Source organism: Bordetella tumulicola (assembly GCF_965138755.1).
GTDB lineage: Bacteria > Pseudomonadota > Gammaproteobacteria > Burkholderiales > Burkholderiaceae_B > Bordetella_A > Bordetella_A tumulicola.
The window spans coordinates 570,914-628,584 of sequence record NZ_CBCSFP010000001.1; the positions used below are offsets into that span (position 1 = coordinate 570,914).

Below are 57,671 nucleotides of genomic sequence, written 5' to 3' on the forward strand. Positions count from 1 at the left end.
TCTTCACGATGGCCATGGTCGGCCTGGCCGCCCGCGTTGGTACTCTAAAAGGAAGCACATTGTGATCGGCCGCTTCTTGATCCGAATCGTGTCCTGGGCTCTGTTGGCCTATCTTGTACTACCGCTGGTAGTCATTCTAGGCGCGTCGCTGAGCACAACACCGTTTCTGGCTTTCCCACCCGAAGGTATCACGCTGGATTGGTATCGAAAAATGATGGCCGATCCTAGCTACGTGTCGTCTTTTGCCACCAGCACACTGTTGGCCGGCGCCGCCACGATCCTGGCGGTAATCATGACAGTACCCGCGGCATTGGCGTTGGCCCGGTTTTCGTTTCCCGGAAAAGCCGCCGTATCCTCCATCCTGATGTCGCCCCTGGTCCTGCCGCACATCGTGCTGGGCGCCGCCCTGCTGCAGTTCGGCGCGTACTTCGGCCTGACGCGCAATTTTCTTGCCCTGCTGGTTGGCCATACCGTCATCGTCGCCCCGTTCGTATTGCGCTCGGCGTTTGCACTGCTCACGCCCGAACAGCGCGCACTTGAAGAGGCGTCCTCCGATCTGGGCGCTCGTCCCTGGACCACATTTTTCCTGGTCGTCCTGCCGCAGATACGCCCGGGCATTGTGACCGGTTCAATCTTTGCATTCATCTCGTCATTCATCAATGTCGAGCTCTCGATTTTCAACACCACGGCCGACCTCAATACGATACCGGTCAAGCTCTTCAACTACGTGCAGTACACGATCGACCCGACCATCGCGGCAGTCTCGGGCGCGACCATCATCGCCGCCGTCCTCGCCATCGTTATTCTGGATCTGACCATCGGCCTGGACATGTTGTCCGACCGCGAATAGCCCGTCCTTTTTTCCTTCCTCTTTCAGTCAGGAGTACCAGTCATGCGCAAGCAAGACGCGTTCGACGTCATCTATACCCATACCGAGGGCGAGCCCCTTTGCATCATCCACAGCGGTATCCCCTACCCTGCAGGCTCATCCATTCTCGAGAAGCGTGCGTTCCTGGAAGCGAACTACGATTGGCTGCGCAAAGCGCTGATGCGTGAACCCAGAGGTCACAGCGACATGTTCGGTGTGTTTCTCACCCCCCCTTCAAGCCCGGAATTCGACGCCGGTCTGATTTACATCGACGGCACCGAGTATTCCCATATGTGCGGACACGGCACCATCGCCGTCAGCATGGCCATGGTTGCGCTGGGTCTGGTGCCACGCGGCGAGAACGGCATGACCACCATCCGTTTCGAGACGACGGCCGGGTTGGTCGTTTCCGAAGTCGCGTCCGATGGCGACGAGGTACTGTGGACGCGTTTTGAGAACGTACCGGCCTACGTCGAGGCGCAAGACATTCCCGTACACATCCCGGGCTACGGTGACCTGAAGGCCGACATTGTGTGGGGCGGTAATTACTTCGGTATCGTCGACCTGACCGACTGCGCCCTACGCATCTCTCCCGACAACGGCAGCGAGCTTTCGCGCCTGGGGATTCTGGTGCGCGACCAGATCAACCAGACCCGTAAGATCCAGCATCCGACCCAGGGCCATATCAACAACCTGAACTACGTCACGTTCTGGCATCCCGCCACGATCGAAGGTGCGTTCTACAAAAACGTACACGTATTCAGCGCCGGTCAGCTCGATCGCTCGCCCGGCGGAACCGGAACGAGTGCCATGATGGCCATGTTCGAAGCGCGCGGCAAAATGGGATTGAATCAACCCATCCTGTCCGAAGGTTTACTGGGCAGCGGCACGTTCGAGGGTTGCCTGCTGGGCGAAGTTGATCTGGACGGCACCCGTGCCGTGCGCCCGACGGTCAAAGGTACCGCTAGCATCCTGGGCACAGCACGCTGGGCGATCGACCGCAATGATCCGGTGGGCGCGGGCTTTTTGATCCGCTGATAAACCAGCCGCGGAATGCGAAGTCGGCTACCGTCGCCGCCTTAAGGCACCGGTAGCCGCAGCCTTGAGCAACCGCTGAAATGTCGGACACTCAGCGTGGTTAGGGGCCGGGCATGCGGCCGCATGCCGCAGCCCCCGACTCATTGCCCGAAGCTGCTTGACGGTCGCATCAATCTCATCTGCCTTGGCCGACAACACACCTCTATCAATAAGCGGTCCTCCGCTTGGAGAGAGCATGGCGCGTATCTCATCCAACGAGAGGCCGCCAGCCTGACCAAGCGCGATGAGGGCCAACTGGTCCAGCACGTTAGGCGCAAACTGGCGGCGCACCCCTCGTGGGCCCGCTGACGCAATCAAGCCCTTTTGTTCATAGAAACGCAGCGTATGGGCGGGAACGCCGGTGCGTTTTGCGACCTCGGCAATATCCATTCACAGACCCCTTGACTTAAAGTTGACTTCAACTTTTATCATGCACCTGGAAAGTGAATAGGTCAATGTGAGAGAGGTAAATATGGCAACGCTGGAAGATGTAGCGCGGATCGTTTTGATGGGGATCGGCGCCACCGCCGTCATGGACGTATGGCTCATCTTCATGAAGGTCCTTGGCGTTCCAACGCTCAGCTTCGCACTGGTCGGTCGCTGGATAGGTCATTTATGGCGCGGTAAGTTCGCGCACGCCAGCATTGGGCAAGCAAGCCCCATCCGGGGCGAACTGACCTTGGGTTGGATAGCGCACTACGCCGTGGGCATTGCTTTCGCATGGCTGTTGGTGTGCATTCAAGGCGTTGATTGGCTGCATCAACCCATCTTGATGCCAGCCATTTCCGTGGGTGCGGCGACCGTTGCGGTGCCACTGTTCGTTATACAACCCGCTATGGGGGCAGGATTTGCATCCTCCAAGACGCCCACGCCAGCGAAGAATTGCTTACGCAGTGTGATGACGCATACCGTCTTCGGGCTAGGTCTCTATCTGTCTGCCGTACTGATCGCCTACGCGTGAAAGTGGGCTGAGCCACTATCGATAAGCGCCTCGCGAGATTCCGGCGGCGAGCAACAACAACTGGCGATTGCGCGTGACATCTTGCTGAAACCTCAGTTGATGATGATTGATGCGCCCTTGCTCGGATTGGCACGTCTGCTCTCCCCAGTACAATCCCGCAAGCTGTCGGTTGTGGTGGCGAAGTCTATTTCCCGGTACGAAAGCCGTCGTTCATTCACTACCGAAATACTACAACGTGGCTGGCGCCGCTTTGCATCGGACCTGTAATGGACGACTGGACTGCATACCTGGACCTTTACTGCGAACGCACTGCCTCAGGCCTCTGGAACGAGCCGTTGAACGCGATGACCAACCTCGCGTTCTGGATTGCCGCTGGGGTTGTTGTCGCCGTGTGCCGCCGTCGCGGCAAGGTACTCACAACCGACCTCAAGGTCTTGATACTGCTGCTCCTGGTGGTGGGTGCAGGTAGCCTGGCGCTGCACACGCTGGCTACGCGCGCGGCCGGCTTGGCCGATGTGGTGGGCATTGCCCTATACCTGCACGCTTGGTGCGTCGTGTACCTGCACCGTGTGTGGCATTGGCCCTGGCGACTAGCCTGGCTAGGCGTCCCCGGCTTCCTGTTGCTATCCACCGCCCTGGGCTGGGTCTGGCAGTCGATCGACATGCAGCCAGCCGCCTACCTCGCCGCCTGGACCGTGTTGCTGCTGGCCTGCCTGGATGCTGCGCGACGGCGCCAGCTGGCCGTCGCCAGACCATTGGGGTATGCCTGGCTCGTGTTCGCGTGCAGTATGGCGCTCAGACAAATTGATTCGACACTGTGCGGCGCCTGGCCCCATGGCACCCACTTTATGTGGCATCTACTTAATGCGTGCACACTGGGCTTGACGGTGTGGGGATTGGCGTGTGCACAGCGCGAGCCAACGCGGCCTTGCGGAGACACGTCCAAGGCGAAATGAATCCCCAGCAAAACAGGTACAGCCAGGCCGGCGCCACATTGCGTTTGCAACGCAGATACAATTTGACTGCTCCCTTCCCTAAAGGGAAAGGGATTCCCACTTCACAGAACCGAGCCGTTGCGCATCAACACTCATGCACTCAGGTCTTACCGTTTCTCCAAGGGCTAACACCGCCAGCCCGGCGGCTAATACGTTATGCGCTGCGTTGAGGTCACGGTCGTGGTCTGTGCCGCATTCTGGACAGGACCACTGCCGCACGCTCAACGGCAGCTTAGGTAAAACGTGCCCGCAAGCGTGGCAGCGCTTGCTGGAGGGGTACCAGCGATCCACGCCCACGAACTCACGCCCGTACCAACGTGCCTTGTATTCCAGCTGTCTTACAAACTCCGACCACCCAGCATCGCTGATGGACTTAGCAAGGCAGCGGTTTTTCCGCATGGCTGACACAGACAAGCTTTCTACGGCGATCACTTGGTTTTCGTGGATCAACCGGGTGGAAAGCTGGTGCAGGAAATCCCTGCGGGTGTCTGCGATCTTGGCATGCAGTTTGGCGACTTTTAGCCTTGCCTTGGCCCGGCGAGCCGAGCCGCGTTGTTTCCTGGCCAAGCGGCGTTGTAGCTTGGCCAACTTGGCTTCATGTTGTCGAAATATCTGTGGCGCATCGACTTTTTCTCCTGTTGAGAGGGTCGCAAAATGAGTCAGTCCCAGGTCAATCCCGACGCCAGTCGACGCGGGCGTTTTCTGCACCACAACGTCATCACACAGCAGGCTGACGAAATATCGTCCTGCCGGGTCTTTGCTGACGGTGACGGTGGTGACCTTGGCTGCCTTGGGGAGCTGACGGGACCAACGAATCGGGAGCGCCTCGCGCATCTTCGCCAATTTGAGCGACCGGCCATCCCAGCGAAAGGCACTGGCGGTGTATTCGGCCGATTGCGGGCCGTCTTTGCGTTTGAAGCGCGCGTATCCCGTGCGTTTCGCGAAGAAATTAACGAACGCCGTTTGCAAATGACGCAGCGTTTGTTGCAGCGGGACACTACTGACCTCGTTCAACCACAGGCAGTCCGACTTTTTTTTCAGGACCGTCAGCGCAGCCGAAGTCGCGCGATATCCCAGACGCTCTTGCCGCTGGGCCCAGGCCGTCGAACGAAGATTAAGCATGTGGTTGTAGACCACGCGCACACACCCAAACGTGCGAGCCAGCGTGATCGCTTGCCCGGGCGTGGGATAGAACCGGAATCGGTAGGCACGTTTGATTTGCATGCCCCAGATACTATCCGCGCCAAACCAAATTACTGGATATTCATTCAGATATCGGCTCATATCAGACCAATCCTGCAGCCTAACGGCTGCGCCCCTTTCCTCCCCGGCAAGAATGCCGAGGTTTCTCGGCGCAATGGATGAATAGTTTGTTTCACCCGTGTGAATCATCAAAGAATGACCACGATTGTGGCTGCAACGGGTTTATACGCGGCTGACAGCAGCGCGATTGCGCGCGTCGATATCACAGCTCAGATGCTGCGCTCCAATCACCTCCCACCGCGCCGAACAACTGCACGACAGCCACATCATGCTCCGTCGCCGCGTCAATGGCGCCCACACGATCGGCAAAACTGCTGCGCTGGCTGTCCAGATAGCGAAGAAAGCCATCCACACCTTGCTTGTACCGGGCCTCGGCCAGAGTCAACGCCTGAGTGCTTGCGGCAGCCAGGGCGCGGCGCGCCTGCGCTTCACGGGCCAGGGTTTCTCGGCCATCCAGCGCATCGACCACCTCTCGAAATGCGGTCTGGATGGTTCGCTCATAGGCGACAACGGCACGATCGCGTCGCACCGATGCGAGGTCGAGGCTCGCACGGTTCTGGCCACCGCGAAATATAGGCAGATCAATGCGAGGGGCGAACGTCCACGCCCCGCTTCCCGCCTCAAAAAGGCCGGACAGATCTGAACTCGCACTGCCATAACTGCCTGTCAGGGACAGTCTGGGAAAGAATGCCGCACGGGCTGCGCCGATATCGGCATTGCGCGCCATCAGCCGGCGTTCTGCAGCAAGGATGTCGGGGCGACGCTGCAGTAGCTCGGCAGGCAAGCCGGCATGGACCTGGTCGGAGATGATGCTGCCAGATGCTGGCGCCGTCAAAATGGCGTCGCGATCAACCGTATTGCCGACCAGCATGGCCAAGGCATTGCGTGCACGCTGAAACTCCCTATCGGTACGTTCCAGTTCGGCTCGCGCCTCCTCGGTCAGTGCAATGGCATCCTGGTAGTCCAAAGCGCTTGCGACACCTTGGCTACGGCGTTGGCTGATGAGATTGAGCGAGATTTGCCTGGTTTGCAGGGTCTCTTGCGTTAGCAGCCTACGCTTGAGCGCACCGTCGGCAACGACATAGGATTCCAACACGGATACGATCAGGCTGATGCGCACCGCTCGAGCCACCTCCTCCGTCGCCAGGTACTCTTGCAAGGCCGCTTCGGAAAGGCTGCGTAATCGGCCGAACAGGTCCAATTCGAACGCTGTCAGACCCAGCCCGACTTCGTAGCGATCGGATATCCTGTCCTGACCAGGGCTGCCGATGTCGGCGGGCACACGCTGGCGCTGGCCGCTTGCCTGCCCATCTATGAAGGGGTAGCGGTCGGCTCGCTGTATGCGGTATTGGGCTCGAGCTGCCTCGATGTCCAGCAGCGCCGTTTTCAAATCGCGGTTGTTTTCCAAAGCCAGGTGGACGAGCTCGCGCGCTTCGTCGTTGCGTACAAAATCCTGCCACGCAATCGATGCCGCCGAGCCCCCCTGCTGTTCGCCGGCAAAGGCGGCAGGCCAGGCCGCAGGTATAGGTGCTACGGGACGCTGATAATCCGGCGTCAACGTACAGCCAGACAGAACGACAACCGCGACGACCCACAGAGATTTAGTCAGAAATACAGACATGCGTGACCTTGCTCAATTCGCTTCTTGCGTCAAAGGGCGTTCTGTCGTGGCATCAGGCACCGTCTGATACCTGGCACGTAACCCCATGACCCAGGAATAAAAAGTCGGAACAAACAGCACACCAAGAATGGTGGCGCTCAACATGCCTCCAATCACGCCTACCCCCAATGCCCGCTGACTCGCCGCCCCTGCCCCGGTTGCGATGGCCAACGGCACGACACCCAGAACGAAAGCCATGGATGTCATGACAATAGGACGAAAACGCATTCGTGCCGCCTCGACCGCTGCCTCGTATACGCCCATGCCGTCGCGATGCAGGTCCTTGGCAAACTCCACGATCAGGATGGCATTCTTGGCCGCCAGGCCAATGATGGTGATGAGGCCAACCTTGAAATAGACGTCGTTGGGCATGCCCAGCACAGTCACGGCTAACACCGAACCCAGTGCGCCTATCGGCACGATCAACATAACGGCTGCCGGGATCGACCAGCTTTCATACAGGGCCACCAGCACCAGGAACACAACAAGGAAGGCCAAAGCGAACAGACCAAGCGCCTGGGAACCCGCCAAGCGTTCCTGATAGGAAATTCCTGTCCATTCGTAGCCAATGCCTTCGGGTAGCGTTGACGCAATACGCTCCATCTCCGCCATCGCCTCGCCGGAACTGCCACCGGGGGCGGCATCGCCCGCGATGCGAAATGCGAGATAGCCGTTATAACGAGTCGATTGCGCGGCATTGAGCCGCCAATCGGTCAAAACAAAACTGGTCAACGGAACCAAATTGCCTTCGCGATTGGGAACATAAACCCGCTCGAGACCTTCCGGGGTCAATCGATCTCCTATGTCGGATTGGATGATGACCCGTTGCGTGCGGCCAGCATTGATGAAGTCGTTGACCGTCGCGGAACCGAACGCTGCAGACAACGCACCAGCGACGCGGTCGAAACTGACACCCAACGCTTCCATTTTGCTGCGATCCACTTCCAGATGCAGCTCGGGGGCATCCGCCAGACCCTCCAGGCGCACACCGGACAAGAGAGGCGATGCCAAGGCCTGCGCCAGCAGCTGGTCACGTGCTTCGATCAGTGTGTCACGGCCTACGCCCCCGCGATCCTGCAACCGCATGGCAAAGCCGCCCGACACGCCCAGTCCGGGGATAGCCGGTGGCGAAATTGCCATGAGCCGGCCGTCGGGAGCATCCCGAAATGCACGGTTGAATAAAGCAATTTCGTCCATTGCCGACTCTCCGCGCCCACGTTCAGACCAGTCTTCCAACACCGAGAAAACCACGCCGGCAGTTTGCCCACTTGCCGAGAAACTGAAACCCATGACGGCTGTGTTGGCCACAAAGTTTTCTCGGGTCGCAATGTAGGCCTCGTGTTGCTTTACCATCTCTTCCATCCGCGCCTGTGTGGCGCCCGGCGGCATCCTGATGTCGGTAAATATGACGCCCTGATCTTCCAACGGAACGAAGGATTCAGGCAGGCGCATGTAAAGCACCGCCAACACCGCCACCAGCACGGCGTAAATCGCCATGTAGCGCCCGGTACGTCGCACCGATCTCGACGTTCGCATGGCATATCGCTCGGTAATCCTGCCGAAGCGCTTGTTGAACCAACCGAAGAAGCCCTTTTTTTCGTGGTGATGACCTGGAGGGATAGGCTTCAGGAGCGTGGCGCAAAGCGCGGGCGTGAATGTCAAAGCAAGAAAACCGGAAAGCAGGATTGACACTGCCAGGGACAATGAAAACTGGCGATAAATGACACCCACCGAGCCGCTCATGAAAGCCAGCGGGACGAATACACCAGCCAGCACCAGCGTGATCCCGACAATGGCGCCCGACACCTGCCGCATAGCCTTGACAGTGGCGTCTCGCGGCGACAGTCCTTCCTCGGCCATGATGCGCTCGACGTTCTCGACGACCACGATGGCGTCATCCACCAGAATACCGATGGCAAGTACCATCCCGAACATTGTCATCATGTTGATGGAGAAGCCCAGGGCCAACATCATGGCGAACGTCCCCATCAGGCAGACCGGCACGACGATGGTGGGAATCAGCGTATAGCGCAAGTTCTGCAAAAACAGCAACATCACCAGAAACACCAGCACGATGGCCTCCAGCAAGGTCTGTATGACCTTGTTAATGGCCACCTCTACAAAGCGAGAGGTGTCATAAGGCACCCGGTACTCGACCCCATCCGGGAAAGACGCAGACAGCTCCTGAAGACGCTCGCGCACCGCTGCCGCCGTCTCCAGGGCGTTTGCGTTGGGCGCAAGCTGGATTCCGGTGGCAATGCCCATCTGCCCATTGGCGCGAACCTGAAAGTTGAAGTTCTCGGAGTTGATCTCGATGCGTGCCACATCCCTGAGATAGACCGCCGAACCGTCCGGATTGGCGCGCAACACAATACCGCCGAACGCCTCGGGATCGGCCAGCATGCCATCGACCGACAAGGAGGCGCTGAGCTCCTGCTTCGAATCAGTTGGCATGCTGCCGAAACTACCGGCCGGCACCTGGACATTCTGTGCCGCAATCGCATTGCGCACATCGGCAATGGATAGGCTATAACCCTGCAACTTACCAGCGTCCACCCAGACACGCATGGCCGCTTCGGCGCCGAAAAAACTCAGTCTGCCCACGCCCGGAATTCTTCTGAGCTCATTATTGATATTGCGAGCGATGAAGTCGCCCAGTTGCACACGACTCGGATTTTCGACGCCGTCCTGGTAGCCGATAACCACCATCATGAGAAAATTGGAACTGGCCTGATCCACCTCGACGCCTTGTTGCAGCACCGCCTGTGGCAACCTGGCTTCGGCATTGGTCAGCCGATTTTGCACATCCACCTGGGCCATGTTTGGATCCGTGCCAGGCTGAAAGGTCACGTTGATTTCCGCGGTACCGTTCGAACTGCCGGATGATTCGAAATACAGCAGATTCCGCACCCCGTTCAGTTCTTCTTCGATCACACTGATGACCGAATCGACCATGACAGATGCCGATGCGCCTGGGTAGGTCGCATTGATGGAAATACGCGGCGGTGCGACCTCCGGATAGCGGGCCATAGGGAGCGAGGGGATCGCGAGTATTCCCGCCAGAGTGATAAAAATGGCGAGCACCCAGGCAAATTTAGGGCGTTTAATGAAAAATTCGGGCATGGCGGAGTCCAGGGGACAGGAAGATTGCAGGGAAGCCGATCAGAATCAACCAGCGGATGCAGTCTGCGTGCGCACCTGCACGGTTTGACCAGCGCGCGCAGCCCCCCCTGTGACAACACGCTCACCGGCCATCAGGCCGTTGACGATGTGCCAACGCGCCTCTTGCATGCGCCCGGTCTCTACGTTACGTCGGTGCACGACGTTATCCGTGTCTACCACCAGAACCTGCGCCTGCCCTGTGCTGGTCCGGTGCACCGCACGTTGCGGTACCAGCACGGCTTGAGACGACGTGCCCTGATCGATCCTCACACGCACATACATGCCAGGAAGCAACGTCAACGCCGGGTTATCCACGACACTACGTAGCGATAGCTGACCCGTGCCTCGATCCACCGAGATATCCGAAAACAACAAGCTGCCCTTGAGCGCCTGGCTCGCGCCGTCGACCAGGACGGACACCGATGTCACAGCGCCGTTGTCCGGTTTTACCTGCCCGTTCGCCAGCGCTTCGCGCAACCGCTGGACCTCACCGGCAGGTTGGACGAAATCGGCATACACACGGTCGATCTGTTGAATGGTCGCTAGTGGCGTTGCCTCTCCTTGGCCAACCAGCGCGCCTTCGGTCACCATGGCCCGACCTACGCGGCCCGAAATCGGCGCCCTAACGGTGCAATAACCCAAATTGAGCTGTGCAGTCTTGACGTTTGCGCGTGCGGAGATGAGCGTTGCCTCGGCGGTACGCAGCGTCGCCAAGGCATTGTCAAACTCCTGCCGGCTGACAGCCTCGATCTGAACCAGGGGCTGGTAGCGCTTGACGATCGCACTCGCCTCTGTCCGTTGGGCCTGGGATCGGGCTAATTCTCCTTGTGCGCGTGCGAGCTCTGCCTCAAAGGGAGCCGGGTCGATGCGAAAAAGCACATCGCCCTCTTTGACATCTGCGCCCTCTTCGAACCGGCGCTCTAACACGATGCCCGCGACACGAGCACGTACTTGAGCGACCCGTATCGCTTCTATTCGGCCAGGCAGCTCTCGTTGCAAGACGTAGGGTTCTAGACGAACTTCGTGTATATCAACAATCGGCGTCAGCGCCGTCGGCGCCGATACCGACTCGCCACACGCTGAAAGCAACGTCGTTGCGCCGAAGGCCGCTGCCGCAATGCACAATCGAAAGCTGCTGAGCCGATAAACGTTGGGCATTCTATCTCAAGGAGTGATCGTTCTGTTGTGGGCAGTTCTCATCCATCCTCACGCTGATCGGTGCCTTGATCTCGGCTCTAGGTTTCGAGCCGTTGCTTATAGCATCCAAGCGAGCAGGGTTTTAATGAGTGATGGAGACTTTAAGCAACCCAGGCTGTCAATCCTATGACCAACTACTGACAGGAGGCAGACACTCGGCTGACAAGCGTGTCAGTTTCTCTGCGGCACTCATAAGGCGAACGGGCCGCTCGATGGCGGCCCGTCCCTTCCGTTTCGCGGATCAGCTCACTGAGCAAGCTCTGGCTAAGCTAGAGTAGCGTGCGAATGCGCCGGCCGTCGTCGGCACGCAAGAACGGGTTTGGCGCAAAGAATATGCGATTGTGCTGGGAGCTGAGCGGCCCAGCCATGACGCGTCATCCTAATTGGCTACCGCCGCCACATTGGCCCGCGCCTTATGCATTTTCTTGTAGCTGTCGATCAGGCGGTGGTGCCGATCAAGGCCCTCCAGTTTCATGCTCGTTGGCGTTAGCCCAAAGAAGCGCACGCTGCCGTCCAATGCCCCCATTACCGCGTCCATCCGGGCGTCACCAAACATCCGGCGGAAGTTAACCACGTAGTCGTCCAGTTCCAGCTCGTCATCGAGCAGTACTTCCAGCGCCACATTCAGGGCCTGGTAAAACAATCCGCGTTCGACGGTGTTGTCGTTGTATTGCAGGAAGGCACCCACCAGCTCTTGCGCCGCATCAAATTGCTTCAAGGTCAGATTGATCAGCAACCTCAACTCGAGAACGGTTAGCTGTCCCCAGTCCGTATTCTCATCGAACTCGACGCCGATCAACGTCGCAATGTCGAGGTAATCGTCCAGCTCGTTATTTTCCAATCGCTCCAGCAGTGCGGCCAGACCGGCATCGTCCAGGCGATGCAAATTCAGGATATCGGCGCGGAACAACAGCGCCTTGTTCGTGTTGTCCCAGATCAAATCATCGACCGGGTAGACCTCTGAATAACCGGGCACCAGGATTCGACAGGCGACGGCGCCCAACTGGTCATACACCGCCGTGTACACTTCTTTGCCCATGTCTTTCAAGATACCCAGCAGCGTTGCGGCTTCCTCGGCATTGGAGTCCTCGCCCTGGCCAGAAAAATCCCATTCAACAAATTCGACGTTCGCTTTAGCGCTGAAAAAGCGCCACGACACCAGTCCGCTGGAATCGATGAAATGCTCTACAAAGTTATTTGACTCCGTGACGGCATCACTGTTGAAGGTGGGCTGAGGCAAATCATTCAGGCCTTCGAAACTGCGCCCCTGCAGCAGTTCCGTCAGACTCCGTTCCAGCGCCACCTCGAAGCTCGGGTGCGCGCCAAACGACGCAAACACACCGCCAGTGCGCGGATTCATCAAGGTGACGCACATCACAGGATAAGTCCCGCCCAACGACGCGTCCTTGACCAATACCGGAAAGCCCTGCGCCTCCAGTCCCTCAATCCCGGCCACAATGCCGGGATACTTTGCCAGCACTTCGTGCGGCACATCAGGCAATGCGATTTCGCCTTCCAGAATTTCGCGCTTTACCGCCCGCTCGAAGATTTCGGACAGACTTTGCACCTGTGCTTCGACCAGCGTATTACCGGCACTCATGCCGTTACTGACGAATAGATTCTCGATCAGGTTGGACGGGAAATACACCACCTCGCCGTCCGACTGCCGCACGTACGGCAGCGAACAGATACCGCGCTGCATATTGCCGGAGTTGGTGTCGTACAGATGCGAGCCATGCAGCTCGCCATCGGGGTTGTAAATTTCCAGACAGTGCGCATCCAGGATTTCAGTTGGCAATGCATCCCCAGGGCCAGGCTTGAACCAGCGCTCGTTCGGGTAATGCACAAACGCCGCATTCGCGATGTCTTCGCCCCAAAACGCGCCACCATAGAAATGGTTGCAGTTCAGACGCTCGATAAACTCCCCTAGCGCCGACGCCAACGCGCTTTCTTTAGTCGCCCCCTTGCCATTGGTAAAGCACATCGGCGAATGCGCATCGCGGATATGCAACGACCAGACATTCGGAATGATATTGCGCCACGAAGCGATTTCAATCTTCATGCCCAAGCCAGCCAGAACGCCCGACATATTGGCAATGGTCTGCTCCAACGGCAGATCCTTGCCCGAAATATAGGTGCGAGCGTCCGCTGCCGGTTTCAATGTCAGCAACGACTGCGCATCGGCATCTAAGTTCTCTACCTCTTCGATAACGAACTCTGGCCCGGCTTGTACCACTTTCTTTACAGTACAACGCTCGATAGAACGCAAAATACCTCGACGATCTGCTTCCAGAATATCCGGCGGCAATTCAACCTGGATTTTGAATATCTGCTGATACCGGTTTTCCGGATCCACAATATTGTTCTGTGACAGGCGGATATTTTCGGTGGAGATATTACGCGTCACACAGTACAGCTTCACAAAATAAGCTGCACACAAGGCCGACGAGGCCAAAAAATAATCGAAGGGACCAGGCGCCGAGCCATCGCCCTTATAGCGGATAGGCTGATCGGCCACGACCGTGAAGTCATCGAACTTGGCTTCAAGACGCAGCTTATCGAGAAAGTTGACTTTGATTTCCATGGGGGAATTCTAAAAGTGATGCTAAAAAAGCCTGCCCGCATTTTTTTATACAGGACGGTTAAAGGTCGTTAAACCGCAAGCGCCGGTAAATTGCTCGACTGTCGTTGCTACCATTTACCTTCTGTCTGACCTATTCGGCACTGAAATGAATCATTCAGATTCGCCAATATTCTGTACGTCAGATGACACGTAACCAGGCTTCGCCTGATGCTTACCCCGCACGGCGCCGCCGCTCTTCTTCCTCGAGACGGCTATCCTCTATGTCTTGCATCAGACCATCCATGTCGACAGCGCGGGTGTCAATCTCGACCTTGCCGCTCAACTCGACATCGACATGCAACCCACCGGCTTCGTACAAGGCCCAGATTTCCTTGCCATAACTCGTGTCCAGCAGTTGGGGAGCAAACTGGCCGAAATAGCTTGCCAGATTGTCCACGTCACGCTCGAGCATCGCTGCGGCCTCAGTGTTGGCGGCGGCATCGACGGCTTGAGGCAGATCGATGATCACCGGACCATCGGCCGCCAACAAGATGTTGTATTCGGAAAGATCGCCATGCACGACGCCAGCGCACAACATGCGTACCACCTGCTTGAGTAACAGCGCATGCAAAACCACGGCGTGCTCGACCGTCAGCTCAACGTCGTTCAGGCGTGGCGCGGCGTTGCCCGTGCCATCGGACACCAACTCCATCAGCAATACGCCATCGGTGCAAATATAGGGTTGCGGCACACGCACCCCCGCATTAGCCAGCCGAAACAAAGCATCGACCTCAGCGTTTTGCCACAACTGTTCCTGTATTTCGCGGCCATATCGCGTGCCTTTGCCCATCGCCCGCGCCTGCCGGCTATTCTGAACTTTGCGGCCCTCGAGGTATGACACGGCCTGCCGGAAACTGCGCTGCTTGACGTCTTTGTAGACCTTCGCGCAACGCACGGAGTCGCCGCTGCGCACGACATACACCGTCGCTTCCTTGCCGCTCATCAACTGGCCAAGCACTTCGTCAATAAGCCCTTCCTCGATCAGCGGAACCAGCCGCTTGGGCGTTTTCATACCCCCCTCTGCAACGGGCTGTAATGCAAAAGCTCAGGGTCAAGGAAAAGCGCGACGACGGCCTCCGGAAACTGCGTGGACGGTACCGCGTGCAAGAATGTTTTAAACGAAAGGAATGATGCCATGCACCATTATAAACGTGCGGGCATTTGTAACGGCCGAGACCCACCCGGATCAAGCGGCGCGTTGCTGGACATTCTCCCAGTATATGTACGTACGCAGTACATGCAGCTCCAGCAACGCGGGGCCGCGAATGCCATGCAGCGCCGCTGGGATCACCGCATCGCCATTGGTCCAGCGCATGGTAGTGCCGCGCACGTCCTGCGGTGTATGCATGCCTTCCAGGTGTGCACTTTGCAGGTCGATATCGCGGCGACCGTCCTGGTCTTCAATAGTGATACGTACCAGGCCCACACCCACTTGCCGCAAATCTCGACGCGCGCTTACCGCTGTGTCACGCACCACCGCCGAGCGAGAGCGGATGCGCACATCGCCTACCCGAACGCCTGTCGGCAAAACGAAACGAACGACGTCTGCTTGCTGGCTCGCGTCCAGGGCGCGAACCTCCTGGCCGTCGACTTCGAGGCGCAAATCGGCATCAGACGTGCGTGCGCACTGGGTCATGGTTTCGGCGCGCTGAAGCAGGCGCTTGCGCACCGCATCGACGATGGGACCCGATCGTACTACCTTGATACCTTCGATCACCGGACGCCCTTGAGCAGGCGCAAAATCCGGATGCAATGCAGCGGTCTTGGCATTCTGGAACATCTTGCGGTTACCCGTATCGACATACGACTCTGCCGGCACACCTTCGGCCAACATAATATCGAACCGTTCCAGCTCAATATGAAAATACTCAAAAACCTTCATATCGAATTGCTGGATAATCGTCCGACCATTCGCCAACAACATGGCCGGAATCAGCGCGCCATCGAAATAAAGATGGTGCCAGGGCGACACTATCAAATCCCGATGGGGCCGGTTTGAGGCGATCGAGTCTTTCGTGAACAGAATGGGAAAGGCGACAAGCGCATTTTTTACCGGAATATGCTGCTTGCGCAGTTTGCGATAGCCCAGCCATTTAACGGTGGCAATGCCGCCACTGGCGGTCAAGACCTGATCGCCCGCCTTGATATCCTCGATTTTGACTTCGCCATCGGGCGTCGCAATGTGCGTGCCCTTCAGGTAACACGCGTAGGTCATCGACCCACCGTCGAAAGTCATCCACTCAGGGTTCAGGTCAGAGGCGTTAAACACAACACGGCTACCGTCCGCCGAATTTTCAAAATACAGTGTCTCATCCTGATAATAAGCACGGTCAGTATTCGGGACGATAAGCTGGTCGCCCTCAGCCATGCCCGTAAGCTTTGGATAATATTCGGGATTATCCATGCCACCCAAACCGCTGGCATCATAAATCAAGGTCGACTCGCCGGCACCACCAAAATCAACGTTGATCGCACCACTCCACCAGGTGCCACCGTTAACGACTGCGCCGATGAACTGAGGCGTCATCTCCAGCGTAGCCCCATCTCCAATACTATAGTTGAATATAAATGTTTCAGCTGTTGCATATTCATCGAGAAACCAGTTATCCAGAGAGACAAGCTTGACGTTCGCGTTGTCTTCCAAGGTTAGCCCAATGGGATCGGCCACAGACAAGTAGTAATACGCGTCTACTTCAACCTCAAGCACGCTATCAGAGTTCGATTCATTAGAGATAGATAAATCTACTCCCGATAACGCATATGTCGCATGCAGTAATGTATCGTCAGGGTAATCGCCCTGATCAATCGAGACCGGCGAGTTTTCATAGTTTATATATACTGGTATGTCAGCCATGAGTTACCTTTAATAAATAATAATTAAACGGAACACTGCGAACTACTTTCTATACACACCAAATTTCTCGAATTCGGTTCGATGAACCAGGGATATAACCTCTTGGGTATTTACACTTAGAGTGGGCGTTATTGCGTGTCGTCACTGTGCGAGTGCGTACGCAGTACATGCAGTTCCAGAACCGGCCATTGACGTCCTGCTGCTTGATCGGATCACCGCGCTACCTTCATATTGCTAGCAATGGTAACGAAATGACGAGAACTATCAATATCTCGATTTTTATAAACCAACTTAAAATCGTTTAAGTTCGTCTAATTTCGTTTAATTTAGATAGATATACATAATTTTTCAAAATCGAATATTTTTAAATAAATATTAATAATATCGGGCAAACGAAGGGGTATCCATGCCCCTTTTGCAGACCTTTACCCGCGAGCAGATCGACTCTGACGTCACGCATTGGCGCAAGAGCCGCGCGTCTTGGACTCCCCCGTCGGCTAAGTATCGACAATGTGTGCCATCAAGCCCGTCTGATCCGGTGCAATGTGATCACCCAAAACGTGACGATCCGGATAGTCGCCGCCGTTTTGCCGACGAAATGCGATTGGCTCGTCCTCGAACAACCCTTCCACCCGACCACGCCAGGCCGCAGCGGCCGCGGCCATGCCTTCGACGTCGATGGCCGCAGCGCCATAGACGGCAAAGGTAGGCAGCACTTGCATGCCAGGAAAGAACAACGTGCCATGCGTGATAGGAAAGAGCAGTTGGTCCAATGGTCCGTTGATACCGCGAGGCGAGTAGTCGATCTCCGGCCCACCCACAGACACCGCCAGCAGCGCGCGCTTGCCGGCAAAAGCGCCGTCGCCGTAACGATAGGTGTTACCTGCCCCTTGATAGCCATAAGCCAATCCGTAGGCCCAGATCCTGTCCACCCACCCCTTCATGATCGCCGGCATGCTGAACCACCAAAGCGGGAAATGCAGAATCACCGCGTCGGCCACGGCGAGCTTGCGTTGTTCTTCTTCAACGTCGGGCGTCTGGTAGCCATTAGCAAACGCATGCCCGGACTCCTCGATGAAGGACAAGCGATTCTCACGAGCCCGCCTGGGAAAATCCCGGGCATCGAACACCGCTTTCCAATCCATGGCGTACAGATCAGACTGCATGACCTCGTGATGCTGGCCTTTCAGTACCTCGGCCGAAATCTCGGCGAGTTGATGGGTGACGGACGTGCGCTCGGGGTGGGCGTGGACAAGAAGAACGTTCATGGTTGGTGCTCCCTCATTAAAGAGAGACACGTTAGAACGGCATCAGATATAGTAGAAATGAATTTCCAGTATTTCAGGTATATGCATGAACTATTCCTTGAGGCGTCTCGACCTGAATCTGCTGGTCACGCTCGACGCTTTGCTGATCGAGCACAACGTGACGCGCGCGGCCGAACGCCTGCATCTGTCCCAGCCCACTGTGAGCGTACAACTCGCCCGGCTACGCGAGTTCTTCGGCGATCCGCTGCTGCTGCCCGGCCCCCGCGGCATGCGGCCAACCTCGCGCGCCGACGAACTGCGCGAGCCGTTGCGGCGAGCATTGGCCGCGTTGGCGCAGGCGGTGGCCCCCTCAAATCCTTTCGATCCCGCCCAGGCCAGCCAGACTTGGCGCATTGCGGCCTTTGACTACAGCGAGTTCACGATCGTGCTGCCCGCACTGGCGGCGCTGCGCGCGGCCGCGCCGGCAACACGCTTGGCCATCGTACAAAGTGCTCCCTCGCAAGTGGCGAAGAAAACGGAGCAAGGAGACATTGACCTGGCCTTCCTCATCGGTAGTGAGGCCCCCCTGGATCTACGTCGCACGTCAATGTTCACGGAACGCTATGTGTTGGCCGGCCGCGCCGGGCACCCTCGTTTGAAACGCCGTCCAAACCTGGCGCAGTTCTGCAGGCTCGACCATGTGATCGTGTCGCCGGACGGTGGCGGATTCCATGGCGTGACGGACACGGCGCTGGCCGAGCGGGGCATGACGCGTCGGGTCGTGCTGTCCGTGCCGCATTTCTTGGTCCTGAACACGGTGTTGGCAAGCACCGACATGGTGGCGATGGTGCCGTCGCGGTTAGTGAGCGGCAATGCCGCGCTGCAAGTCGTCGAGCCGCCTCTCGACGTACCCGGCTTCGAGATGCTCATGCTCTGGCCAGAGCGGGTCCATCGCGAACCCGCGCATCAATGGCTGCGAGAGCGCATCGCGAGCTCGGTACGAACGTCGTAAGGAGAATGGGTTGTGTAACTCGACTTGACGAGGCATCTCCGTCGGAGAAAACCACGATTGTCAGTTAGGTCCCTTATCGACCCTATCCACCCGACGCGTCAGTTCGCGTGTTCAATGGCTTTTGCCAATTCATGCTTGGACTGATCCCAGCCCGACGCCGGGACGAATTGGCCGACCTGGGCCTGTACGCGGTCGAGTTGTTCGCACAGGACATCGACCGGGGTGTCCGCGTCACCTACGTAGATGCCTTGCGTCATCGTGATGTGCGCGCATTCAAAGCTGCCCCCGCCCGCCAACAGAATCATGCGCGTCGGGGCGTCTTCGCCGACCAGAGCCACCATGCCCGGACTAACCTTCTCCGGCGTCAACACCTCAACCGCCTGCGCATCCAGCAAGCCCTCGGTCATCGCGGTGATGGCGGTGGGCGCCAGACAATTCACCCGCACGTTGTGTTTGGTTCCTTCGAGCGCGAGAGTCTGCATCAGGCCGACCAGCGCCATCTTGGCTGCGCTGTAGTTCGATTGTCCGAAATTGCCATACAGACCCGACGACGAGGTCGTCATCACGATCCGTCCGTATGACTGCGCGCACATTTGAGACCACACCGCCTTGGTGGCATTGACGGTGCCCATGACATGGACATCCAACACCAGGCGAAAATCGTCCAAGTCCATTTTGGCAAAGCTGCGATCCCGCAAAATGCCTGCGTTGTTCACCAAGATGTCGATCTGTCCAAAAGCCTCCACCGAACGGGCGGCCATGGCCTCCATGTCCGCATATCGCGTCACGTCGCTCACGACTGCGATGGCCTGTCCGCCGGCCGCGCGGATCTCCTCAGCCACATTCTGAGCCGTACTGCCAAGATCATTGACCACCACCCGCGCGCCATGTCGCGCCAGTTCAATAGCGTGGGCGCGTCCCAGCCCGCCACCTGCGCCAGTCACGATCGCCACCCTGCCCTCTAGTCGTTTCAACATACGCTGCTCCTGATAAACCATCACCATTGCGCCGACGACTTAGTCGACGCGCCGTACCGCAGGGTAATCGAACACGCCGTCCAAGTGAACAGGCTGGGGCTGGTACAGCCTCAGCGTCAGATAAAATTCCGCGCCTGCGGGCGCGGGTAGCCAGTTTTTTTCAGGCCCCGGATCGTTGGCCTGGATCGAGATGACCAAGCCACCATCCTTGTCATATTGCAGGCCCGGCGTACGATCGCCGATGGAATGTCGACCGATGGGATTGGCCGCCAACAGACAGTCGCTGCGACGGTATAGCGTAATCGACCAAAACGCGCCCACCCGCGGCCCGCCTTGCGGTGGAAAGCGTAGCTCATAACGCTGTGTGCCCGTCAACGGCACGCCATCGGCATCCACCTCGGCCATGATGTACATCGCCTCGTCGACACCCAGCGTGCCGATCCAGTTGCGTGCCACACGGGCGCGTGTCAGAACGTCGCTGCCAAAGCTCGTGCGCACAGCGACCGCTGTGGTCCAGCCGCCCCCCAACTCGGAAGGCTGCGCCACGTCGCGCAGCTCGGTGTAAACCTCGGCCAACGCCGTCTGCAGATCCGCTACGGTGGGCGGCCAGCCCGGCAAGGGCTCGGACGGAGGATTGCGTTCAAGCATGTTATCCAGCACGCGCAGGTATTCGTGAGCCTCGGGTATGCCGGTATCGCGGTTATCGAGCAGCACATCCAAGCGCGACAATGCAGGGGTGCCGTCGATTCGGCCAATGGCGAAGCGGTCTTGCAACGCATGCACTTGCGCCAAGTCCGCCGCATGGGGATCCACCAGAATGCGGCCGATGACCCACACGTCGTCGCTGGGAGCACTGATCCGATGCATACCCACCGGCACGGGTCCTTGCCAGCCGGGACCATGCACAAACAGGCGCTGCGCGTCTCCGCCCGTAGTGCGTCGCCCGGCATACGCCCAGGGGTTTGTCCAGGCATCCAGAAATCCCAGCACCCAGTAACGCGATCCCATCTCCGGAACGTCGATGACCAGCGGCCCCGCAGACAGGTCCAGCCACGCATTGGTAAACAGTGTGTCGTTGTTTGGCGTCACGACTTCTTTGTCGTCGGGACCCCGCAGCCTGCGAGTATGTGTGAACTGATTCACCCAACGCATTGTCGACGCGGGGCTGTCGCCGGCAAACCCCGCCACCGCATGCTTGCGCGCGGTATTCGAGGCCCGCATGCGTGCCATCTCGAACAGAGGCAACGTGACAATCACTGCCTGCCGGGTGGCGGATGATGCCCGGCAGGTGGCTCCCGTCAACAACACCGCATCCAACGCGCACACACCTTGGCCCCGCGGCAACACCATCAGCGGGTTCAGCTCCACCGAGTCGAGCGCGTCGCCCGCCGCCACGGCAAACTGCGAGAGTCGCACAATGCTCTCGGCCAACGCCTCCACATCGGCCGCGGGCGCGCCGCGAAAGCCCTCGAACAACGGGGCGATCTTCAGTTCGCTGATCATCTCGCGTGCCTGCTCGATATCGACAGGCGCCAGCCGCAATGCCACGTCTCCCAGCAATTCGACGTTCACGCCTCCCGCCCCGAGCATCACGACAGGCCCCAAAGCAGGATCCCGGCGCACGCCCAGGATGCACTCCACACCACCGCGCAACATCGGCGCAACCAGCACGCCCTGGACTCGCGCGTGCGGCGCTGCGCCGGCGACGGCCGACAAGATGCGATCATAGGCGCCAGCGGCCGCGGCCGCGTCACGGATATCCATCACCACGCCGCCGATATCACTCTTGTGCGTAATATCGGCGGACACGACCTTCATAACCACAGGAAAACCCAACGCGCATGCGTGATTCACTGCCTCTTCGCGAGACTGCGCATGGCGCGCCGACACAACCGGTATGCCGCTTTCGCTCAACACTCGCATGGCGTCGACCTCGCTGTATGCGCCGGGTCGCAGCGCAACCAACGGGCTCGCAACGGCAGGCTCAGGCATGGGCCGCCATTGTTGCGCATGAAAGAACCCCATCGCAGCCAGTACACGGATAGCTCTGGCCGGGTCGCCATAGCACAGGCATCCCTGCGCCTCGAGCGCGCGTTGCTGCGCGGTGTCGGCCAGCGCACTGAACATCACCAAGCGGCCGGGGAATTCCCGTCGTAAATCTCCGGCCAGTTGTTGTTGCCTGGCCTGCATGGCGGGCGTACTACCGAACGCCGCCAGAAAAATCAGCAGGCTGCCATAGTCACCCTGCTCTAACATCGCGCGGGCCGCGGTATCGAGCAGCGACGGATCGGCCGTCACCTGCCCAGTCAAATCGACCGGATTCTGCGTCGCGGCAAGGGGCACGCGGGCCCGGATAATTTCTTGCGCAGCCGCTGGCAGCTCGGCAACATCCAGCCCCGCCTCAGCGGCGTCGTCGGCCATCATCACGCCGACCCCGCCCGACACCGTCAACAGCCCCACGCGAGCATTGGTCGGCCGACCCGACACCACAAGACAATGCGCGATATCGAAAAATTCCTCGATGGAGCGTGCGCGCCAGGCACCATGTTGACGAAACAATGCTTGGTAAACCGCATCGTCGCCCGCCAACGCCGCGGTATGCGACGCGGCCGCTTGTGCACCTAGTGCCGTTCGGCCGACCTTCACTACCACCACCGGCTTGCTCGCGACGCGCGCCAAGTCCAATGCGCGCCGCAGTTTTCCACCGTCGCGGCAACCTTCCAGATAGGCCATGATTACCCGCGTCGCCGGGTCGTGCGCCATCCATGCAATGCAGTCGGCCACGTCAATGTCCGATTCATTGCCCGTCGTCACCCACGTGGAAAGGCCGACGCCGCGCTCACGCGCCATGGCGTAGGCGTACGCACCGAACGCACCGCTCTGGCTGACCAAGCCGATGTGGCCGGCCTTGACCAGACCGGTCGACACCACCGGCGAGAATGTGGCGTACACAGACTGCGCCACGTTCATGAAACCCAGGCAGTTAGGCCCCAACACCCGGATTCCCGCCGCGTTAGCCTTTTCTGCAAACCCACGCTGCGCGACGACGCCTTGCTCTCCGAGCTCGGCAAAACCGGCCGAGAACATGACGATGTTTCGCACTCCCGCGGCGATGGCATCATCGAGCGCCGCCTGCGCTCCAGCTGCGGGAATGGCGAAAATCGCCAGATCGATCGGCTTGCCCACGGCGCGCAATGATGGGAAGGACAGATGCCCCTCGATCCGCGACGCCCCGGCATTGATCGGATACACCTCGCCACGATAACCCTGCTCGAGCAGATATCGCACCGGCACGGCGCCGACTTTGGCGGGATTAGTCGATGCGCCAACAATAGCGATGGAACGCGGCGACAGAAAAGAATCTAGGTCGGACAAATTCATAAGCGGCCGGATGACAATGGGAAAACCTCTGCAAACTGCAAACGGCATCCGCACGTTGCGAATCCCCGAGGTTGGCCGCCTAAGATACGCGCCCGTCTTTTATCGGACAAGACGAGATTTCCGAAGTTTTTATCGGAAAATCTTATTTATTCACGCCCACGCCGACCTCGTGGGATCGCGGGGCGCGCGGTCGGCGCACGGCCGGCGTCGTCGACCTGCGCGGCCTCCAGGGCATAGTCCAGAAAACTTTCCACCGCGGGCGACAACGATGGTCGGCTACGGGAAAATAGCGCAATACGCCAATTTACGGCGGGCTGGCACAAGGGCACGAAGACCAGGCCAAAGCCTTCGACCAACGATCGCGCCATGGCAGGGCAGATGACATAGCCGGGCCTCACGCGCAGCAACGACAGTGCCGTGTTGACGCGATGCACCGGCACGATCTGCTCGGGATGATGCCGCGACGGCACATGACTCAGCACGTTCACCGCCAGATTGGGCATGTAGCTGATCAGTGGCCGTTCGCGCAGGTCTTTCCAACTGACCGATTTGCCCATCGCCAACGGATCATCGGGACGCAGCGCGGCCCACAAGGCGTCGATGCGGATCAGGTGCGCCTGCAGCGCATCATCGGCCAGCACGCCCGCCGGACCGAAGCCGATATCCGCGCTGCCGTTATGCAGGTTGGCCAACACCTGTTCGATCGGCACATCGTCAAACCGGATATCCACCCCAGGATGACGCTCGCCATAGCCGGCAATGAGTTCCGGCAGCAACGTGCACGACAACGTCTCGGGCGCGGCTACACGCACCAGCCCACGACGCAGTTCTTTCAGGTTGGTCACGCTCTCCAGGGCCTCGTCCAGGTCAGCCAACACGCGACGCACCATGGGTTCGAATGCCGTGCCGACCACCGAAGCGCTGACGCTACGCGTGTTGCGATCCAGCAATCGTACGCCCAGCCGGCTTTCCAATTCTTTGACCAGACCGCTCAAGGCCGCCTGCGACAAATGCATCGTATCGGCCGCCACAGAAAAGCTGCCGCATTCCAATACCGTGATAAAGGCCCGCAATTGCCGCAGCGTGACTTCGAATGCCATGAAATATCCTTTGCAGCCGCCGGAAAGTGAAAAATCGATTTATAACCTAAACCTTTAAGTTGTCAATAATTTGAAAATTGTCCTAATAGAAACAGCCATCTATCATCGCCTCTCGAGGGTCGCGAGGGCCCCGGCTTCTTGCGGATACCCAGGCGAACGCTCCCTATTCCTATTCGAACATCCAGGAGACAGATATGACAATGAGCCGAAGGACGCTATTGAGCGCGGCCGCCGCAGCCGCTTGCACCGGTATCGTGCCGAGCGCGCTGGCGCGCCAGGCATGGCCCGACCGCAACGTGAAAATCGTGGCACCGTACGGAGCCGGCGGCCCCAGTGACCTATCGGCGCGCCTGATCGGCAATTACCTGGCGCAGCACCTGAATCAATCCGTTATCGTGGAGAATAAAGCCGGCGCCGGCACCCGGGTCGCCAACGAATTTGTCGCTCAGGCCCCCGCCGACGGCTATACCATCCTGTATGCCGCCGCGCCCTATTCCACGCTACAGGCCCTGTACGGCGAACTCGGCTACGACCCCAAAAAAGACCTGCAACCGGTGGCCATGTCCGCCACGGTTCCCTTATTCTTGATCGTCAACGCGCAATCCCCTGCAAAGACCGCGCAGGAACTGATCGACTATGGGAAATCACAGACCAATGGCCTGACCTTCGGCTCGCCCGGCAACGGCTCGCTGCCACATCTGGCGGCCGAGCTCTTCCTGCGCGATGCCGACGTAAAAGGCTTGACGGTGCAATACCGGGGCGACGTTGCAGCATATACCGACCTGCTCGCCGGCCGCCTCGACGCCACCCTCACGGCCATCACTGCGGCACTGCCACACATCCAGAGTGGCAAGCTGCGTGTGCTGGGCGTGGCCTCGGCCGAGCCCAGCGAGATCTACCCGCAGGCACCCACCCTGCGCGGCCAAGGGTTGCCTAATGTAGTCGCGTCGGGCTGGTATGGGTTCATGGTGCCGGCGGGTGTACCCGCGGAAATCGTCAATCGCCTGGACACGGAAATCAACAACGCACTGGCCGACGCCGATATCAGAAAGCGTTTTCTGGCGCAGGGGATGGAGCCGCACCCGGGCAATGCCGCCGCATTCGGCAAATTCATCGACGCCGAGATGGCCAAGTGGAGCGATGTCATCCAGAAGGCGGGCATCCGGGGGTCGTGATTCGACTCGGCGTTGAACTGCACGTTCGACGCCCCGGTCGCCACCTACCTTCGGTACCAATCGCGCTGCAAACGGGGGAACAAAGAACGATCTCAGGCTTGGCCATGGGATCCTTCGGACGGTTTCGCAGCGTGGTCAAAGATCAAGCACGTCGTGGTGGCGTGCGCATACAGCTTGCCGTCGGGGCCGNCGATGCGGCCCTCGGCCGTGGCGACCTGACGCCCCGCGTGGATCACCTTTCCTTCGGCGCGCACGAGCGGCACTCGGTCACTCAGGGGACGTACCATGTTCACTTTCAATTCTAGCGTGGTGAACCCTTTCCCCGCGGGCAACGTCGTGTGCACTGCGCAGCCAACGGCCGAATCGAGCAGCGTGGCAAACCAACCACCATGCACAGTGCCCAGCGGATTGTAGTGTCGTCTCTGCGGTCGGCCTTGGAATACCGCAGCGCCGGGTTCCATGTGGATCGGCACGAAATCAAGCGTCTCGCCAATCGGTGGCGGTGGCAGTTCCCCAGCAAAGATCGCCTCGAACATCTCCATGCCCGAAAGACCAAAGATCTGCCGCTTGGGCTTGGCGTCGGCGGCACTCAAAAGTGCGCGGACTCGCGCCTCGTCCGCCTCCCAGCGCGCTAACACCTGTTCGATCACCATCGAGAGTTCTTCCTGGAAGCAATTTGTATAAACAGAGACGAGCGACGGAACGCGGAATTCGTCCTCTATGCATCAAGACGCGAGGATAGCCTTGATAGGGCTGCCGCCCGACAAACATCCAGAATCTCATCAGCGAGCGGCGAGTCGTCAGGACACGCGCGCGACAACACCATGGCGCCGACAACCTGCGCAATCACCTCGATACGTCTGGCGCGCAAGTCGGCTTCGCACATGCCGTCCTCTGGCGCACCGAGCTGGTTTGCCAGGATCTCCAGCATGCTTTCAACGCCAGTCGCAAAAACCGTCCTGATTGACTCCGGTTGACGCGCCGCGTCTCCGCATAGCGCGGCCATCGTACAACCTTCACTAAGTGCATCCCGATGCGCGCGGGATAGATAATGATTGACGAACGCCGGCGCATCGAGGCCTTCGGCCCTGGCGGCCCCTTGTGCAAAACCACAGGTCGCCGCTTGCGCCATCAGGTCAGCCTTGGACGAGAAGTGCTTGTAAAACCCGCCGTGGGTGAAGCCTGCGGTGGCCATCAAGTCCGCGATCCCCACCCCGTCGTAACCCCGCTCTCGAAACAGATGGGAGGCGGTTTCAACGATGCGCGTCCGGTTCGCCTGCGCCTGCGCTTTGGTGACCTTCATGTCCAGGATCTCTCTAGATGTGCCAGCAGTGAAATCAGTAATATACATTGATGTTGATCATCATCAAAATACTTGACAATAAAGATGATGATCGACATCATTGATGAACCTTACCATGGAAAGGACTCTGGATATGAACGACACGCACGTGACTGCACCCAGTTCCAGTATCCCGAATGCTTCCTGAAACACGCAATCCCGTTTCTGAAGAAGTGACGCCGTTGCACATCTCCATTTTCAGCCTGACCCACGACACAGTAGATAAACCATGACTGACAAATCGCTTTTCGAACCCTACACCCTGGGTTCACTCAATCTCTCCAACCGCGTCGTGATGGCGCCGTTGACGCGCAATCGCGCAGGCGCGGGGCTGGTTCCCAGCGAGCACGCCGCCATCTACTACAGTCAGCGCGCCTCAGCGGGCTTGGTGATCACCGAAGCCACGCAGATCTCAGCACAGGCCCAGGGCTACCAAGACACCCCTGGTCTATATACGCAGCCGCAGATCGACGGCTGGCGCAAGGTCACCGACGCCGTTCACGCGAAGGGCGGGCGGATTTTCGTCCAGTTGTGGCATGTCGGACGCATCTCCCACGTCGATCTGCAGCCAGATGGTGCTGCGCCGGTTGCACCGTCGGCCATCCGCGCCGAGACCAAGACCTTCGTTAACAATGGCTTTATGGATGTCTCTCAGCCGCGCGCGCTCGCGTTGGACGAACTGCCGTGCATCGTCGAGGACTTCCGCCAAGCCGCGGCCAATGCGATCGCGGCGGGGTTCGATGGGGTGGAGATTCACGGCGCCAACGGCTATCTGCTTGAACAATTCATCAAGGACGGCGCCAACGCCCGCACGGACGCCTATGGCGGCTCCATCGAGAACCGTGCCCGTCTCTTGCTGGAAGTCACCGCCGCGGTCGCCCGGGAAATCGGTGCAGACCGTACTGGCGTGCGCATCTCCCCCGTCTCGCCGGCCAACGGCATTTCCTGCAGCGCTCCCCAACCGCAGTACGACTACATCACCGAGCAGCTCAGTGCACTGGGCATCGTTTATCTGCACGTCGTGGAAGGCGCCACTGGTGGCCCACGCGATGTTGCACCGTTCGACTTCGATGCGTTGCGCAGCCGCTTCAAAAACACCTACCTGGCCAATAACGGATATGACCTCAAACTGGCCGGCGCCCGCCTGGCTGAGGACAAAGCGGACCTATTCGCCTTTGGCCGCCCCTTCATCAGCAACCCTGATCTGGTCGAAAGACTAGAGACCGGCGCCACCCTTGCCGCGCTGAACCCCGCCACCCTCTACGGCGGTGGCGCCGCGGGCTACATCGACTACCCGGCGCTCGCCGATTCCAACGCCCAGTAGTCATTGGCCCATACCGCACATCGCGGTATGGGCTCGCCTTTCGATCAAGAGAAAAACACATGACTACTCGTACCACTGTTCTCATCACGGGCGCCTCCACCGGCATTGGCGCCGTCTATGCCGAGCGCTTCGCGCGCCGCGGCCACGACCTTGTGCTGGTCGCCCGTGACAAGTCGCGGCTGCAAGTGCTCGCCGCGCGTCTGCGCGAGGAAACCGGCGCTGCCGTCGACATCCTTGCGGCTGATCTAACTCAGCCCAGCGATCTGGCCGCGATCGAGGCGCGCCTGCGCGAGGACGCCAGGATCGAAACCCTCATCAACAACGCCGGGGCCACGCTGCTCGGTCACTTCATCGACCAATCGACGGATGATGTCGCCCGTCTCGTCAACCTCAATACCACCGCACTGGTAAGGCTGGCGAGCGCCATCGCCCCGCGCCTGGCGCAGGCAGGCAAAGGTGCGATCGTCAACATAGGCTCCGTGGTCGGGCTGGCACCCGAATTCGGCATGTCGGTCTACGGTGCGACCAAGGCCTTCGTGCTGTTCCTGTCCCAGGGGCTGAGCCTGGAGCTCACGCCCAAGGGCGTCTACGTACAAGCAGTGTTGCCTGCGGGAACTCGCACCGAGATCTGGGAGCGTGCAGGCATCGACGTCAACACGCTTTCCGACTTGATGAACGTAGATGAATTAGTCGATGCGGCACTGGTCGGCTTCGACCGCCGTGAACTCGTCACGATCCCGCCACTGCATGATGCCGCGCACTGGGAGGCACTGGACACCGCACGGCTAGGCCTGCTTGCCGACCTCCGCCAGGCGCAAGTCGCGCAGCGCTATCGGGTCGCGCCTTGCCAGTGAAAGCCCTGTGAAAAATTGAATGCCCTCTACCGACAATAAGGAGGCGCGCGCTCTTCGACATGATAGAGATAATGAGATGGCTCAACCAAGGCTGAAGAGACTGCAGCCTGCGGGTTGCCCCAAATACATTCATTGAAAAACGCTAGAGAGCAGTTTCCTCATGAAAGCATTCATCATTAATCGGTATGGAAAAAAACAGGCGGGCCTTATCGACGAAATGCCCGCCCCGGAGGTGGGCGACGAGGATGTTCTGGTCCAGATCCACGCGGCGAGCGTCAACGCTCTGGATATCAAAATCAAGAGCGGCGAATTCAAACTGATTCTCCCCTATCGCCTTCCCCTGGTGCTGGGCAACGATATGGCTGGCAAGGTCGTGCGCGTCGGCTCTCGTGTTCACGGCTTCAAGCCCGGCGACGAGGTCTACGCGCGCCCGGACGATGATCGTATCGGCACCTTCGCCGAGCTCATTGCCGTGAAAGCGTCATCGCTAGCGCCAAAGCCTCAGAATCTCACCATGGTCGAGGCAGCCTCCCTGCCGTTGGTGGCATTAACAGCCTGGCAAGTGCTGGTCGAAACCGCCAAGCTGAAGAAAGGACAAAGCGTCTTCATCCAGGCCGGCTCGGGTGGCGTAGGGACCGTCGCCATCCAGTTGGCCAAGCATCTGGGAGCTTTCGTGGCCACAACCACGAGTACGGCCAATATTGGCTGGGTGAAGGCATTGGGCGCGGACGTCGTCATCGATTACAAGCAGCAGGACTTCGCCACCGAGCTACGTGACTACGACGTGGTGCTGAACAGCCTCGGCAACGACGAACTGAAGAAGTCTCTCCAGATCCTCAAGCCAGGCGGGCACCTTATCTCCATCTCCGGGCCTCCCACCCCGGCGTTCGCCGCCGCGAAACGTCTGGCCTGGCCGCTCAAACAGGTGCTGCGTCTGCTGAGCTTTGGCGTCCGGCGCCAAGCGAAAAAAGACGGCGTTGAATATACGTTCGTCTTCATGCGGGCTGACGGGACGCAGTTGCGCGAGATCACTTCCCTCGTCGAATCAGGCGCAATCCGCCCGGTCGTCGACAAAGTTTTCCCATTTGAGGACGCTCATAAAGCCTTGGCTTACGCAGAAAGTGGACGCGCCAAGGGCAAAGTCGTAGTGCAAGTGATGTAGCTAACACGCATACCTGCGCTTTGTATCAGAATACGCGCGAGCTAGGCGCTGCGAAATAATAGAAACCATCGCCCGGCTTGGCGGATGCATTCGGGAACACCACCATGCCATCACTGGGCGCCAGCAACGGCTCGCCATCGGCGCGTTGGGCGATGGCTTCTCCGGCCTTGACGGCGTCGCCCGTTTTCCAGGCCTGAGCCAAATGATCTCCCTCGTTCATGCACAGCACCACCTGAACGATCTCTACGCCGCGCGTCATGCTGATCTCAGGCTCGGGGGCATCCACTAGCCCCAAATGTGCCAGTGCATTCAAAATGGCACGATAGGCGACGTTGACGGCTTCGGGGTCGTTGTGTGAGCCGCATTCCAGCGTCACGGCATAGCCACCCGAGAAACGCATGTATTCCGTCGTGCCCACGCCTTCGGCAACGTGCCCCACGCGAAAGCCGTTCTCGGCGCGCAGCGCCAGTAGGCGGGCGTAGTTATCCAGCCAGCCATGCATGACGATATCCACGCCCAGCCGCGCAGCGAAAGCCGCCTCTTCTTTGGCCCACCGGAAAGGTTCGACCGGTCCGGTGTTATCTAAGGGGCCGCAGAAAATGAAGGGCTCGCCTTGCGATGAGAAAGAGTGCAGATCCAGCAGCACCTCGTGCTCGCGCAACAAGGGCGCCAGCACATTGGCGACCTTGTCTTCATAGTTCTGGGGAATCGGCTTGTCGCTGAAATCGCGGTTCAGGTTGCGGTCGCCTTCGCGCGTGTTCTGCCGATACGCCTTCAGATTGGCGATCGGCACGAAAGTGACTTTTCCCCGGCGGACTTTGATGCGGCCCGCGCGACAGTCTTCGATAACACGCAAGATAGCTTTGGTCCCGCAGACCTCGTTACCGTGCACCGCGCCCACAATGATCAGCTTACGGCCCGGCGCCATGCCGGTGAAGCAAACCGTCTCAAATGGATCATCCGGCGTTATGGTGGTCGTTTGCGGCACGCGACCGTCTGGGGTCGGGATATGGCTCATCGTCATGCTCTCTCGGGAAGGTGTCCGGTCGCCACTGGCAGAGGCTCGCGTCATGGCATCAAGGGGCTACTGTAGCGTATCAGGCCAACTCAGCGACACGACGGCAACGTACGAAATGCTCGGGATGCAACGCGTCGAGCGTGGGCACCGGCGGGGCTCGGCAAATCTCGCGCGCCTCGGGGCAGCGCGGGTGAAAGCCGCAGCCGGTAGGCGGATCATAAGGGTTGGGAATGTCGCCGGTGATCTTGGTGCCCCGAGTGCGGCCTGAGGGATCAGGAATGGCGGCGATCAGCGCACGGGTATAAGGATGGCGCGGCGTGCTGAAAATTTGCTGCCACGTACCGGTTTCTACGATGCGGCCTAAATACATGACGGCTACGCGATCGCTCATGTGTTCAACCACGCCAAGATCATGGCTGATCATCACGTAAGAAAGCCCTAGCGTTTCTTTCAAGTCGAGCAGCAGGTTAATGATTTGCGCGCGAATGGAAACGTCCAGCGCTGAAACCGGTTCGTCCAGAATCAGCAACTTGGGCTCAAGAATGAGCGCACGCGCAATGCCGATGCGCTGGCGCTGGCCTCCGGAGAATTCGTGTGGCAGACGACTGGCATGCTCCGGGCGCAACCCCACGCGGGCTAGCGTCTGGCTGATGCGCCCTTCTATTTCGGATGATGAGGTAATGCCGTGCAGGCGTAGAGGGGCTTCCAACGTCTTGCGCACGCTTTGGCGCGGGTTGAGCGAGGAATACGGATCCTGGAACACCATTTGCGTGATACGCGCCCATCCTTTGCGATCGATGCCCGCCGCACCCACCGTATGGCCATCGACCGTGACACGCCCGCCTGTGGGCGGTTGCAAACCCAGCAAGGAAAGCGCGAGAGTGGTCTTGCCGCAACCGGATTCGCCGACCAAACCCAGGCACTCGCCGCGTTTGAGCTCAAGATCTACGCCATTGACTGCGTGCACGGTACGCTTGGCGCCACCCAGCAGACCACCACCCATCGGAAAATGCACGACAAGGTCTTCGACCTTGAGGATGGGCTCATTGGTCATCTGGCTGACGTCGGGGCTGGAAATACTGGCCATGTTAGATGCTTGATTCAAGATGATGACACCGTACTAATCCCCCTCGCACCAGCACGGTTTCTGCGGGTGCGGTTGTCTGGCACATATCGGTGGCCGCATAACAGCGCGGATGAAAACGACAGCCGCCGGGAAAAGAAGACACTGGGGGAACGACACCGGAGATCTCTCGCAAACGTTGACGACCATGCTTGGCGCGCGAGCCAAGCAACGGCAAAGACGCCACCAGTCCCTTGGTATAGGGATGGCTGGGGGACTCGAATATCTCGTCCGCATTGCGTTGCTCGACCAATCGGCCCGCATACATGACGCCGACGCGGCGACACATATTGGCGATCAACCCCAGATCATGACTGATCATCAGGACAGACGTGCCCTGCTCTTTGGATAGATCACGAATCAGGTCAAGAATTTCCGCCTGAACGGTGACGTCCAGCGCGGTCGTCGGTTCGTCTGCCAACAGCAGGCCAGGGCCACAGGCTAGCGCAATGGCAATCATGACGCGCTGGCGCATGCCGCCCGAAAGTTGATGCGGATAATCTTTCATGCGGCGCTCCGGCGCCGGCACCCGCACGTTGTCCAGCGCCTGCACCGCGTGGCGCTCGGCCTCTTTCCAGCCCATGGCCTTGTGCAGCACGAACATCTCGGCAATCTGGCGGCCAACGGGCGATAAGGGGTTGAGCGCCGTCATTGGTTCCTGAAAAATCATGGAGATCCGGTTGCCACGCAGCTTGCGCATCTCGGGGCCGGAAAGGCTTTGAATCTCTTTACCTTCTAACCGGATGCGGCCCCCCCCGATGACGAGCGGCGCGCGTAGCAGGCCAATCAAAGCCAGCGCCGTAATGCTCTTGCCGCAGCCCGATTCACCGACCAGCCCAAAGGTCTCGCCACGCATGATCGTAAAAGACACCTCTTCGACTGCGCTGAGTCGCTGGCCGTCTGTCAGCAGATCGATTCTGAGGTTTTCCACCTCAAGCAAAGGTTGATCAGTCATGTCCGACGCGTCCGGGATTGAGGATCAAGAATGTCGCGTAGCCCGTCGCCCAACAAATTCAGGCCCAGCACGGTCATGAAAATCGCCATGCCCGGAAAGATAAGAATCCACGGTGCCGTGGAGATCTGGTCGCGGGCATCGGAGAGCATGCTGCCCCAGCTGGGGAACGGCGGCCGAATCCCCAGCCCCAGAAAAGACAATGATGCCTCGGCTAGCACCGCACCGCCCATGCCGAGCGTGCCGATGACAATCAGGGGGCCCAACATGTTCGGCAGCAATTGCGTGAACATGATGCGAATGTCGCTATAACCCAGAATGCGGGCGGCTTGCACATAGCCTTGGCTTTTCAGAGACAAGGCAGAGGCCCGCGCCAATCGACAGGTGAAGGACCAGTTGGTCAGCCCCAGCGCAATCACCAGGCTGACCAGGCCTGGGTCCATGATGGCCATAATGGCCAGCGCAAAGATCAGCGAAGGAATGGCCAGCATGAGGTTCGTCAACGCGCTGACGAAATCATCCCACCAACCTCCCCAATATCCGGCGGACAGTCCCAAGGCAATGCCGATGGCCGTATTGATGATCTGCGACAGAATCCCCACCGTAAGAGAAATGCGCGCGCCATACAGCACGCGGCTATAGATGTCTCGCCCTTGTGCATCGGTGCCGAACCAGAACGCCATGCCTGGCGGCTCTTCGGCGGTCATCAAGTCGGCGTCCATGACGGGATCGGTGTGGGCCAGCCACGGCGCGAAAATTCCCGCGATTACAACCAGCGCAAAGAGCGCGCCGCCAATTAGCAAGTTTGCTCTGATCTTCATGCGTCCTCAGGTGTATTTGATACGCGGGTCGATGATGGCACACAGGACGTCAACGAGCGTATTGACCAGCAAAAAGAACAGGACAATCGCCAGGATGGCACCCTGCACGACCGGGATGTCTCGCAGCGTGACGCTGTCGACCAGCAACGAACCTACGCCCGGCCACGAGAACAGTTTTTCCACGATGACGGCCTGACCAATCACTGAACCCAATTGCAGGCCGATCGTCGTCAAGATGATCACCAAGGCATTGCGGGCCAGATGCCACTGCACGACTCGGCGCTCGCTCATCCCTTTGGCGCGCGCCGTACGCACAAAATCGGCATTCATGATCTCCAGCACAGCGGCGCGTGTGGTACGCGCCAACAAGGCCAGCGGACCGACGCCCAGCGCTACCGCAGGAAGAATCAAATATTTCAGATCGCCGTCGCCATAACCGAAACTGGGCAGCCATCCCAACACCAGGGCAAAGAAATACATGAGCATCAACCCCAACCAGAACTTGGGGATAGACAGGCCCGAAACGGCAATCACCATGGACGCGGAGTCAAGCAGGCCGCCGGGGCGCATAGCGGCCATGAAACCGATAGGAACGCCAAACACAATGGCAAACCCCATTGCAGCCAGACAAAGCTGCAAGGTCGGCCCCGCGCGTTGGGCAAGCACGGTGGTAACGGGTTGACGTGACCGAAACGACGTACCCAGATCCAGTTGCGTCAACTGGACCACGTATTTGCCAAAGCGTGTCGGCAAAGGCTCATCCAAGCCGAACTCTTTGTTCATCCGTTCCATGACGGCAGCATCAAGCACGTTGCGCCCGTCGTCACTCATGCTGGAGGCGAAGGTGCCAGGAATGACGCTGAAGATCACAAAAATCAGCAATACAGCGGCCAGCACAATCGGCACGGTTTGTAAAAAGCGCCGTACAAGAAACGACAGCATTCAACTTCTCCAACGCCGACACCCGGGGCACACGTCCCAGGTGCCGGATTCAACGCCTCGCAGGCTGCACAGGCGCGGCATGACGAATTACTTGGCCGCAGGCGAGGTGCTGTCGATCCAGACATCCTCGTAGTTCTGGACAGCCAATTCGGTCGCGTTGGGTTGCAGGCCATGTACCCAGGGCTGATAGGCCATGGCCGCCTTGTTGTAGTTGAAGAACCACATTGGGGCTTCATCAAACACAATGGCGTTGACCTTCTTCAAATTGGCGATTCGGACCGACTCGTCAGTGCTGGCATTCGCCTCATCCAGCAGGCGGTCCACCTCGGGGTTATTGAACAAGGTGTAGTTGCAAGCCGACTGAGGCGTCTTGGAGTGAAAACACATCAACACGCTCATAGGATCAGGGCCCGTGTTCAAGGACCAGATATAGGCCTGGAAATCGCCCTTGCGCACGGTCTCGGCCAGCACGGTGCCTTCCACCGGGCGAATTTTCGCCCTGATACCGACTTTTTCCAGCATCGGGACGACGGCTTCGGCAATGGGAATACCCCAGCTTTCATTAGGCGTGGCTGTCCACTCGAATTCAAAGCCATCGGGATAGCCTGCTTCGGCCAACAATTGTTTTGCCTTGGCCGGGTCATACGGATAGGGCTTCATATCCTTGTCAAAAGCAGGCGATGCCGGGGGCAGCCAACTGCTGGCGCGGTATGCCTTGTCCTTGACCAATTTCTTGATGATGAGGTCCGTGTTGATGGCGTAGTTAATCGCCTGGCGCACACGCTTGTCCGAAAACGGTTTGAAGGACGGATTCATACCCATGGCACGCGTGTAGACCTCCGCCACCTCAAGAATATTCTTGGAAAGCTCGGGATCCTTTTGGTAAGCCATGTACTGCACTGGGCCGAGTATGGACGCGTCAATTTCCTTGTTGCGGAAAGCCACGTCGCGCGCGGCGGCCTCGCCCATCAACTGTACGGTCACTCGATCGGTGTAGGGCTTGCCAGGCTTGTAGAACTTATCAAAGCGCTCGGCCACGAAACGCGAGCCCGGCACGTACTCAACGAACTTATAGGGCCCTAAGCCGATCGGGTGGGTGAAGAACCCCTCTTTCATCGCCTCTTCTGCGGGATAGATCGAGGTCATCGCTGAATAGAAGGAATTGGCCGGGTCACCGCGCTCGACCAGTGTCATTTCAAAGGTGGAGTCGTCGATCTTCGTCAAACCGGAAATGGTCTTGGCCTGGCCCTTTTCAACCTCTATCGCACCTTTGATCAAGCGCACATAGCGCGCGCCGGGATAGGCTTTGGCGCCATCCATCATGCGCGTGAACGACCAGATCACATCATCGGCCTTCAGTTTTCTGCCATTGTGAAAATACGCGTCATCGCGCAGCTTGTAGGTATAGGTCAGGCCATCGGGCGAGACACTGACGGAGCTGGCCAACTCGGGCACCGACTTGTTGCTATTTGCATCCCACAGATAGAGGGATCGGTGAATGGCCTTGGCATAAATTTCATCTTGCGCACGGTTCGACGTATGGATGTCCATGTTCGCAAAAGTCGCCCCATAGGGCGCCACATAACGCAGCGTGCCACCGTGGCGCGGCGTCTCATCGGCGGCAAATGCACAGGTGCCGGCTGCGAAGACTGCGACAAGCGAGGCAGCTAAAGCAAATTTCTTGACCACGTTTATCCCCTCAAGTGAATGGGACAGGGTATCGAGACATTCTCCGAAAAAATTGACTCAATACGACACTTTCAAGGACAAGTCGGGATATTCCACCCCCATCACGAGGACACGTAACGGGCCCATTTTCTCGGCACCCTCGGCCGCAAACCCACTGTTCACGCGGCCTGGGCCGGTACGCCGCCCACCCTCACCACCGAAGTGCGCCATTCACCCTAGGGAAAACACTGCCCCGCAGTTTGTGATGGGAAGCCTACTTGCTAATTATGATGAACAGATCATTCGTTATTTTGAACGCTTGCCCATGGCCTTTTGCCTGGGTGCCGAATAACCAGGTGGTCACTTGACACACCGATCTGCTGGATACACGTATGTTGCAAGCAGAAGCGATGACTCATGCCCCGAATACCGAGGACGCATTCATTGACGTACTAGAAACCTGGCTCATCCAGACACTGCCCAGGTCTGATCAGGTCACGTTGAGCCAGGCCGCGAAATATTTCGGCATTACGGAACGCACGCTGCAGCGCCGGCTGGCATTGCAAGGCACAACCTTCGTGGAAGTGCGGGCACGCATCCGCATGCGACTGGCGCATCGTTTGTTGCATGATTGGACACTGTCGATGACTACCATTTCCGGCAAACTGGGCTTTAGCGAAAGCAGCGCATTTACTCGCGCCTTTCGCAGCCATACCGGTCATTCTCCGCGCTCGTTTCGCGCCATGCTGTCAGAGGTTCGGACGCAAATTCGGACGGCTGGTTGATAAATTCGTGCGTAGCGCTGACAAGAATAAGACTCGATTCGCCGCTACATCGCTGCCCGTTACTGCCCCACGGAGGTCTTCGCTAGCCACTCACGCGGAGACATGCCTACCTTGGCTGAGAATGCGCGCGATAGTGCCGACGGGTTCGCATATCCGAGCTCGTCCGCCAGCATCTTGATCGGTTGCCCTTCGCGCAGCCTGTTCTGCGCTAGCGCAATGCGCCAGTCGTTCAAGTAGTCGGCCGGCGTCTGGCCCACCACCTCGCGAAAGGTGTTTGCAAACGCCGTGCGCGACATGCCGGCGCGTTCAGCCATGTGCCCCACCGACCAAGGCTCACCAGGAGCGTCGTGCATGGCCACCAGCGCACGCGCCAAACGCGGGTCCGACAGTCCGGTGATGAAGCCGGGGCGCACGCCCGCTTCCAGCGGATGGTCAAGCAGCCAGCGCATTAGCTGGATCACAACCACCTCGAAGAGCCGATCAACCAGCAACCGCTGGCCGCAGCGCATTTGATCGGTTTCAGCGAACAGCAATTCAAGCGCCAAGTCCAGGCCCGACACTCGGGCCAACGGCAGCGCAATCAAAGGCGGCAGCGCCCGTGCGAGAGGATTGTACGAACCACCGTCGAAGTTCAGCCGCGCGCAAGTGAAATCAGAACCCTCCACCGGAGGGTTGTGGAAGCGATGAGTAAAGGGGCGCGGATACAGCAGCAAGGTCGGCTCGTCGAAACGCATCGACTTGGGCACATCGCGCGCGCCTGGATGGCTCACCGTTAACTGGCCGCGACGCAACACGTGCAGATAACCATGCCCCTCGCGGGCGTCGAAGTGGTTAAGCCCGCACAGTGCGCCGGAGTGATGCAGTTGGGCCTGCACTCGGAATCGTTCGAGAACGCCCGAGAGGCGGTCAATGGGACGAAAGGCCTGCATATGAACTAATTGGTATGTTTTATGAACTTATTGGACCAAATCATACATCAACCTTGGCCATACTGTGCACACAGACCTGCCCCACCGGCAGTTTTCCTGTACTTCAACCTGACATCCTCCAGGAGATCGACATGTCCCGCATCAACATTCAAACTCAAGCCGCCCCCGCAGCAAGCCAGCCCCTGCTGGCCCAGATCCAGCAAGCCTTCGGCGCCACACCCAATATGTTCAAAGCCGTAGCGAACTCCCCGGCCGCGTTGCAGAGCATGTGGGCCGCCTTCGGCGCATTGAGCAAAGGGTCTCTGGGCGCTAAACTCGGCGAACAGATTGCCGTGGCGATCGCTAATCGCAATCGCTGCGAATACTGCTTGGCAGCCCATACCGTACTCGGCCAAAAAGCGGGTGCGTCTTCCGCCGAGATGGCTGCGGCCCAGGCTGGACAATCGGATGACGCTAACACCGCCGTCGTCTTGGCCTTCGCCCTGAAGGTGGTCGAACAGCGTGCGCAGATCACGGACTCCGATGTCGCGAGCCTGCGGGAGGCAGGCTTCGGCGACGAGCAAATCGTTGAGATCATGGCGCATGTCGCCCTGAATCTCTTTACCAACTACATCAACGTTGCCTTGGATATTCCGGTCGATTTTCCCAAGGTGGCTCTGAAGTGAATGTCGGGTGAGCCTCATCCCACAATAGGTGAGGCTCGCTCGCATACGAGCGTTGAGATCATGTCGACCCAGTGAGACTTACATAGTGAATGCTGACGCCCCCTTGGAAACACCCACTTTGCACGATCAACATGGCCGATGGCCGCAGGCTGAATCGGTAGCGGACTTTCGCCGGAATCTCGCCGACGTCCACGCACGCATCGCTACCGCCTGCCTGCGGGTCGGACGCGATCCAACGCATGTACGTCTGCTGCCCGTGAGCAAAACCAAGGACGAAGCGAGCGTCCGCCTGTCCTATGCTGCCGGCTGTCGGCTACTTGGCGAAAACAAGCCACAGGAGGCTTACCAAAAATGGGAGGCGATGGCGGATCTGACTGATCTGCAGTGGTCGGTGATCGGTCACTTGCAGACCAACAAAGCCAAGCTCGTGGCGCGCTTCGCCACCGAGTTCCAAGCCCTGGACAGCCTGCGCGTGGCCGAGGCACTGGACCGGCGTTTGCAGGCCGAAGGCCGCGCCTTGGACGTGTTTGTGCAAGTCAACACATCCGGCGAAGCCAGCAAGTACGGTCTGCCACCAGACGAAGTGGCCACATTTCTCAAAGCGCTGCCGGCGTTCACCGCGCTGCGAGTGCGTGGCTTCATGACGCTTGCGCTGTTTTCAGCTGAGGCCGAGCGCGTCCGCCAATGCTTCGTACTACTGCGTGAGCTGCGGGACAGGCTTAGCCAAGATATACCGGGCGAGATCTCACTCGACGAGCTGTCGATGGGCATGTCCGGCGATTATGAAATTGCCATTGAGGAAGGCGCGACAATCGTGCGCGTGGGGCAAGCGATCTTTGGTGCAAGGTCCACACCAGACGCCCACTACTGGCCGTCAACTGTGGAACATGGACCTCGCTGTTAGCTGCCGCCGTGACCGCCAGGTCATGCAAGTACAAGCAATCCGGATCAGCGGCGCATTGCATTCTATTGCTTGCTGGATGAGTTTTTCTGATTCCCACGCTGGCTACATAGCACTGCCCATAATGTGCCTCGGCAGCCAGAGCACAACGTCGGGCACGGCAGCCAGCAAGAACACGAAAAGAATCATGATCAGTAGATAAGGCGTCGCGTACTGGGCAAGCCGTCCAATATTCACGCCACTTAACCCCTGAAGCATGAAAAGATTGAACCCAACAGGGGGGGTGATTTGAGCCATCTCGATGACAATGACAAGAAAGATACCAAACCAGATTGGATCAAATCCTGCCGCGGTGACGATCGGAAGAACAATCGGCAATGTCAGCACCATCATCGAAAACCCGTCGAGAAATGCGCCAAGCACGATATAAAGACCGATGAGTATTGCAATCAGCCCGAACGGAGACAGGTTCAATGCAGTCACCCACCCACTGATTGCCTGCGTAATGCCCAGGAACGCAGTGGCGTGCGACAAAATGGAAGCACCGAGCAGGATCAGCGCAATCATCGCGCATGTCTGAATCGAGCCCATAGCAATATCACGCATCGATTGCCGTGTAAGGCCCTTCTGGAAATAGGCAATCAACAATGCGCCGAGGACACCCACCGCTGCACTTTCAGAGGGCGTGGCAATGCCAGCATACATCGAGCCGAGAATAGCCAGAATCAACAGCATCACAGGCCCAAGGTCCTTTAGTGCCCTGAAGCGGATATCCCAAGTTATCTTCAGGGTCGGATCATCTTTGGGAACCAGTCCTGGATTGATGCATGAATGTATCATTACCCAACCCATGAAACAGCTTGCCAGAAGCACCCCGGGCACCACGCCGGCCATAAAGAGCTTCAGCACGGACACATTACCCAGCACACCGTAAATGATCATGATGTTGGAAGGTGGAATCAGGAATCCGAGCGTTCCCGCGCCAGCGAGACTACCAAGCGAAATCGATTTTCCATAGCCCCGTTTTTCCAACTCCGCAAGAGAAATTCTCCCGACTACCTGAGTTGTCGCCGCCGACGACCCCGAAATGGCGGCAAAAATGGTTGAACCAATGACATTGACGTGCAACAGACGGCCAGGAAGTAAAGACGCCCATGGAGAAAGCCCGTTGAATAATGATTGCGACAGCTTCGTTCGGAACAGAATTTCCCCCATGACGATGAACATGGGCAAGGCCAGCAGCTCCTGTGTCGTCAAGATGTTCCAGGTGTATTGCGCCAGGAGCTTGCCGATCGGAATATCCCGAAACAGCACGAGCATCGTACTGCCCGTCGCAGCAAGCCCGATGCCAATCCAGATACCGCTACCGAGCAGCAGTAGAAGAATGACCAACAAAGAAGAAACAATGATAGTCATGATATTGCCTACTCCTGCGGTACGGCTGGTTTCATGCGAGAGTCCTCTAAGGGCAATCCCAATATGGCCTGGATAAGTCGGGCAAGCAGTTGCAAAGCGAGCAGCAATATCCCCAGCGTGACCGTCAGCTTTGGAATCCAAAGCGGTGTCCCGCTTGCGGCGGACACTTGGCCGGAAGCAAACGACGACCAGGTAAAGATACTCATCGCAACGGTCAAGAATGACACTGACACCAATCCCACGAGCGACAGTGCGATCTCCAATCCTTGCCTGGCTCTAGCCGATACATTGGTGAGTAATAAGTTCACGCGGATATGCCCGCCGGTACGCAATGTCATCGCGGCGCCGAAAGTAAAGCAGGTCGCCATCAGGTACGAGCAGTACTCCCACGTATAAGGCAGCCCGCCGGGCAAACTCGGAAACATGTTCGACAGTATCCTGATTGTCAGTTCTGCGAGCATCAGGGCAATCAGGAGCATCAAACATCCCGCACCGACCCATCCATCCAACAGCGACAAGCGCTCGATCCCATCCAACAGGCGTTTAACCGCCCGCTCGCGTTTTATCTCCGACCGTTCGAGGGAAAGATCGCCAGTCATCGCTTTACTTCCGTCAAGTATGCATCGAGCACTGTCTTGGACGACGGTACGCGCTTCGTGAACGCTGCCAATTGACCGGATGTGCGATCTCGCATCTCTTGCCTCATGGCCGGCGAAATGGGCATGACTTCCATACTCATGCTTTTAAGCGTCGCTAACCCCTCGGCGTCAGCCTGGGACGCGCGATCCCAAAACACGGGCTGCAGCCGCTGCGCCGCGTCGGTCATCGCTTTTTGCTGGCTGGCGGACAGCTTGTTCCACGTGTCCAGATTGATATTGACCATCTGCGAGATCCAAGTATGGTTCGTTGGATATATGTACTTGACGAACTCCCACAGTCGACCGTCGACCGCAGAGGGCGTCGATGTCGTCACCCCCGAGATCGTTCCAGATGCCAGTGCGGGAATCGTTTCGACCCACGGTATCAACACCGGCGTTATGCCGATAGCGGTACACATGTCCTGCACATTGCGATCTGACACTCGGACCTTGCTGTTCTTCAACCCATCCAGCGAATCGGCCTTGATCTTGGAGAAGATGTACTGTGCCGGCCATGGCACGATATACAGAATTTTCTGATTGTTCCTCGCAGCAGCCTCGTCCAGCAGCGGACGCAGACGACGATGCAGAATCTCGAGTTCCTTAATATCATTCACCAGAAACGGTATTGTTTCAGCCGCCAGAATGGGCTCGTCACCTGCCTGTTGTGAGATATGGATGTCCGCCATTCCGACCAGACCGTCGCCTACTGCATGCAGATGGTCAGGTCCCTTGAACCCAAGTGAGCCGCCTGAGTGAATGCGAATCTGGACTTCGCCCCCAGTGGCTTTCGCAACCTCCTCAGAATACATGTTGGCATTCTGAGTGTGAAAATTCCCCTCCGGCAACACGGTCGACAGATCTATCTGCGTAGGCGAGGCCGCCCGCGCGAACGGCCCCAAAGCCATGAGTGCAACGATAGACAGCGTGATCGCGGAGAATTGACGCGTTGTGATCATGATATATACCTTTCTATTGGAGACGGTGAAAGTAGCTTGGTGCCGCGTCGGCGTGGCATCGGAGCTTCTAGGAAACAACGGACAACGCTAGGCACTCAGCAAGCTCTGCATTTAAGCGAGAGCGACTGGTTCACTTCCGTACAGGTTGCGGGCCTGTTCCTCAGTTAGTAGGCCATCTGCAAGATCAATTGCGACATGCGCGGGTAAACGACGCTTGGGGTCGCCGATACCGCCGCCACCGGGCGTGTGGATCATCAGGCGCTCACCCGCAGGAATTTCCTGACCACCTTTGCCTGCCAACAGACGACCCGAGGAAAGACCAATGAACCCGGCCGCTCCATTACCTCCCCCGTCGCGGCCACGCGGCGGATGCTTAATGCGATCAAACGACGCCAGAATCTCAAACGTCTTGTCGCATGTAGACTGAACTTCGATCACCTGCCCGAGCCCCCCGCGCGTGCGCCCAGCGCCGCCTGAGCCTTCACGCAGCTCCTTGCGCCAGAATATCAATGGCGCCTGAGTTTCGGCGATCTCGACAGGCGTACCGTTCAGATTCGTGGGGAAGGCAGTCGCGGACAAACCATCGATGCCGCTACGCGCACCAGTGCCGCCATTACTCGTGAACCCCAACGTGAAACCGTAGCGACCTCGAGATGCATCTTGTGTTTCTCCGCGCAAATTGAGCAGCCAGACACACGAGGCGCCTTCGGCCGGAACACGCTCAGGAATGATCTGGCGCAGACATCCAAACACGACATCTGGAAGCATTTGCCCAATGACGTGTCGGGTGGAGACGGGTGCCGGCGGCAGCGCATTGAGCACGCAACCCTTTGGTGCCGACACAGTGAAGACAGATAGCGATCCTGAGTTGTTCGGTATCTCGCTGGCAACCGCACATGCCAGGCCAAATACAGAGTATGCGGTGGCATAGCATATGGGTACGTTAATCCCATGCGAAGAGATCGGCGATGTGCCGGCGTAGTCGAGCATAATGCCATCGCGTGACACGGTCAGCGTAGCGACCAGATCGATGGGTTGGTCATACCCATCAATAGTCATGCAATAGGTCGACGAACCCTCAGGAAGCTGGCGCACAGCGTCGAGCATGGCCGCGCGCGAGCTTTCCAGAATATATGAAGAGAGGTCTTCCAGGGAGTACAGTTCGAACTCACTCATCATCTCCTGCAATCTCTCGCAGGCAACATCATTGCATGCGGCAAGAGCGTAGGTGTCGCCTACCGTCTCAAGGGGCTGACGCGTGTTGGCACGCAGCATGTCCATGAATGTTTCGTTCACTGTTCCTGACGAAAACAGCTTAAGCAAAGGAATGAACAGTCCTTCCATATGAATGTCCGTGCCGTCTGGTCCGAACCCCAGTCCTCCAATATCCATGACATGGCTGGTTGCGCAAAACAATGCAACTGGCCTGCCATGCAGAAAGCAAGGCGTCACCACGACAAAATCATTCAGATGGCCAGTGCCCTTCCAGGGGTCGTTCGTAATGAACACATCGCCTGGCTGCATCTCGTCCAATGGATACTTGCTGAGAAAGTGTTGAACAGATTCCGCCATGGTATTCACATGACCCGGCGCGCCGGTGACCGCTTGTGCAAGCATCTGGCCATGTGTATCGAAGACCCCTGCCGATAGGTCGCTGCACTCGCGCACAATGGCACTGAATGCCGTCCTTAGGAGAACCTGCGCCTGCTCTTCGACAATAGCGGCAAGACGTTGCCACATTAATTGATACTTGATCTGCTTCGCGTTGGAGTTCACGCTGTCACCTCTGCCTTTGTTTTTCGGTCCATGACAAGATTGCCGCAATGGTCAACGCTCACATCGAAAGATGAAGACACAAAGGTGGTGGTCTGATCTTCCGCGATCAACGCAGGGCCCATAAGCTGTTGCTCGCACTGCAGTTCCTCCCGCGCATACACGGGTATGCTCACTCGTTTCCCCGTAACGCCATCAAAATGCTCCCGATACCCCTTGGGCAACGGCGATCGGCCAGTCGCAGGAGGCAACACGGTGGCCTGCGCATGATTAGGCTCTGTCGCAACCAGCACCGACCACGTCAGAATCTCAACCTCGGCGCCTGGTATCGTCCGGCCAAAGAGCTGCGTGTAGGAAGCCTCGAAGGCTTGCGAGAATTGAAGAACATCGAGTTCACGCAAATCACCATCGGGCAACAGGATCGCGACCTCATGCCCTTGGCCGACATAGCGCATGTATGCATGACGCCGGACAATCAGCTCTTCGTGGGGAGCGCCCTGTCGCACGAGCGCCGAAGCCTCATCCTCCATCTGCGTCAACATCTCGCTGACTTCCAGCGCAGCCAAGGTCCGCAGCAGCGAATGTCGGCTTCGAACAACCTCATAAGAAATAGGAGCACGCAGAAATCCTATTGCCGACCCCACGCCTGCATTGGGTGGAACCAATATACGTTTGATGCCCACCTTCTCAGCGATCCGGGCAACGTGAAGCGGCGCCGCTCCGCCAAACGCGATGAGCGTGTGATCCCCAATCGATTTTCCTTTTTCGATCGCATGCACGCGTGCCGCGTTGGACATGTTTTCGCACACCATCTCATACACGCCAAAAGCCGCCATTTCGACAGAGAAGCCCAATGGGGCGGCAATTTTTTCGAGCGCACGTTCAGCCGCCTTTACTTCCAACTGAACGGTGCCACCAGCAAAGACATCAGGGTCGATCAAGCCAAGCACTGCGTCAGCATCGGTTACCGTAGCATCCTCACCTCCCCTGCCGTAGCAAGCAGGACCGGGCTCCGAACCCGCGCTTGTAGGCCCGACCTGAATATTCTTGAGCACATTGATGTGTGCGATAGATCCGCCTCCCGCGCCAATTTCAAACAAATCGATTACGGGTATTCGTAAAGGCAGGCCACTGCCCTTCTGAAATCGCGCGGCGCGGTCCACCTCATAAGTACGATCCGTATCCGGCTCGTACTGGTCAATCAGACAAATTTTGGCTGTGGTCCCTCCCATGTCGAATGCCGCTACCTTGCTTTCCCCCGCGCGCCTTGCGACATCGGCGGCATAGATGGCTCCGCCAGCCGGGCCAGACTCGACCAACCGGACGGGAAACCGGCGGGCCGTTTCCAGGGACGTCAGTCCGCCGTTGGACGTCACGAGATAAAGAACGCCGTTAAACGACTCGCTCTCGAGACGTTTTTGCATCCGATACAGATAGTCCGCCATCTGAGGCTGCACGTAAGCGTTGGCAACGGTTGTCGAGACCCGTTCATACTCCCTGATTTCGGGGCAAACCTCACTCGAAATAGAGACATGCAAATTCGGCAACGCATCGAGTAATAGCCGGCGTGTTTCCAGCTCATGCGCTGGATTACGATAGGCGTGTATGAAGCAAATCGCTACGCTAACGACGCCCTCGCTCTGGATTACCGAGATCTGTTCAGCCAGGCTGTTGCGATCCAGCGCCAGAACTTCCTGCCCATTTGCATAAATACGTTCCCTGACAGTCAACCTCAAGCTGCGCGGAATCAGAGGTGCTCGACGCTCTAGTTGCAGGTCATATTGGTCGAACCGACCCTCGGTGCCAATCTCGAGCACATCTCGGAAGCCTTCAGTGGTTATCAACGCCGTTCTGGCTCCACGGCGCTCCAGGATGGCATTGGTTGCAAGCGTAGTGCCATGGACGAAGACGTCTACGTCCTTTAAGGTCAATGCATTGCGTTCTAATAGTCGGGACGCTCCTTCGAGTACCGCCTGCTCGGGAGCAGTCGGCGTGGTCAAGACTTTCGACGTGACGCGAATCCCGCTCGGCAATTCGGCAACAATGTCTGTGAATGTGCCGCCGATATCGGCGGAAAGTCTCACTCGAGGGTCGAGTAAATCAGCCATGAAAGAGTCCCCTTATCGCGCCCTGACAAAGCCTTATCGAGGAATATGTGTGTAAAAATACATTTTTCTTCATTGGTTTTATACTTATAACGTTGGGAATTTCCCAATGATACGTTATTGATACACCAATATAATTAGGGATTTTACTTATGAGCAAGACAGACAAACCGTTAGTTCTCTCTCCGCATCTCGTCTCCCCCAAGGGCGCAGAACTGAGTGAATTTGAGTTTGCAATGATCGTTTGCTGGAATGCTTTCACGCGTTGGCTCGAAAAAGGCGCCTCGGCAACAGATTCAGGCGACATGACCTTTATCGATGTCGTTGTGCTGCATCAGCTCAAACATCGCGCCAAGAATAAAAAGGTCGCAGACATTTGCTTTGTCTTGAACTTCGACGACGTGCATGTCGTCACGTACTCGCTGAAAAAGCTTGTAGCGGCGGGACTTGCTATCGGTGAAAAAGTGGGAAAGGAGGTGTTGTATCGGACAACTGACGCAGGCGAGGCCGCGATTGAGAGCTACCGCCAAATTCGCGAACAATGCCTGATGAGCAACGTCGACGAATCCATGAACGCTCACTTTCGTGAGCTGGCAAATTCGCTGGGTAATCTAAGCAGCCTGTACGAACGAGCGGCCCGCTCAGCGTCTTCGTTGCGTTGATGTCAAACGCATTCGAAGTTTGAGCCGCTTCGCACAGGGTTGCGCAAAGTGAATCTAAATTAGCGATTGCCAGAAGTAGGAGCGCCATGCGGCTATGGCCAGCCGCTGCTTTGGAGTGAATCCGTCCAAGATGCGATTTCGGTTGCCGATGTAGCCAGTTAGATTGAGCAGTTCAACAGATGCTCGAAGCACACCGGCATTTGGAATACGCCGCAGCAACTTGGCAACGTTGTGGTGACCGTAGCTAATTCGCTAACACAGATATGAGGTGAGTAACCAGCGCACGAACCTTAGTTGACGGTCTGGGGCCCGACGGAAATACAGCGAACGCCTTCAACGGCTCAAGTTCGTAGTCGGGCAGCAACCGGACAAGCTTGCCTTCACGCCGCTCTTGCTCTGACATGATCGTGGTTACGTTGGCTATCCCTAGGCCTGCCAGTGCAGCAGCCAAGACCCCGGGCGCCGCATCAATCTTGACTTTCCCACGCAGAGTCACCACCCGCACAGCCTCGCCCTTCAGCATCTTTAACGTACTTTTTTCTGGAAAGCTTCGCTCATGCAAGATCGTATCGTGGCCTGTTAATTCGTCGGGCGTTCGAGGCGTGCCCCGCTTAGCCAGGTAGGACGGCGAAGCGACTAATAATCTTTCCACGGACGCAATTTGTCTGGCACCGAAAGTTGAGTCTTCAAGGGTGCCCATCCGAATAGCCATATCGACGCCAGCGGCCACGAGGTTTTGACGCTCATCCCGCATCGTAATTTCCACTCGCAGATCGGGGTAGCGCTCCAGGAAGCTGGCTAACGCGGGGATGATCGCCCGAGTACCGTACACGATAGGCACTGCGAGTCGGATGGTTCCACGGAGAGAATCTATTCCCCGAACCGCATCCTCGGCGTCCTCCAGATCGGCTGCGGCCTGGCGGGCTCTGTCCAGAAACGCAGCGCCTGCCTCAGTCAAGGCCACATTTCTAGTCGTGCGAAGCAAGAGCTTTACCCCCAACCGAGCTTCCAAACCCGTGATGATTCTGGAGGCGGAGGGCTGCGAAAGCTCAAGCTCCTGAGCCGCGCGGGAAAAGCTCCCCGACTCGGCCACGCGTGTGAAAACCTGGATTTCAAGCCAGCGATCATTCATTTGTTATCCAAATAAGTGTTCTGTAATTTTGGAGCATAATTTTCTCAGAAGAATCAGTCTACTATGGCCTCCTCGCTCAACAGCCTGACGGGAGATCCTCGATGATCCTGCAAGATGGACCCGATACCGAGGGGTATAGACCCGATTGCAACGCTGATCAAAACTCAGCATTTACCTGTAAGAATTACTATGACTATTAAAATCTATGGCGACCCGGGTTCGGGTAGTCTTCGTCGCGTCACTGCTGCTGCAAAGATCATGGGCGTCGACATCCAACGTGTGAATATCGATTTGTTCAAGGGTGAAAGTCATACCCCTGGATTTTTGCAACTCAATCCGCACGGACTCACTCCCGTGCTTCAGGATGGCGACACCGTTATCTGGGAGGCCTCCGCCATAAACCTTTACCTTGCCGAGAAAGTAGACTCCGATCTGCTTGGTCGCACCCAGGCAGAGCGGTTTGAAGTCCTGCAGTGGATGTTCTGGTCCGGCGAGCAATGGCGGGTCTTCTCAACCCTGCTCTTCAACGAATGGGCGGGCGCCACGCTCATGGGCAAGCCCCGGACTGAGGCGATCGTGGATCTGGTTACGACAAACATTCGCAACGCCGCCGCTGTCCTGGATACGCACCTTGAGAAACGGAACTTCATGGTCGGCGATGCGTTGACCCTTGCCGATATCGACATAGCTGCACCATTCTCGCAACACAAGCGAACAGGAGCGCCGTTCGACGAGTTCCCAAACCTCATTGCTTGGCAGGAGCGACTACTCCAAACCGTGCCGGCGTGGGCTGCTACGAGAGACGACGTTGAGCAACGAATGACGGGTGTACTTAGGGCCGCAGATCCGGTCGATTTTCCCAAGGCGGTCTTGAAGTAAATTTGGGGTAAGGCTCACTCGCACGCGAGCGTTGAAACCATGTCGACCAATTGAAGCTTACATAGTGAATGCTGACATCCCCTTAGAAACACCCACTTTGGGCGGTCAGCATGACGGCGGCGGGAAACACCTTGCATCTTACACAGCGCAGTCAGCAGATTGCGCGGCTAAAGGACTCTTTGGAGAGGGCGTACCGGTCAGTGGCAGTCTTTCCTCCAACAGCGTCGAAACGATCTTGGCCAGCGTACTGGCCGGCGTTGGCATCGGCATGTTCCACAGGGCTTCGCTTGTGGGGGAATTTCAGCAGTCGGATGTAATCACAGTTCTCGACGAATTCATCGACGAGCCTAGAGACGTCAGCCTTGTCTGGCCGAAGCGCCGGTTCGTACCCACACGTGTACGACGTGCTACGGATTTCTTTGCTATGACGCTGCCGCTACGCATCTAGTTAAGACACTCCGCAGGCCCGACACCAGTCGGTATTGGCTTCACCGTCTCGCGCACGATGGCAAGGAATGCACTCAACACCGGCGAAGGCTGTTCGCACCGATAGATGATGGATGTATCGATAGACAGGTTTCGGCCTCGAATGGGGCGATAGACCACGCCAGATCGCCGCAGGTTCGCAAGACAGGCTGGCAGCAGTGAGACACCAAGCCCTACGGACACAAGCCCGATGATGGTCTGCTTGGGCGTTGCTTCCCGCACGATCCTTGGACTGAAGCCGGAGGATCTACACAGCTCGACGATCTCGTCATAGAGGGATGGGTTGATGCTGCGCGGAAATTGAATCAGTGCCTCCGGCGCCAAGTCGGCCAGGGCGATCTCGGTTTCTGCGGCCAGTCGGTGCGCTTCCGGCAATGCCACGATCAGCGGCTCGACCACTATGCTTTCGACCCGCAGAGCCTTGTGAACGATAGGAGGATGAACAAAACCAATGTCCAACTGGCGTTCGGCCACAAGTTTGACCTGATTGGGAATGCGCAGATCGGTCAGGCTCAACTCGACCTCGGGATAACGTTCGGTGAATTGCCGAACGATAGCTGGCACCACGCTGTAGATGGCCGCATCGATAAATCCGACTGATAGATGTCCGGTTTCACCGCGACCGGCTTTGCGAGCAAGCTCCACCGCTTGTCCTGTCTGATGAAGCACTGCCCGCGCTTTATCGAGGAACACACGGCCCGCAGCAGTCAGTTCGACCTTGCGCTTGGTGCGCTCCAGCAAGCGCACGCCCATGGCCTGTTCCAGTTGCTGAATCTGCTTTGTCAGTGGCGGTTGCGATATATGCAGGCGAACTGCGGCACGCCCGAAATGCAGTTCTTCCGCGACAGCCACGAAGGACTGCATCAATTTGTGGTCCATCCTTTAATTTCCCAAATCGAATTACTTCCGACCCAATCGATATTGGACGGAATATATCGGAGTCTGCAAAATCTGGAAAGTTGCAGAAAACAAGGAGGCAGGATTTTGAAGAATTCCGAAATTTCACGCCGCCAGATGCTGAAGTTGCCGTTTGCCGGAGCGGCAATCGCGACAGCAGCTCATTCTGGTCTTGTCGGCGAGGCACTTGCACAACCTGTGCCTGCTTCCTCACCAGCGCCTCCCGGCGCCTTCGCCCATAACGTCGAAGCGGTTGGCTATACCGATCTCGATCATCGCCCGGCGTTCAAGATGGCGATCAGGCAGGTGGGCGAGCGCTGGTATCTTTACACCGGACACTTCTGGCACTCCGGCTGGAGCATCGTCGACGTGACCGATCCGGCAAAGCCGGAGGTCGTCAAATTCGTGCCCTATCCCGGTACGAACACCTGGACGCTACAGATCGATCTGTCCGGTGACACGATGGTGACCGCGCTCGAAAGGCCATTCGCGAATTTCGGCGGCGATCCCGATGCTCCATTTGGTGAAGGCGTTCTGATCTGGGATATCGCCGACCCCATCAATCCGAAACAACTCGGTCACTATCGCACCGGCGGCAACGGAACACACCGCAATCTCTATCCCGGCGGGCGCTACGTTCATCTTGCCGCCGGCATGCCAGGGTACAAGGGTAACATCTACGTCGTTCTCGATATCTCGGATCGCTCCAATCCGCGCGAGGCCGGACGTTGGTGGGTGCCTGGCCAGCAGGAGGCCGGCGGCGAGAGTTTTGCGGCTGCCGAACCCGCCGCCGCCACTCAGGAGACCTCCGATGGCTACCGACTGCGGCCCCAATGCATGTGCGGCGCCTTCTGTGCCAGCACAGGCGAGGATGTTTCTCTGCATGGCCCGCCCTATGTCGTCGGCGACCTTGTCTATCTGCCGTATGGCGCGGCGGGGATCGTCGTGCTCGATATCAGCGATGTCTCGCAGCCGAAGCAGATTAGCGGCCTGAGCTTCAGTCCGCCCTTCCATTCACGCTTCGGCGTGCATGGTGTACTGCCGATCCCAGAGCGCGGCATCGCCTTCGCCAATTCGGAGAACGTCACCTATGGTCGTGGCGCAATGCATCACGCGTCGATCGTCGATATTTCCGACCCCAGCGAACCCTTCCTGCTGTCGCTGTTGCCCGAGCCCGTGCCGCCCGCAGATGCTCCCTATTCGGACTTCACAACCCGTGGTGGCTGGCGCGGGCCTCACAATATCAACCACCACCAGCATCATCCCGATGTCGAGAGGCAAGGCGATCTGTTCTACATCGCGCACTTCAACGCAGGGCTCAGAATCTACGACGTTTCGAACACCCGCCTTCCACGTGAGGTCGGCTATTTCATTCCGCCGGAACCCACCCGGCGCTATGGGCCGATGCCAGAAGACAAGCTGGTTCTGCAGACCGAAGACGTCGTCGTGGACCGGCGCGGCTTCATCTACATCAGCGACAAAAACCAGGGACTCTGGATACTCCGCTACACCGGCCCGAAACCCGACGGTGCCAGAACATGAGGGTGCCTTTCCGGCTCAACGATGCCGAGGTTTCGGCTGACGCGGAAGCAGGCACACCCCTCCTCTATGTTCTACGTAATGACTTCGAACTCAACAGCCCGAAATTCGGATGCGGACTGGCGCAATGCGGCTCCTGCCGCGTGATCGTCGATGGCGAGATCGCGGCATCCTGCGTGGTTCTGCTCGAAGATGTCGCCGGCAAGTCAGTCGAGACGCTCGAGGGAATCGGTATATTGGATCATCTCCATCCCCTGCAACAGGCTTTCCTCACTGAGCAGGCGGCACAATGCGGCTTCTGTACGGCTGGCATGATTATGGCCGCCAAAGCGCTGCTCGATCTCAATCCGAACCCGACCGATAACGAGATCAAACAGGCGCTGGAGCGCAATCTATGCCGCTGCGGCACCTATCCCCGAATCATGAAGGCAGTGCGCCGCGCGGCGAAAGAGATGACGGAATGAATAAGGCAATTGTTTCCCGTCGCGGTTTTCTGTCCAGTTCCGGTGCGCTCGTCGTTTCGATCCTGCTACCCGGATGCGCCCGTGCGCAGACGGAGGCTGCATCGCATTCGCACCGTTTCAACGATCGGATCGAAATCCGCGCTGACGGCACTGTGCATATCCATATCGGGCGCATCGAAATGGGTCAGGGACTGAATTCGGCGATTGCCCAGCTCGCAGCCGAGGAACTGGATGTCGCGATTGAGCGCATTGTCGTTGCCCCTGTCGACACAGCCTCCGCGCCTAATGAGGGCTTTACCGATTCCAGCGCCTCCATGCGCTCAACCGGGATGGCCGTACGTCAAGCTGGGGCGCGGGCACGAGCGATGCTACTGGCGATGGCTTCTCGGCACTTTGAAGGTCTGACAGCTGAATTTAGCGTACGAGACGGGACCGTGCAGTCCGGCGGGCGAAACGTGACCTATTGGCAGCTCGTCGCGAATCGCACGGCAGCGGGCGCTGCCATCCGTTCGGCCACGCTGAAATCGCCGTCCGACTACCATTTGATCGGGCAGGATGCCCCCCGCATCGACCTCCCCGCCAAGGTCACCGGTGGGGTGGCCTTTGTCCAGGACTTGCGTCTTCCGGGCATGCTGCATGCCCGCGTCTTGCGCCCGCCGAGCTACGGGGCGGTTCTGGCCGGTGTTGAGGTGGATGCGGTGTTGGCCATGCCCGGTATCGTACAGGTCATCCGCAATGGCAGCTTCCTCGCCGTTGCTGCCGAGCGGGAAGAACAGACGATCCGCGCGCTCGATCGGCTGCGCAACACGGCGCGCTGGCACGAAACAGAAACGATGCCCGGCCAGGATGCCATCTTCGATTATCTTCGCCGGGAGGCCAGAATGGAGGAGCAGGTTGCCAACGTCTCCCGCCATCGGCTCGTGGCCACTTACGAAGTCCCATATCGCATGCATGGCGCGATCGGCCCGAGTTGCGCGGTGGCCGAATATAAGGACGGAAGCCTGACCGTCTGGAGCCATGCTCAGGGCATGTATCCATTGCGTTCGTCGCTGGCCGGCCTTGTCGATCTTCCTGCCAGCCGTATTCGTTGCATCCATATGGAGGGCGCCGGCTGCTACGGCCACAACGGCGCCGATGACGCTGCCGCCGACGCAGCCCTGATCGCACGCGCCCTTCCCGGTCGACCGGTCAGGCTACAATGGATGCGCGAGGACGAGCATCTCTGGGAGCCGTATGGCCCGGCGATGGTCATGCAGGTCTGCGGCGAAATCGACGAACGCAGCCGGATCTCGGCATGGGATTATTCCGTCGCCAGCCCGTCCCATTCCTCGCGGCCAGGCGGCGCGGCTCGCCTTCTCGCCGCTCGCTACGTCGATCCGCCAATCGCAGCATCGTTCCTTGATGGCCTTACCCAATGGACCGGCGGCGGCAGCTACAATGCCGAGCCCTATTACGATATCCCCGCCAGCGTCGATACCCGCTTTGTCCGGCGCGCACCGCTTCGCTCCTCAGCCCTGCGCGGCCTTGGCGCATTCGCCAATATTTTCGCCATAGAGAGCTTCATGGACGAGTTGGCGGTTCTGGCCGACACTGACCCTGTCGCCTTCCGCATTGCCCATCTTTCCGATCCCCGCGCACGAGCTGTGATTGAACTGACGGCTGAACGGTTCGGCTGGTCAGACTTCACAATCGGGCAACAGCGTGGACGGGGATTTGGTTTTGCCCGGCTCAACAACTACGGCGCCTATGTCGCCGTCGCGGCGGAAATCCAGTGGGATAAGGCCGGCGAGAATATACGGCTTGCCCGCGCCGTCGCTGCCGTCGATTGCGGCGAGCTCATCAACCCGAACGGCGTACGCAACCAGATAGAAGGCGCCATCGTGCAGGCTGCGAGCTGGACCTTCATAGAGGCCGTCGAGTTCGACCGCACTCGGATCGCAAGCAGCGACTGGGTGAGCTATCCGATCCTGCGCATAACCGAGGCTCCTGACGTCGAGGTGCATCTGATCGATCGCCCAGGCGAAGGCTATCTCGGCGTTGGCGAAGCCGCACAAGGGCCGGCAGGTGCTGCAGTGGCCAATGCATTTGCCAATCTGGCCGGACGACGCATCCGACGTCTGCCGATCAAAGCAGTCGCTGTCCTCCCCCGACCTGGCGAGTAACGGAGATAGAGCTTCGTCACCTCCGATATTTTCTTGCTGTTGCCGAACATCGGGGTTTCAGACGAGCAGCTCAGGCGCTCAAGGTTCAGCAACCTGCCGACGAAACGATAACGTACATATCGTCACAGTCGGAAGACTAGAGCGCAGCAGCGAATAGCGGCTTCCACGATTCGATATGTCGGGTGATCAAAGCCACGATCGCCTCGGATTGTTGGTTGGACGCCAGTTCGATCATTTCGTAGTGTTCGTCCACCGAGGCACGCTGGCGCTCTCGGCCCTCTTCGGAATTGATTCCGTAAAGCCGCATGTCCGCACGCAAGTGCATGATCATCCGAGTGAGTAATGGATTGCCAGCGCGCGAAACCAAGGCTTCGTGGAAACAGCGATCGGATTCGATGTACCGCCCCACGTCTTCCGCTTTCACTGCCTGCGCGACCTCGTCAGCCAGCGCCACAAGCGGTGCTGTATCGGTCAGACCCTTGTGCGCCAGGGTCGCCAGCGCGCCGGACTCCAGCATGACACGCACGTCAAAATGATTCTCGAGATCCTGCAGCGTGATAGTCTGCACACGGAAACCGCGATTGCGCAAGGGCTCGACCAAACCCGATCGGCTCAACTCCAGCAACGCCTCGCGCACTGGCGTGGTAGATATGCCCAACTCATTCGCCAGACTGGGAACCGAAAAAATCATGCCAGGTGCCGCGGTGCCCGACACAATCTGGGAACGCAAGTGTGCAATAACGGATTCTCGCAGGTTTGCGGGCGGTGCCATCCTCGACATGCAGTCGACCTCTTCGGTTGTTTGTACGTAGTTGTAGCCCTCACTTTAACAAAACCAATAACGTAGCGCGTCACGCGTCGAGGTAAATTCACGGTTCGCCCTCCGTGACGCGGCGTCGCGTTTTTCAGCCCGCATCGCCCATAGACGGATAGGCGTAATGGCGAGCCGGCACCCAAGTTTCCTTGACGGTGCGCGGCGAAACCCAACGCTGCAGATTCAACATTGAGCCCGCCTTGTCGTTCGTGCCGCTCCTACGGGCACCGCCGAATGGCTGCTGACCGACCACGGCACCAGTTGGTTTGTCGTTGACGTAGAAGTTGCCGGCTGCGAACCGTAGAGAGGCCGCAGCCTCATTAATGGCCTGGCGATCGTTCGCGAACACGGCGCCGGTCAGAGAATAAGGGCTGGTCCGATCCACGAGCGACAGGACTTCCTTCCAGTTCGCATCGGGATAGATGTAGACCGACAGCACCGGTCCAAAGATCTCTTCCCGCATGGTGTCCGCTTTGGGGTCCGAGGCCTCAATCACCGTGGGCTCGACAAAATATCCAATGCGGTCATCTCCTCTGCCACCGGCCAACACCGTCGAACCTTGTACCGACGCGCGATCGATATACCGCATGACGCGATCATAGGCTTTACGATCGATCAAAGCCCCCATGAACATACCGAAGTCCGACACATCACCCATACGCACGGTGGCCAACGCATCCAGCAAGCATTGTTTGACGCGAGGCCACAGCGACGCCGGAATATAGGCGCGAGACGCAGCACTGCACTTCTGTCCTTGGTATTCAAAGGCGCCGCGCAGCAACGCCACGCTAAGCGTCTCTGGCTCGGCGGAGGCATGTGCCAGCACGAAGTCCTTGCCACCCGTCTCGCCAATTAGCCTGGGATACGCCCGGTACGTCGGCAGGTTCTGTGCCACCTGCTGCCACAGTCCGTCAAAGACCGCGGTGGAGCCCGTGAAATGCAGACCGGCAAAATCGGGAGATCGCAGTACGGCGGCAGAGACCGCAGCGGAATCACCAGGGACAAAATTGATGACGCCAGGCGGCAAGCCAGCCGCCTCGAGCAACTCAAGAATCAGGTAATTGCTCAGGGACGCCGCGAACGCGGGTTTCCACACCACCGTGTTGCCCATAAGTGCTGGCGCGCACGGCAAGTTGCCGCCGATAGCTGTAAAGTTGAACGGTGTGACGGCATAAACGAACCCTTCAAGTGGTCGATAATCCAGGCGATTGAGAGCGCCGTTGGTCGACAGAGGCTGCAACTGCTGCAATCGCTCTGCAAAGGCAACGTTGAAACGCAGAAAATCGATCAACTCGCAGGCCGAATCAATTTCCGCCTGATGCACGGTTTTGCTCTGACCCGCCATCGTCGCCGCATTGAGCGTTTGCCGCCACGGCCCCGAAAGCAATTCAGCGGCGCGCAAAAAAATGGCCGCACGCTCGTCGAAAGGCGTAGCGGCCCATTCTGCCTGTGCCGCTACCGCCGCCTGTACCGCCGCAGCGGTCATCTGTTCATCGGCCTGTGCGACCATGCCTAGCCTATTGGCGTGGTCATGCGGACAATGCAGCGCGCGCGTGCCGGCACCGCTTTTCCGCTGACCGCCGATGACCAGCGGAATTTGCGACTCGCGAACACGTAACGCATCCAGCGCTTTTTCCAAGCACCGGCGTTCGCCGCTGCCGGGGCGATAGTCCAAGATGGGTTCGTTTGCGATATGTGAGATGTTCA

At 58.3% G+C, this 57,671-nt stretch carries 48 protein-coding genes and 3 pseudogenes (2 of these 51 running past the window's edge); 20 read left to right on the plus strand and 31 right to left on the minus strand.

The genetic code is table 11. From position 1 onward, the window contains the following. The 3 genes in view from ACNAZS_RS02680 to ACNAZS_RS02690 are tightly spaced (at most 42 nt apart) and all read left to right on the plus strand, a layout consistent with a single transcriptional unit that may run on beyond the window. Nucleotides 1-65, plus strand: the end of a protein-coding gene (locus tag ACNAZS_RS02680; RefSeq protein ID WP_415785879.1) for an ABC transporter permease. The gene continues 778 nt to the left of window position 1, outside the view; the window shows 65 of its 843 coding nt (coding positions 779-843); the start codon falls outside the window, past its left edge; its stop codon occupies nt 63-65. 23 nt (nt 66-88) lie between these two features. After that, nucleotides 89-850 (plus strand): ABC transporter permease, encoded by a 762-nt coding sequence (locus ACNAZS_RS02685; RefSeq protein ID WP_415785881.1) that lies wholly within the window; start codon nt 89-91, stop codon nt 848-850. Nucleotides 851-892: 42 nt separating this feature from the next. Further along, a complete protein-coding gene (locus ACNAZS_RS02690) occupies nt 893-1,906 on the plus strand; it encodes a proline racemase family protein (protein ID WP_415785883.1) in 1,014 nt (337 codons plus the stop codon). A 27-nt stretch (nt 1,907-1,933) separates the two neighbouring features. Here the strand turns inward: ACNAZS_RS02690 and ACNAZS_RS02695 are convergent, their stop codons facing one another. Then, entirely contained in the window at nt 1,934-2,335 is a 402-nt protein-coding gene (locus ACNAZS_RS02695) for a helix-turn-helix domain-containing protein (protein WP_415785885.1), read from the minus strand. Nucleotides 2,336-2,417: 82 nt separating this feature from the next. Between ACNAZS_RS02695 and ACNAZS_RS02700 the strand changes: the two genes are divergently transcribed. Both ACNAZS_RS02700 and ACNAZS_RS02705 read left to right on the plus strand, forming a co-directional pair. Continuing rightward, a complete protein-coding gene (locus tag ACNAZS_RS02700) occupies nt 2,418-2,906 on the plus strand; it encodes a DUF2938 domain-containing protein (RefSeq protein WP_415785887.1) in 489 nt (162 codons plus the stop codon). A 266-nt stretch (nt 2,907-3,172) separates the two neighbouring features. Continuing rightward, complete coding sequence (locus ACNAZS_RS02705) at nt 3,173-3,862, plus strand: hypothetical protein (protein ID WP_415785889.1); 690 nt, start codon at nt 3,173-3,175, stop codon at nt 3,860-3,862. A gap of 78 nt (nt 3,863-3,940) precedes the next feature. On the opposite strand, the gene ACNAZS_RS02710 is transcribed toward ACNAZS_RS02705, so the two are convergent. From ACNAZS_RS02710 to ACNAZS_RS02745, 8 genes are all read right to left on the minus strand, one after another. Further along, nucleotides 3,941-5,125 (minus strand): RNA-guided endonuclease TnpB family protein, encoded by a 1,185-nt coding sequence (locus ACNAZS_RS02710; protein ID WP_415785891.1) that lies wholly within the window; start codon nt 5,123-5,125, stop codon nt 3,941-3,943. Between the two features lie 241 nt (nt 5,126-5,366). Continuing rightward, nucleotides 5,367-6,785, minus strand: a complete 1,419-nt coding sequence (locus tag ACNAZS_RS02715) for an efflux transporter outer membrane subunit (RefSeq protein ID WP_415785893.1) — start codon at nt 6,783-6,785, stop codon at nt 5,367-5,369. Between the two features lie 12 nt (nt 6,786-6,797). Further along, nucleotides 6,798-9,947 carry a multidrug efflux RND transporter permease subunit gene (locus ACNAZS_RS02720; protein ID WP_415785895.1) on the minus strand — a complete coding sequence of 1,050 codons (3,150 nt, stop codon included), beginning with the start codon at nt 9,945-9,947 and terminating at the stop codon, nt 6,798-6,800. Nucleotides 9,948-9,992: 45 nt separating this feature from the next. After that, the gene (locus tag ACNAZS_RS02725) at nt 9,993-11,144 is read right to left on the minus strand and encodes an efflux RND transporter periplasmic adaptor subunit (protein WP_415785897.1); all 1,152 of its coding nucleotides are present in this window, start codon (nt 11,142-11,144) and stop codon (nt 9,993-9,995) included. A gap of 418 nt (nt 11,145-11,562) precedes the next feature. Continuing rightward, nucleotides 11,563-13,767, minus strand: coding sequence for an OsmC domain/YcaO domain-containing protein (locus ACNAZS_RS02730; protein ID WP_415785899.1), 2,205 nt, complete (start codon nt 13,765-13,767; stop codon nt 11,563-11,565). Nucleotides 13,768-13,978: 211 nt separating this feature from the next. Then, nucleotides 13,979-14,818 carry a PA4780 family RIO1-like protein kinase gene (locus tag ACNAZS_RS02735; RefSeq protein WP_415785901.1) on the minus strand — a complete coding sequence of 280 codons (840 nt, stop codon included), beginning with the start codon at nt 14,816-14,818 and terminating at the stop codon, nt 13,979-13,981. A gap of 174 nt (nt 14,819-14,992) precedes the next feature. Then, the gene (locus tag ACNAZS_RS02740; RefSeq protein WP_415785903.1) at nt 14,993-16,660 is read right to left on the minus strand and encodes a Hint domain-containing protein; all 1,668 of its coding nucleotides are present in this window, start codon (nt 16,658-16,660) and stop codon (nt 14,993-14,995) included. Between the two features lie 497 nt (nt 16,661-17,157). After that, on the minus strand, nt 17,158-17,928 hold the full coding sequence (locus ACNAZS_RS02745; RefSeq protein WP_415785905.1) for an NAD(P)H-dependent oxidoreductase: 771 nt from the start codon (nt 17,926-17,928) through the stop codon (nt 17,158-17,160). 85 nt (nt 17,929-18,013) lie between these two features. Here ACNAZS_RS02745 and ACNAZS_RS02750 point away from each other — a divergent pair, with 85 nt between their 5' ends. Then, entirely contained in the window at nt 18,014-18,919 is a 906-nt protein-coding gene (locus ACNAZS_RS02750) for a LysR family transcriptional regulator (RefSeq protein ID WP_415785907.1), read from the plus strand. Between the two features lie 98 nt (nt 18,920-19,017). On the opposite strand, the gene ACNAZS_RS02755 is transcribed toward ACNAZS_RS02750, so the two are convergent. The 3 genes from ACNAZS_RS02755 to ACNAZS_RS02765 all read right to left on the minus strand — a co-directional run bounded on the left by ACNAZS_RS02755 (nt 19,018) and on the right by ACNAZS_RS02765 (nt 24,377). Continuing rightward, nucleotides 19,018-19,896 carry an SDR family NAD(P)-dependent oxidoreductase gene (locus ACNAZS_RS02755; protein ID WP_415785909.1) on the minus strand — a complete coding sequence of 293 codons (879 nt, stop codon included), beginning with the start codon at nt 19,894-19,896 and terminating at the stop codon, nt 19,018-19,020. Nucleotides 19,897-19,935: 39 nt separating this feature from the next. Further along, nucleotides 19,936-23,277, minus strand: a complete 3,342-nt coding sequence (locus tag ACNAZS_RS02760) for an acetate--CoA ligase family protein (protein ID WP_415785911.1) — start codon at nt 23,275-23,277, stop codon at nt 19,936-19,938. 146 nt (nt 23,278-23,423) lie between these two features. After that, a complete protein-coding gene (locus ACNAZS_RS02765) occupies nt 23,424-24,377 on the minus strand; it encodes a LysR family transcriptional regulator (RefSeq protein WP_415785913.1) in 954 nt (317 codons plus the stop codon). Nucleotides 24,378-24,571: 194 nt separating this feature from the next. Here ACNAZS_RS02765 and ACNAZS_RS02770 point away from each other — a divergent pair, with 194 nt between their 5' ends. Further along, nucleotides 24,572-25,552, plus strand: coding sequence for a Bug family tripartite tricarboxylate transporter substrate binding protein (locus ACNAZS_RS02770; RefSeq protein WP_415785915.1), 981 nt, complete (start codon nt 24,572-24,574; stop codon nt 25,550-25,552). Between the two features lie 92 nt (nt 25,553-25,644). Here the strand turns inward: ACNAZS_RS02770 and ACNAZS_RS02775 are convergent. From ACNAZS_RS02775 to ACNAZS_RS02785, 3 genes and pseudogenes are all read right to left on the minus strand, one after another. Then, nucleotides 25,645-25,741, minus strand: a pseudogene (locus ACNAZS_RS02775) (hypothetical protein); the annotation flags it as partial. A gap of 1 nt (nt 25,742) precedes the next feature. Next, nucleotides 25,743-26,205: pseudogene (locus ACNAZS_RS02780) on the minus strand (PaaI family thioesterase); the annotation flags it as partial. 65 nt (nt 26,206-26,270) lie between these two features. After that, the gene (locus ACNAZS_RS02785; RefSeq protein ID WP_415787038.1) at nt 26,271-26,855 is read right to left on the minus strand and encodes a TetR/AcrR family transcriptional regulator; all 585 of its coding nucleotides are present in this window, start codon (nt 26,853-26,855) and stop codon (nt 26,271-26,273) included. 268 nt (nt 26,856-27,123) lie between these two features. Between ACNAZS_RS02785 and ACNAZS_RS02790 the strand changes: the two genes are divergently transcribed. From ACNAZS_RS02790 to ACNAZS_RS02800, 3 genes are all read left to right on the plus strand, one after another. Next, nucleotides 27,124-28,218 (plus strand): alkene reductase, encoded by a 1,095-nt coding sequence (locus ACNAZS_RS02790; RefSeq protein ID WP_415785917.1) that lies wholly within the window; start codon nt 27,124-27,126, stop codon nt 28,216-28,218. A 59-nt stretch (nt 28,219-28,277) separates the two neighbouring features. After that, complete coding sequence (locus ACNAZS_RS02795; RefSeq protein WP_415785919.1) at nt 28,278-29,072, plus strand: SDR family NAD(P)-dependent oxidoreductase; 795 nt, start codon at nt 28,278-28,280, stop codon at nt 29,070-29,072. A gap of 160 nt (nt 29,073-29,232) precedes the next feature. Further along, nucleotides 29,233-30,234, plus strand: a complete 1,002-nt coding sequence (locus ACNAZS_RS02800; RefSeq protein WP_415785921.1) for an NADP-dependent oxidoreductase — start codon at nt 29,233-29,235, stop codon at nt 30,232-30,234. Between the two features lie 25 nt (nt 30,235-30,259). Here the strand turns inward: ACNAZS_RS02800 and ACNAZS_RS02805 are convergent, their stop codons facing one another. The 6 genes from ACNAZS_RS02805 to ACNAZS_RS02830 form a co-directional block, all read right to left on the minus strand. Further along, complete coding sequence (locus ACNAZS_RS02805) at nt 30,260-31,258, minus strand: succinylglutamate desuccinylase/aspartoacylase family protein (protein ID WP_415785923.1); 999 nt, start codon at nt 31,256-31,258, stop codon at nt 30,260-30,262. Between the two features lie 73 nt (nt 31,259-31,331). Then, nucleotides 31,332-32,357, minus strand: coding sequence for an ABC transporter ATP-binding protein (locus ACNAZS_RS02810; RefSeq protein WP_415785925.1), 1,026 nt, complete (start codon nt 32,355-32,357; stop codon nt 31,332-31,334). Then, nucleotides 32,341-33,330, minus strand: coding sequence for an ABC transporter ATP-binding protein (locus tag ACNAZS_RS02815; protein WP_415785927.1), 990 nt, complete (start codon nt 33,328-33,330; stop codon nt 32,341-32,343). The genes ACNAZS_RS02810 and ACNAZS_RS02815 overlap by 17 nt, the downstream gene beginning before the upstream one ends. Beyond that, nucleotides 33,327-34,148: an ABC transporter permease gene (locus ACNAZS_RS02820; RefSeq protein ID WP_415785929.1), complete on the minus strand. Its 822-nt coding sequence runs from the start codon at nt 34,146-34,148 to the stop codon at nt 33,327-33,329. The genes ACNAZS_RS02815 and ACNAZS_RS02820 overlap by 4 nt, the downstream gene beginning before the upstream one ends. 6 nt (nt 34,149-34,154) lie before the next feature. Beyond that, nucleotides 34,155-35,090, minus strand: a complete 936-nt coding sequence (locus ACNAZS_RS02825; protein ID WP_415785931.1) for an ABC transporter permease — start codon at nt 35,088-35,090, stop codon at nt 34,155-34,157. An 87-nt stretch (nt 35,091-35,177) separates the two neighbouring features. After that, a complete protein-coding gene (locus ACNAZS_RS02830; protein WP_415785933.1) occupies nt 35,178-36,779 on the minus strand; it encodes an ABC transporter substrate-binding protein in 1,602 nt (533 codons plus the stop codon). 371 nt (nt 36,780-37,150) lie between these two features. On the opposite strand from ACNAZS_RS02830, the gene ACNAZS_RS02835 reads away from it, so the two are divergent. Beyond that, complete coding sequence (locus ACNAZS_RS02835; protein ID WP_415785935.1) at nt 37,151-37,543, plus strand: helix-turn-helix transcriptional regulator; 393 nt, start codon at nt 37,151-37,153, stop codon at nt 37,541-37,543. Nucleotides 37,544-37,602: 59 nt separating this feature from the next. On the opposite strand, the gene ACNAZS_RS02840 is transcribed toward ACNAZS_RS02835, so the two are convergent. Further along, the gene (locus ACNAZS_RS02840; protein ID WP_415785937.1) at nt 37,603-38,472 is read right to left on the minus strand and encodes an AraC family transcriptional regulator; all 870 of its coding nucleotides are present in this window, start codon (nt 38,470-38,472) and stop codon (nt 37,603-37,605) included. A gap of 131 nt (nt 38,473-38,603) precedes the next feature. Between ACNAZS_RS02840 and ACNAZS_RS02845 the strand changes: the two genes are divergently transcribed. Next, nucleotides 38,604-39,137, plus strand: coding sequence for a carboxymuconolactone decarboxylase family protein (locus tag ACNAZS_RS02845; protein WP_415785939.1), 534 nt, complete (start codon nt 38,604-38,606; stop codon nt 39,135-39,137). Between the two features lie 103 nt (nt 39,138-39,240). Then, nucleotides 39,241-40,041, plus strand: coding sequence for a YggS family pyridoxal phosphate-dependent enzyme (locus ACNAZS_RS02850; protein WP_415785941.1), 801 nt, complete (start codon nt 39,241-39,243; stop codon nt 40,039-40,041). Between the two features lie 102 nt (nt 40,042-40,143). On the opposite strand, the gene ACNAZS_RS02855 is transcribed toward ACNAZS_RS02850, so the two are convergent. The 5 genes from ACNAZS_RS02855 to ACNAZS_RS02875 all read right to left on the minus strand — a co-directional run bounded on the left by ACNAZS_RS02855 (nt 40,144) and on the right by ACNAZS_RS02875 (nt 46,932). Continuing rightward, nucleotides 40,144-41,454, minus strand: a complete 1,311-nt coding sequence (locus ACNAZS_RS02855; protein ID WP_415785943.1) for a TRAP transporter large permease — start codon at nt 41,452-41,454, stop codon at nt 40,144-40,146. An 8-nt stretch (nt 41,455-41,462) separates the two neighbouring features. Beyond that, on the minus strand, nt 41,463-42,053 hold the full coding sequence (locus tag ACNAZS_RS02860; protein WP_415785945.1) for a TRAP transporter small permease subunit: 591 nt from the start codon (nt 42,051-42,053) through the stop codon (nt 41,463-41,465). Further along, a complete protein-coding gene (locus ACNAZS_RS02865; RefSeq protein WP_415785947.1) occupies nt 42,050-43,051 on the minus strand; it encodes a TRAP transporter substrate-binding protein in 1,002 nt (333 codons plus the stop codon). Before ACNAZS_RS02865 ends, ACNAZS_RS02860 begins: the two co-directional genes overlap by 4 nt. 111 nt (nt 43,052-43,162) lie before the next feature. After that, nucleotides 43,163-44,827, minus strand: a complete 1,665-nt coding sequence (locus ACNAZS_RS02870; protein ID WP_415785949.1) for a hydantoinase B/oxoprolinase family protein — start codon at nt 44,825-44,827, stop codon at nt 43,163-43,165. After that, nucleotides 44,824-46,932 (minus strand): hydantoinase/oxoprolinase family protein, encoded by a 2,109-nt coding sequence (locus tag ACNAZS_RS02875; protein ID WP_415785951.1) that lies wholly within the window; start codon nt 46,930-46,932, stop codon nt 44,824-44,826. The genes ACNAZS_RS02870 and ACNAZS_RS02875 overlap by 4 nt, the downstream gene beginning before the upstream one ends. A 149-nt stretch (nt 46,933-47,081) precedes the next feature. On the opposite strand from ACNAZS_RS02875, the gene ACNAZS_RS02880 reads away from it, so the two are divergent. Continuing rightward, a complete protein-coding gene (locus tag ACNAZS_RS02880; RefSeq protein ID WP_415785953.1) occupies nt 47,082-47,591 on the plus strand; it encodes a winged helix DNA-binding protein in 510 nt (169 codons plus the stop codon). A 244-nt stretch (nt 47,592-47,835) separates the two neighbouring features. On the opposite strand, the gene ACNAZS_RS02885 is transcribed toward ACNAZS_RS02880, so the two are convergent. After that, nucleotides 47,836-48,723 carry a LysR family transcriptional regulator gene (locus ACNAZS_RS02885; protein WP_415785955.1) on the minus strand — a complete coding sequence of 296 codons (888 nt, stop codon included), beginning with the start codon at nt 48,721-48,723 and terminating at the stop codon, nt 47,836-47,838. Between the two features lie 189 nt (nt 48,724-48,912). On the opposite strand from ACNAZS_RS02885, the gene ACNAZS_RS02890 reads away from it, so the two are divergent. Further along, nucleotides 48,913-49,602 (plus strand): glutathione S-transferase family protein, encoded by a 690-nt coding sequence (locus tag ACNAZS_RS02890; protein WP_415785957.1) that lies wholly within the window; start codon nt 48,913-48,915, stop codon nt 49,600-49,602. Nucleotides 49,603-49,666: 64 nt separating this feature from the next. Then, nucleotides 49,667-50,050 carry a LysR substrate-binding domain-containing protein gene (locus ACNAZS_RS02895; protein WP_415785959.1) on the plus strand — a complete coding sequence of 128 codons (384 nt, stop codon included), beginning with the start codon at nt 49,667-49,669 and terminating at the stop codon, nt 50,048-50,050. Here ACNAZS_RS02895 and ACNAZS_RS02900 read toward each other — a convergent pair. Then, nucleotides 50,047-50,967: a LysR family transcriptional regulator gene (locus ACNAZS_RS02900; RefSeq protein ID WP_415785961.1), complete on the minus strand. Its 921-nt coding sequence runs from the start codon at nt 50,965-50,967 to the stop codon at nt 50,047-50,049. The two genes, ACNAZS_RS02895 and ACNAZS_RS02900, sit on opposite strands and share 4 nt — an antisense overlap. A gap of 105 nt (nt 50,968-51,072) precedes the next feature. Here ACNAZS_RS02900 and ACNAZS_RS02905 point away from each other — a divergent pair, with 105 nt between their 5' ends. From ACNAZS_RS02905 to ACNAZS_RS02920, 4 genes and pseudogenes are all read left to right on the plus strand, one after another. Then, nucleotides 51,073-52,527, plus strand: a complete 1,455-nt coding sequence (locus ACNAZS_RS02905; protein WP_415785963.1) for an LVIVD repeat-containing protein — start codon at nt 51,073-51,075, stop codon at nt 52,525-52,527. Then, entirely contained in the window at nt 52,524-52,988 is a 465-nt protein-coding gene (locus ACNAZS_RS02910; RefSeq protein WP_415785965.1) for a (2Fe-2S)-binding protein, read from the plus strand. Before ACNAZS_RS02905 ends, ACNAZS_RS02910 begins: the two co-directional genes overlap by 4 nt. Continuing rightward, nucleotides 52,985-55,150, plus strand: coding sequence for a xanthine dehydrogenase family protein molybdopterin-binding subunit (locus tag ACNAZS_RS02915; RefSeq protein WP_415785967.1), 2,166 nt, complete (start codon nt 52,985-52,987; stop codon nt 55,148-55,150). The genes ACNAZS_RS02910 and ACNAZS_RS02915 overlap by 4 nt, the downstream gene beginning before the upstream one ends. A gap of 5 nt (nt 55,151-55,155) precedes the next feature. Next, nucleotides 55,156-55,248: pseudogene (locus ACNAZS_RS02920) on the plus strand (LysR family transcriptional regulator); the annotation flags it as partial. A gap of 38 nt (nt 55,249-55,286) precedes the next feature. Here ACNAZS_RS02920 and ACNAZS_RS02925 read toward each other — a convergent pair. Together ACNAZS_RS02925 and pruA are read right to left on the minus strand one after the other, a co-directional pair. Further along, the gene (locus ACNAZS_RS02925; RefSeq protein WP_415785969.1) at nt 55,287-55,922 is read right to left on the minus strand and encodes a GntR family transcriptional regulator; all 636 of its coding nucleotides are present in this window, start codon (nt 55,920-55,922) and stop codon (nt 55,287-55,289) included. Nucleotides 55,923-56,055: 133 nt separating this feature from the next. Continuing rightward, nucleotides 56,056-57,671: the 3' portion of an L-glutamate gamma-semialdehyde dehydrogenase gene (gene pruA / locus ACNAZS_RS02930; protein ID WP_415785971.1), read on the minus strand. 1 nt of this gene lie beyond the right edge of the window; only the last 1,616 of its 1,617 coding nucleotides appear in the window; the start codon is cut by the window's right edge — 2 of its three bases fall inside, at nt 57,670-57,671; its stop codon occupies nt 56,056-56,058.

Coding starts and splice junctions, on each gene's coding strand:
- ACNAZS_RS02690 (WP_415785883.1), top strand. CDS start 893: ATGCGCAAGCAAGACGCGTTCGACGTCATCTATACCCATACCGAGGGC.
- ACNAZS_RS02695 (WP_415785885.1), bottom strand. CDS start 2,335: ATGGATATTGCCGAGGTCGCAAAACGCACCGGCGTTCCCGCCCATACG.
- ACNAZS_RS02700 (WP_415785887.1), top strand. CDS start 2,418: ATGGCAACGCTGGAAGATGTAGCGCGGATCGTTTTGATGGGGATCGGC.
- ACNAZS_RS02705 (WP_415785889.1), top strand. CDS start 3,173: ATGGACGACTGGACTGCATACCTGGACCTTTACTGCGAACGCACTGCC.
- ACNAZS_RS02710 (WP_415785891.1), bottom strand. CDS start 5,125: ATGCAAATCAAACGTGCCTACCGATTCCGGTTCTATCCCACGCCCGGG.
- ACNAZS_RS02715 (WP_415785893.1), bottom strand. CDS start 6,785: ATGTCTGTATTTCTGACTAAATCTCTGTGGGTCGTCGCGGTTGTCGTT.
- ACNAZS_RS02720 (WP_415785895.1), bottom strand. CDS start 9,947: ATGCCCGAATTTTTCATTAAACGCCCTAAATTTGCCTGGGTGCTCGCC.
- ACNAZS_RS02725 (WP_415785897.1), bottom strand. CDS start 11,144: ATGCCCAACGTTTATCGGCTCAGCAGCTTTCGATTGTGCATTGCGGCA.
- ACNAZS_RS02730 (WP_415785899.1), bottom strand. CDS start 13,767: ATGGAAATCAAAGTCAACTTTCTCGATAAGCTGCGTCTTGAAGCCAAG.
- ACNAZS_RS02735 (WP_415785901.1), bottom strand. CDS start 14,818: ATGAAAACGCCCAAGCGGCTGGTTCCGCTGATCGAGGAAGGGCTTATT.
- ACNAZS_RS02740 (WP_415785903.1), bottom strand. CDS start 16,660: ATGGCTGACATACCAGTATATATAAACTATGAAAACTCGCCGGTCTCG.
- ACNAZS_RS02745 (WP_415785905.1), bottom strand. CDS start 17,928: ATGAACGTTCTTCTTGTCCACGCCCACCCCGAGCGCACGTCCGTCACC.
- ACNAZS_RS02750 (WP_415785907.1), top strand. CDS start 18,014: ATGAACTATTCCTTGAGGCGTCTCGACCTGAATCTGCTGGTCACGCTC.
- ACNAZS_RS02755 (WP_415785909.1), bottom strand. CDS start 19,896: ATGTTGAAACGACTAGAGGGCAGGGTGGCGATCGTGACTGGCGCAGGT.
- ACNAZS_RS02760 (WP_415785911.1), bottom strand. CDS start 23,277: ATGAATTTGTCCGACCTAGATTCTTTTCTGTCGCCGCGTTCCATCGCT.
- ACNAZS_RS02765 (WP_415785913.1), bottom strand. CDS start 24,377: ATGGCATTCGAAGTCACGCTGCGGCAATTGCGGGCCTTTATCACGGTA.
- ACNAZS_RS02770 (WP_415785915.1), top strand. CDS start 24,572: ATGACAATGAGCCGAAGGACGCTATTGAGCGCGGCCGCCGCAGCCGCT.
- ACNAZS_RS02785 (WP_415787038.1), bottom strand. CDS start 26,855: ATGAAGGTCACCAAAGCGCAGGCGCAGGCGAACCGGACGCGCATCGTT.
- ACNAZS_RS02790 (WP_415785917.1), top strand. CDS start 27,124: ATGACTGACAAATCGCTTTTCGAACCCTACACCCTGGGTTCACTCAAT.
- ACNAZS_RS02795 (WP_415785919.1), top strand. CDS start 28,278: ATGACTACTCGTACCACTGTTCTCATCACGGGCGCCTCCACCGGCATT.
- ACNAZS_RS02800 (WP_415785921.1), top strand. CDS start 29,233: ATGAAAGCATTCATCATTAATCGGTATGGAAAAAAACAGGCGGGCCTT.
- ACNAZS_RS02805 (WP_415785923.1), bottom strand. CDS start 31,258: ATGACGATGAGCCATATCCCGACCCCAGACGGTCGCGTGCCGCAAACG.
- ACNAZS_RS02815 (WP_415785927.1), bottom strand. CDS start 33,330: ATGACTGATCAACCTTTGCTTGAGGTGGAAAACCTCAGAATCGATCTG.
- ACNAZS_RS02820 (WP_415785929.1), bottom strand. CDS start 34,148: ATGAAGATCAGAGCAAACTTGCTAATTGGCGGCGCGCTCTTTGCGCTG.
- ACNAZS_RS02825 (WP_415785931.1), bottom strand. CDS start 35,090: ATGCTGTCGTTTCTTGTACGGCGCTTTTTACAAACCGTGCCGATTGTG.
- ACNAZS_RS02835 (WP_415785935.1), top strand. CDS start 37,151: ATGTTGCAAGCAGAAGCGATGACTCATGCCCCGAATACCGAGGACGCA.
- ACNAZS_RS02840 (WP_415785937.1), bottom strand. CDS start 38,472: ATGCAGGCCTTTCGTCCCATTGACCGCCTCTCGGGCGTTCTCGAACGA.
- ACNAZS_RS02845 (WP_415785939.1), top strand. CDS start 38,604: ATGTCCCGCATCAACATTCAAACTCAAGCCGCCCCCGCAGCAAGCCAG.
- ACNAZS_RS02855 (WP_415785943.1), bottom strand. CDS start 41,454: ATGACTATCATTGTTTCTTCTTTGTTGGTCATTCTTCTACTGCTGCTC.
- ACNAZS_RS02860 (WP_415785945.1), bottom strand. CDS start 42,053: ATGACTGGCGATCTTTCCCTCGAACGGTCGGAGATAAAACGCGAGCGG.
- ACNAZS_RS02865 (WP_415785947.1), bottom strand. CDS start 43,051: ATGATCACAACGCGTCAATTCTCCGCGATCACGCTGTCTATCGTTGCA.
- ACNAZS_RS02875 (WP_415785951.1), bottom strand. CDS start 46,932: ATGGCTGATTTACTCGACCCTCGAGTGAGACTTTCCGCCGATATCGGC.
- ACNAZS_RS02880 (WP_415785953.1), top strand. CDS start 47,082: ATGAGCAAGACAGACAAACCGTTAGTTCTCTCTCCGCATCTCGTCTCC.
- ACNAZS_RS02885 (WP_415785955.1), bottom strand. CDS start 48,723: ATGAATGATCGCTGGCTTGAAATCCAGGTTTTCACACGCGTGGCCGAG.
- ACNAZS_RS02890 (WP_415785957.1), top strand. CDS start 48,913: ATGACTATTAAAATCTATGGCGACCCGGGTTCGGGTAGTCTTCGTCGC.
- ACNAZS_RS02900 (WP_415785961.1), bottom strand. CDS start 50,967: ATGGACCACAAATTGATGCAGTCCTTCGTGGCTGTCGCGGAAGAACTG.
- ACNAZS_RS02910 (WP_415785965.1), top strand. CDS start 52,524: ATGAGGGTGCCTTTCCGGCTCAACGATGCCGAGGTTTCGGCTGACGCG.
- ACNAZS_RS02915 (WP_415785967.1), top strand. CDS start 52,985: ATGAATAAGGCAATTGTTTCCCGTCGCGGTTTTCTGTCCAGTTCCGGT.
- ACNAZS_RS02925 (WP_415785969.1), bottom strand. CDS start 55,922: ATGGCACCGCCCGCAAACCTGCGAGAATCCGTTATTGCACACTTGCGT.